General features: G+C 41.3%; 62 protein-coding genes and 1 other annotated feature (1 of these 63 only partly in view). Of the genes, 52 read left to right on the top strand and 10 right to left on the bottom strand.

All coding sequences use genetic code 11. The features are described 5' to 3' along the window. The 4 genes in view from AWH02_RS02610 to AWH02_RS02595 are tightly spaced (at most 4 nt apart) and all read right to left on the bottom strand, a layout consistent with a single transcriptional unit that may run on beyond the window. Positions 1-227: the 5' portion of a DUF5960 family protein gene (locus tag AWH02_RS02610; RefSeq protein ID WP_060554073.1), read on the bottom strand. 67 nt of this gene lie to the left of the window's left edge; the window shows 227 of its 294 coding nt (coding positions 1-227); it begins with the start codon at positions 225-227; the stop codon falls past the left edge of the window. Continuing rightward, positions 205-579: a YolD-like family protein gene (locus AWH02_RS02605; RefSeq protein WP_060554072.1), complete on the bottom strand. Its 375-nt coding sequence runs from the start codon at positions 577-579 to the stop codon at positions 205-207. Before AWH02_RS02605 ends, AWH02_RS02610 begins: the two co-directional genes overlap by 23 nt. After that, on the bottom strand, positions 576-1,991 hold the full coding sequence (locus tag AWH02_RS02600; protein ID WP_060554071.1) for a Y-family DNA polymerase: 1,416 nt from the start codon (positions 1,989-1,991) through the stop codon (positions 576-578). The genes AWH02_RS02605 and AWH02_RS02600 overlap by 4 nt, the downstream gene beginning before the upstream one ends. Positions 1,992-1,995: 4 nt before the next feature. Then, positions 1,996-2,673 carry an XRE family transcriptional regulator gene (locus tag AWH02_RS02595; protein ID WP_060554070.1) on the bottom strand — a complete coding sequence of 226 codons (678 nt, stop codon included), beginning with the start codon at positions 2,671-2,673 and terminating at the stop codon, positions 1,996-1,998. Between the two features lie 182 nt (positions 2,674-2,855). On the opposite strand from AWH02_RS02595, the gene AWH02_RS02590 reads away from it, so the two are divergent. The 15 genes from AWH02_RS02590 to trpA all read left to right on the top strand — a co-directional run bounded on the left by AWH02_RS02590 (position 2,856) and on the right by trpA (position 16,019). After that, the gene (locus AWH02_RS02590) at positions 2,856-3,344 is read left to right on the top strand and encodes a YcxB family protein (RefSeq protein ID WP_060554069.1); all 489 of its coding nucleotides are present in this window, start codon (positions 2,856-2,858) and stop codon (positions 3,342-3,344) included. 72 nt (positions 3,345-3,416) lie between these two features. Beyond that, positions 3,417-3,965 carry a 16S rRNA (guanine(966)-N(2))-methyltransferase RsmD gene (rsmD, locus tag AWH02_RS02585; protein ID WP_197711260.1) on the top strand — a complete coding sequence of 183 codons (549 nt, stop codon included), beginning with the start codon at positions 3,417-3,419 and terminating at the stop codon, positions 3,963-3,965. Next, complete coding sequence (gene coaD / locus AWH02_RS02580; protein ID WP_060554067.1) at positions 3,955-4,449, top strand: pantetheine-phosphate adenylyltransferase; 495 nt, start codon at positions 3,955-3,957, stop codon at positions 4,447-4,449. The genes rsmD and coaD overlap by 11 nt, the downstream gene beginning before the upstream one ends. Continuing rightward, positions 4,436-5,479, top strand: coding sequence for a SepM family pheromone-processing serine protease (locus tag AWH02_RS02575; protein WP_046165911.1), 1,044 nt, complete (start codon positions 4,436-4,438; stop codon positions 5,477-5,479). Before coaD ends, AWH02_RS02575 begins: the two co-directional genes overlap by 14 nt. A gap of 171 nt (positions 5,480-5,650) precedes the next feature. Beyond that, the gene (locus AWH02_RS02570) at positions 5,651-6,187 is read left to right on the top strand and encodes a YutD family protein (protein ID WP_048774567.1); all 537 of its coding nucleotides are present in this window, start codon (positions 5,651-5,653) and stop codon (positions 6,185-6,187) included. 9 nt (positions 6,188-6,196) lie between these two features. Next, complete coding sequence (rlmN, locus tag AWH02_RS02565; protein ID WP_045501838.1) at positions 6,197-7,285, top strand: dual-specificity RNA methyltransferase RlmN; 1,089 nt, start codon at positions 6,197-6,199, stop codon at positions 7,283-7,285. Beyond that, positions 7,272-7,811 (top strand): VanZ family protein, encoded by a 540-nt coding sequence (locus AWH02_RS02560; protein ID WP_060554066.1) that lies wholly within the window; start codon positions 7,272-7,274, stop codon positions 7,809-7,811. Before rlmN ends, AWH02_RS02560 begins: the two co-directional genes overlap by 14 nt. 75 nt (positions 7,812-7,886) lie before the next feature. Further along, positions 7,887-8,116, top strand: a binding site (T-box leader). 62 nt (positions 8,117-8,178) lie between these two features. Continuing rightward, positions 8,179-9,360 (top strand): tryptophan synthase subunit beta, encoded by a 1,182-nt coding sequence (trpB, locus tag AWH02_RS02555; protein ID WP_002907062.1) that lies wholly within the window; start codon positions 8,179-8,181, stop codon positions 9,358-9,360. A 402-nt stretch (positions 9,361-9,762) separates the two neighbouring features. Then, positions 9,763-11,121, top strand: a complete 1,359-nt coding sequence (gene trpE, locus AWH02_RS02550) for an anthranilate synthase component I (RefSeq protein ID WP_060554065.1) — start codon at positions 9,763-9,765, stop codon at positions 11,119-11,121. Beyond that, complete coding sequence (locus AWH02_RS02545; RefSeq protein ID WP_060554064.1) at positions 11,118-11,681, top strand: aminodeoxychorismate/anthranilate synthase component II; 564 nt, start codon at positions 11,118-11,120, stop codon at positions 11,679-11,681. The genes trpE and AWH02_RS02545 overlap by 4 nt, the downstream gene beginning before the upstream one ends. Positions 11,682-11,691: 10 nt before the next feature. Beyond that, positions 11,692-12,696 (top strand): anthranilate phosphoribosyltransferase, encoded by a 1,005-nt coding sequence (trpD, locus tag AWH02_RS02540; RefSeq protein WP_060554063.1) that lies wholly within the window; start codon positions 11,692-11,694, stop codon positions 12,694-12,696. Continuing rightward, complete coding sequence (gene trpC, locus AWH02_RS02535) at positions 12,693-13,460, top strand: indole-3-glycerol phosphate synthase TrpC (protein WP_060554062.1); 768 nt, start codon at positions 12,693-12,695, stop codon at positions 13,458-13,460. Before trpD ends, trpC begins: the two co-directional genes overlap by 4 nt. Beyond that, positions 13,447-14,034 carry a phosphoribosylanthranilate isomerase gene (locus tag AWH02_RS02530; protein WP_060554061.1) on the top strand — a complete coding sequence of 196 codons (588 nt, stop codon included), beginning with the start codon at positions 13,447-13,449 and terminating at the stop codon, positions 14,032-14,034. The genes trpC and AWH02_RS02530 overlap by 14 nt, the downstream gene beginning before the upstream one ends. After that, a complete protein-coding gene (gene trpB, locus AWH02_RS02525) occupies positions 14,024-15,247 on the top strand; it encodes a tryptophan synthase subunit beta (RefSeq protein WP_060554060.1) in 1,224 nt (407 codons plus the stop codon). Before AWH02_RS02530 ends, trpB (AWH02_RS02525) begins: the two co-directional genes overlap by 11 nt. Then, on the top strand, positions 15,240-16,019 hold the full coding sequence (gene trpA / locus AWH02_RS02520) for a tryptophan synthase subunit alpha (protein ID WP_060554059.1): 780 nt from the start codon (positions 15,240-15,242) through the stop codon (positions 16,017-16,019). Before trpB (AWH02_RS02525) ends, trpA begins: the two co-directional genes overlap by 8 nt. On the opposite strand, the gene AWH02_RS02515 is transcribed toward trpA, so the two are convergent. Continuing rightward, on the bottom strand, positions 15,988-16,650 hold the full coding sequence (locus AWH02_RS02515; RefSeq protein ID WP_060554058.1) for a prepilin peptidase: 663 nt from the start codon (positions 16,648-16,650) through the stop codon (positions 15,988-15,990). The two genes, trpA and AWH02_RS02515, sit on opposite strands and share 32 nt — an antisense overlap. 168 nt (positions 16,651-16,818) lie before the next feature. Between AWH02_RS02515 and AWH02_RS02510 the strand changes: the two genes are divergently transcribed. The 3 genes from AWH02_RS02510 (at position 16,819) to AWH02_RS02500 (ending at position 18,112) form a co-directional block, all read left to right on the top strand. Continuing rightward, entirely contained in the window at positions 16,819-17,334 is a 516-nt protein-coding gene (locus AWH02_RS02510; RefSeq protein ID WP_008809115.1) for a Dps family protein, read from the top strand. A gap of 179 nt (positions 17,335-17,513) precedes the next feature. Further along, positions 17,514-17,738: a YqgQ family protein gene (locus AWH02_RS02505; protein WP_060554057.1), complete on the top strand. Its 225-nt coding sequence runs from the start codon at positions 17,514-17,516 to the stop codon at positions 17,736-17,738. Beyond that, complete coding sequence (locus AWH02_RS02500) at positions 17,726-18,112, top strand: rhodanese-like domain-containing protein (RefSeq protein WP_008809113.1); 387 nt, start codon at positions 17,726-17,728, stop codon at positions 18,110-18,112. The genes AWH02_RS02505 and AWH02_RS02500 overlap by 13 nt, the downstream gene beginning before the upstream one ends. 174 nt (positions 18,113-18,286) lie before the next feature. On the opposite strand, the gene AWH02_RS02495 is transcribed toward AWH02_RS02500, so the two are convergent. Continuing rightward, the gene (locus AWH02_RS02495) at positions 18,287-19,012 is read right to left on the bottom strand and encodes a 16S rRNA pseudouridine(516) synthase (protein ID WP_048774806.1); all 726 of its coding nucleotides are present in this window, start codon (positions 19,010-19,012) and stop codon (positions 18,287-18,289) included. A gap of 182 nt (positions 19,013-19,194) precedes the next feature. Between AWH02_RS02495 and typA the strand changes: the two genes are divergently transcribed. From typA to ileS, 13 genes are all read left to right on the top strand, one after another. Then, positions 19,195-21,042, top strand: coding sequence for a translational GTPase TypA (gene typA, locus AWH02_RS02490; protein WP_048774808.1), 1,848 nt, complete (start codon positions 19,195-19,197; stop codon positions 21,040-21,042). 23 nt (positions 21,043-21,065) lie between these two features. Beyond that, positions 21,066-21,344, top strand: coding sequence for a DUF3165 family protein (locus AWH02_RS02485; RefSeq protein ID WP_045501871.1), 279 nt, complete (start codon positions 21,066-21,068; stop codon positions 21,342-21,344). A gap of 244 nt (positions 21,345-21,588) precedes the next feature. Then, positions 21,589-22,941, top strand: coding sequence for a UDP-N-acetylmuramoyl-L-alanine--D-glutamate ligase (murD, locus tag AWH02_RS02480; RefSeq protein WP_048774812.1), 1,353 nt, complete (start codon positions 21,589-21,591; stop codon positions 22,939-22,941). A gap of 1 nt (position 22,942) precedes the next feature. Beyond that, the gene (locus AWH02_RS02475) at positions 22,943-24,013 is read left to right on the top strand and encodes a UDP-N-acetylglucosamine--N-acetylmuramyl-(pentapeptide) pyrophosphoryl-undecaprenol N-acetylglucosamine transferase (protein WP_048774815.1); all 1,071 of its coding nucleotides are present in this window, start codon (positions 22,943-22,945) and stop codon (positions 24,011-24,013) included. After that, positions 24,010-25,218, top strand: a complete 1,209-nt coding sequence (locus tag AWH02_RS02470; RefSeq protein ID WP_060554056.1) for a cell division protein FtsQ/DivIB — start codon at positions 24,010-24,012, stop codon at positions 25,216-25,218. The genes AWH02_RS02475 and AWH02_RS02470 overlap by 4 nt, the downstream gene beginning before the upstream one ends. Positions 25,219-25,338: 120 nt before the next feature. Further along, positions 25,339-26,718, top strand: coding sequence for a cell division protein FtsA (gene ftsA / locus AWH02_RS02465; RefSeq protein ID WP_045773857.1), 1,380 nt, complete (start codon positions 25,339-25,341; stop codon positions 26,716-26,718). A gap of 16 nt (positions 26,719-26,734) precedes the next feature. Continuing rightward, positions 26,735-27,994, top strand: coding sequence for a cell division protein FtsZ (gene ftsZ, locus AWH02_RS02460; protein WP_060554055.1), 1,260 nt, complete (start codon positions 26,735-26,737; stop codon positions 27,992-27,994). A 2-nt stretch (positions 27,995-27,996) separates the two neighbouring features. Beyond that, the gene (locus AWH02_RS02455) at positions 27,997-28,668 is read left to right on the top strand and encodes a YggS family pyridoxal phosphate-dependent enzyme (RefSeq protein ID WP_060554054.1); all 672 of its coding nucleotides are present in this window, start codon (positions 27,997-27,999) and stop codon (positions 28,666-28,668) included. 9 nt (positions 28,669-28,677) lie between these two features. After that, positions 28,678-29,247, top strand: coding sequence for a cell division protein SepF (locus AWH02_RS02450; RefSeq protein ID WP_008809103.1), 570 nt, complete (start codon positions 28,678-28,680; stop codon positions 29,245-29,247). Between the two features lies 1 nt (position 29,248). Continuing rightward, positions 29,249-29,515 carry a YggT family protein gene (locus AWH02_RS02445; RefSeq protein ID WP_045634704.1) on the top strand — a complete coding sequence of 89 codons (267 nt, stop codon included), beginning with the start codon at positions 29,249-29,251 and terminating at the stop codon, positions 29,513-29,515. Beyond that, the gene (locus AWH02_RS02440) at positions 29,512-30,306 is read left to right on the top strand and encodes a YlmH family RNA-binding protein (protein WP_060554053.1); all 795 of its coding nucleotides are present in this window, start codon (positions 29,512-29,514) and stop codon (positions 30,304-30,306) included. The genes AWH02_RS02445 and AWH02_RS02440 overlap by 4 nt, the downstream gene beginning before the upstream one ends. A 9-nt stretch (positions 30,307-30,315) precedes the next feature. Beyond that, the gene (locus AWH02_RS02435; RefSeq protein WP_060554052.1) at positions 30,316-31,056 is read left to right on the top strand and encodes a DivIVA domain-containing protein; all 741 of its coding nucleotides are present in this window, start codon (positions 30,316-30,318) and stop codon (positions 31,054-31,056) included. 265 nt (positions 31,057-31,321) lie between these two features. Continuing rightward, entirely contained in the window at positions 31,322-34,114 is a 2,793-nt protein-coding gene (gene ileS, locus AWH02_RS02430; RefSeq protein ID WP_060554051.1) for an isoleucine--tRNA ligase, read from the top strand. A 137-nt stretch (positions 34,115-34,251) separates the two neighbouring features. On the opposite strand, the gene AWH02_RS02425 is transcribed toward ileS, so the two are convergent. Next, entirely contained in the window at positions 34,252-34,668 is a 417-nt protein-coding gene (locus tag AWH02_RS02425) for a MarR family winged helix-turn-helix transcriptional regulator (RefSeq protein ID WP_060554050.1), read from the bottom strand. Between the two features lie 61 nt (positions 34,669-34,729). Here AWH02_RS02425 and AWH02_RS02420 point away from each other — a divergent pair, with 61 nt between their 5' ends. Beyond that, positions 34,730-35,167 carry a GNAT family N-acetyltransferase gene (locus tag AWH02_RS02420; RefSeq protein ID WP_060554049.1) on the top strand — a complete coding sequence of 146 codons (438 nt, stop codon included), beginning with the start codon at positions 34,730-34,732 and terminating at the stop codon, positions 35,165-35,167. Positions 35,168-35,203: 36 nt separating this feature from the next. Here AWH02_RS02420 and AWH02_RS02415 read toward each other — a convergent pair whose 3' ends face one another. Further along, positions 35,204-35,503: a DUF1827 family protein gene (locus AWH02_RS02415; protein WP_060554048.1), complete on the bottom strand. Its 300-nt coding sequence runs from the start codon at positions 35,501-35,503 to the stop codon at positions 35,204-35,206. Positions 35,504-35,610: 107 nt separating this feature from the next. Then, positions 35,611-36,054 carry an NUDIX hydrolase gene (locus AWH02_RS02410; RefSeq protein WP_060554047.1) on the bottom strand — a complete coding sequence of 148 codons (444 nt, stop codon included), beginning with the start codon at positions 36,052-36,054 and terminating at the stop codon, positions 35,611-35,613. 158 nt (positions 36,055-36,212) lie between these two features. On the opposite strand from AWH02_RS02410, the gene AWH02_RS02405 reads away from it, so the two are divergent. After that, positions 36,213-37,103, top strand: coding sequence for a helix-turn-helix transcriptional regulator (locus AWH02_RS02405; protein WP_060554046.1), 891 nt, complete (start codon positions 36,213-36,215; stop codon positions 37,101-37,103). 59 nt (positions 37,104-37,162) lie between these two features. Beyond that, on the top strand, positions 37,163-37,768 hold the full coding sequence (locus tag AWH02_RS02400; RefSeq protein ID WP_060554045.1) for a GyrI-like domain-containing protein: 606 nt from the start codon (positions 37,163-37,165) through the stop codon (positions 37,766-37,768). Positions 37,769-37,848: 80 nt separating this feature from the next. Here the strand turns inward: AWH02_RS02400 and AWH02_RS02395 are convergent, their stop codons facing one another. After that, positions 37,849-40,080: an ATP-dependent Clp protease ATP-binding subunit gene (locus tag AWH02_RS02395; protein ID WP_060554044.1), complete on the bottom strand. Its 2,232-nt coding sequence runs from the start codon at positions 40,078-40,080 to the stop codon at positions 37,849-37,851. A gap of 253 nt (positions 40,081-40,333) precedes the next feature. Between AWH02_RS02395 and AWH02_RS02390 the strand changes: the two genes are divergently transcribed. The 18 genes from AWH02_RS02390 to AWH02_RS02305 all read left to right on the top strand — a co-directional run. Then, positions 40,334-40,564 (top strand): DUF1797 family protein, encoded by a 231-nt coding sequence (locus AWH02_RS02390; RefSeq protein ID WP_008809091.1) that lies wholly within the window; start codon positions 40,334-40,336, stop codon positions 40,562-40,564. Between the two features lie 133 nt (positions 40,565-40,697). Next, positions 40,698-41,552, top strand: a complete 855-nt coding sequence (locus tag AWH02_RS02385) for a bifunctional methylenetetrahydrofolate dehydrogenase/methenyltetrahydrofolate cyclohydrolase (RefSeq protein WP_008809090.1) — start codon at positions 40,698-40,700, stop codon at positions 41,550-41,552. Then, positions 41,549-42,322 carry an HAD hydrolase family protein gene (locus tag AWH02_RS02380; protein WP_060554043.1) on the top strand — a complete coding sequence of 258 codons (774 nt, stop codon included), beginning with the start codon at positions 41,549-41,551 and terminating at the stop codon, positions 42,320-42,322. Before AWH02_RS02385 ends, AWH02_RS02380 begins: the two co-directional genes overlap by 4 nt. Before the next feature lie 107 nt (positions 42,323-42,429). Further along, positions 42,430-43,272: an NAD(P)H-hydrate dehydratase gene (locus AWH02_RS02375; protein WP_060554042.1), complete on the top strand. Its 843-nt coding sequence runs from the start codon at positions 42,430-42,432 to the stop codon at positions 43,270-43,272. 155 nt (positions 43,273-43,427) lie between these two features. Then, a complete protein-coding gene (gene xseA / locus AWH02_RS02370; protein WP_060554041.1) occupies positions 43,428-44,768 on the top strand; it encodes an exodeoxyribonuclease VII large subunit in 1,341 nt (446 codons plus the stop codon). Further along, positions 44,746-44,958: an exodeoxyribonuclease VII small subunit gene (locus AWH02_RS02365; RefSeq protein ID WP_060554040.1), complete on the top strand. Its 213-nt coding sequence runs from the start codon at positions 44,746-44,748 to the stop codon at positions 44,956-44,958. Before xseA ends, AWH02_RS02365 begins: the two co-directional genes overlap by 23 nt. Further along, positions 44,955-45,830, top strand: a complete 876-nt coding sequence (locus AWH02_RS02360) for a polyprenyl synthetase family protein (RefSeq protein ID WP_060554039.1) — start codon at positions 44,955-44,957, stop codon at positions 45,828-45,830. Before AWH02_RS02365 ends, AWH02_RS02360 begins: the two co-directional genes overlap by 4 nt. Continuing rightward, entirely contained in the window at positions 45,823-46,638 is an 816-nt protein-coding gene (locus tag AWH02_RS02355) for a TlyA family RNA methyltransferase (protein ID WP_045501931.1), read from the top strand. The genes AWH02_RS02360 and AWH02_RS02355 overlap by 8 nt, the downstream gene beginning before the upstream one ends. Then, the gene (locus AWH02_RS02350) at positions 46,631-47,062 is read left to right on the top strand and encodes an arginine repressor (protein ID WP_053794832.1); all 432 of its coding nucleotides are present in this window, start codon (positions 46,631-46,633) and stop codon (positions 47,060-47,062) included. The genes AWH02_RS02355 and AWH02_RS02350 overlap by 8 nt, the downstream gene beginning before the upstream one ends. A gap of 7 nt (positions 47,063-47,069) precedes the next feature. Next, positions 47,070-48,728: a DNA repair protein RecN gene (gene recN / locus AWH02_RS02345; protein WP_060554038.1), complete on the top strand. Its 1,659-nt coding sequence runs from the start codon at positions 47,070-47,072 to the stop codon at positions 48,726-48,728. A 37-nt stretch (positions 48,729-48,765) separates the two neighbouring features. Next, positions 48,766-49,494, top strand: coding sequence for a metallophosphoesterase family protein (locus tag AWH02_RS02340; protein ID WP_060554037.1), 729 nt, complete (start codon positions 48,766-48,768; stop codon positions 49,492-49,494). A gap of 63 nt (positions 49,495-49,557) precedes the next feature. Beyond that, positions 49,558-50,391 carry a DegV family protein gene (locus AWH02_RS02335; protein ID WP_045501950.1) on the top strand — a complete coding sequence of 278 codons (834 nt, stop codon included), beginning with the start codon at positions 49,558-49,560 and terminating at the stop codon, positions 50,389-50,391. A 144-nt stretch (positions 50,392-50,535) separates the two neighbouring features. Further along, positions 50,536-50,811 (top strand): HU family DNA-binding protein, encoded by a 276-nt coding sequence (locus AWH02_RS02330; protein WP_008809079.1) that lies wholly within the window; start codon positions 50,536-50,538, stop codon positions 50,809-50,811. Between the two features lie 366 nt (positions 50,812-51,177). Further along, positions 51,178-51,648 (top strand): peroxide-responsive transcriptional repressor PerR, encoded by a 471-nt coding sequence (gene perR, locus AWH02_RS02325; RefSeq protein WP_012000173.1) that lies wholly within the window; start codon positions 51,178-51,180, stop codon positions 51,646-51,648. A 161-nt stretch (positions 51,649-51,809) separates the two neighbouring features. Continuing rightward, complete coding sequence (locus tag AWH02_RS02320) at positions 51,810-52,502, top strand: phosphoglycerate mutase (RefSeq protein ID WP_008809077.1); 693 nt, start codon at positions 51,810-51,812, stop codon at positions 52,500-52,502. Positions 52,503-52,611: 109 nt separating this feature from the next. After that, a complete protein-coding gene (locus AWH02_RS02315; protein WP_008809076.1) occupies positions 52,612-52,827 on the top strand; it encodes a YozE family protein in 216 nt (71 codons plus the stop codon). Positions 52,828-52,912: 85 nt separating this feature from the next. Beyond that, positions 52,913-53,911, top strand: coding sequence for a PhoH family protein (locus AWH02_RS02310; RefSeq protein ID WP_060554092.1), 999 nt, complete (start codon positions 52,913-52,915; stop codon positions 53,909-53,911). Positions 53,912-54,298: 387 nt separating this feature from the next. After that, a partial coding sequence (locus AWH02_RS02305; RefSeq protein ID WP_236708891.1) for an isopeptide-forming domain-containing fimbrial protein occupies positions 54,299-56,409 on the top strand: 2,111 nt, incomplete at its 3' end.

Below are 56,409 nucleotides of genomic sequence, written 5' to 3'. Positions count from 1 at the left end.
CGGCTGACGGTAAAGTGGAAGTAATGATCTTTCTGATCTAAACTTTTGGTCTTGGAGAGTTTGAAATAAGTGACCTGACGGCTAGCCATGTGACGGAGGATATCATCTTCCATGGCCATCAGAGGCTGGGGAAGATTGGAGAATTGATAAAAATCCTCTTGAAATTGATAGTAATTCTGGGAAAAATAGTCAAATTGAAGTTCCTCATGTATATTCTGAGTAGTCATCTGTGCCTCCTAGGGATTGTATCGAAAGAATCTGGTGAATAGCAAGGCCTTTGTAATGGTCTCCTTCCTGCAGGAGGACCTGTTTACTGTCCAGATGAAAGACGGTAGCGGTAATGTCGGTCAGCCTTTTCTGATTAAGAAAGGTGATTAGGATGGGAACTTGCTGGCTGTAGGCTTGCCTTAGTAGCTGGTTTATCTCCTGTCTATCAAGCTGAGTTAACTGGCTCATATCTAGTTCTTTTTTGGCCAGAGCAGTGCTGTGTTCAGAGAGGAAAAAGCCAACCCACTTAGCCATACCTCGATCCTGAAAGTCACGAGCTGACTGGTAGGGGAGATAGGAGCGGTCGATCATGATAAGCCCTCCAACCCGCCAGCAGAATGGCCTCCGGTTAGCTTACTTCGAGCGATAGCACGGGATGAATCCAGCAAGGCCGATCCCTTAAGCAGAGAGGCAAAGCCGAAGCGATCTCTGATTTGGTCGATTGTCAGCTGGAGCTCCTCTTCTTTTTGAATTTGCAGGGGATCGTCAAAGAGAGAAATCAGACCATAGCTTTGATTGACAAAGTCACTGTAAAAAACGCCAATCTGTCGGATAGCCCCGCCCTGATATTTAGAACGAAAAAGCTGAACTACGATTTGAGCCAGTCGATCGCTGTTATTGGTAGGCTCAATTTTTTTCTGTGTATGAATGGAAGGCAAGAGCTCCTGTTTGGAATAGCGGGCATAGATGGAGACACGCTGGCATTTCTTACCAGACCGTCTGAGACGAATGGCGACCTGCTCAGCCATTTCTCGGAAAACGAGCTCAATATCTGCCTGTCGTCTATAATCTCGTGGAAGAATTTGCGAATTCCCTAGGCCGTGTGACTTGACCTGATAAGGCTTGTGCACATTGCTTTCATCAATGCCGTGAGCGTGAAACCAAAGCTGCAGGCCCATGACCCCCATTTCTTTTTTGAGAATGTCAGGGTTAAAGTGGGCCAAATCATAAATGGAATGGATACCTAGCTTCTTAAGACGAGTGGCCGTTCGGTGGCCAATGCCCCAAAAATCAGTCATGTTTGGAATAGTCCAGACCTTACTGGGAACATCCTCATAGGACCAGTTGACACGCATCTTTTTTGTGTGTTTGGCTTCAATGTCCAAGGCTAGCTTAGCGAGAAGAGGATTGGCGTTGCTCAGGCCGATAGAGGCATAAATCCCCGTTTTCTTCCAGATAGCCTGTTGAATGCGGGCAGCCAGCAGGTCCAGTTTGGTCCTGCGGTCCAGCGTCTGATCTGGAATGAAGTAGTTGATAGAGCTTGTCAAATCTAAGAAGCCCTCATCGATTGAGTAGGGGAAAATATCATCGGGAGCTGCGAAATCCTGGAAAATTTTTTGAATTTCCATATTTTTCTGGATGTAGTAGTTCATCCGAGGTGGGACCAGTAGGGTCTTTTGGGCAGCGTCTTCGATAAAGCGCACATAATCTGCTGTAATAGGTAGTCCCTGCTTGCGGGCAGCAGCATAGTTGAACTTACGGGTGTGGACATCAAAAGGAAGATTATAGCTTCGGCTGACATTCTGGCTGCCGAAATTCTTTTTAAAGAGAGGGGTGGCAGCTAGTATCAGTCCAGAGGAATTTTCAACTCGGCTCATGACACAGAGCGAGGTTTTTAAAGGGTCGAGACCGAGAGCGATGCATTCGCAAGAGGCATAAAAACTTTTCATATCCACAAAAGCGATGTCTGAACGAGGCTCGCGTGAATAATCAAATAGGACCATAGTTTTATACCTCAATCGGCAGAAAATGTCCAACTACGATACCAACAATAGTAGGCTGGTCTTCATAGGGAGCAAAGAGATCCTCGTAGTCAGGATTGATAGATTCTAGGCGTAGACCTTCAGCCTCACGATAGACTTTTTTGATATAGGTCTTGCCATTCCACATGAGAGCATAGACCGCCCCATCGTAGTCGAAACCTGTCTGTTTCATAAGGGCAACAGAGCCGTTGGGATACTTAGGCTCCATAGAATCCCCAGATACCCAGGATGCAAAGTCGTGCTGGATATCTTGATCAAAGTAGACAGTTTCGTAGTCTGTTTCATTGTCATAGTAGCTGTGACCGAGACCTGCAGCCAGCTCAACTGATAGAACCTTATAGGCTGTAAGGGAGCTAATCTTACGCTGTCTCTCTAAGAGCCGACTAGCTAGTTGGTCTACTTCTTTTTTATGTGGTGCGGTTAGTAAAGGGTAGGTGTAGATCGCGCTGGTCTTATCCACAAAGTAGTTCTCTTGGACCTTGAGACAGGTGGCCAACCTCCTGAGATTTTTGGCGTGGGGTTCTGCTAAACCATTTTCCCAAGCAGAGTAAGTCTTTCTGGAAATCCCAAGCTCTTGGTAAATGGAAGACTGAGTCAGATTAAGCTCCAACCGGCGTTTTTTTAATTTTTCATGCGAAAACATATCACACCTCCTATGTAACGTTTAAAAAGTTACATATAGTATAACAGAAGAACATTTTAAATGCAAGTTCTTTATCATGGAAAATTAGGCGTAAATCTAAGATAGGATTTGTCAGTATTAAGATTGCTATCTCCGTAAAGTTTGTGGTAAACTAGAAAAAAGATTGATTTGGAGGTAGAGACATGTTTCCTATGACAGCAAAAACGACCATGACAGAAGAAGCTTATCGCCGTTTCGCTTGGGCCAACTTTTGGTATCGAAAGACAGGGCTCTTTCCTCTGATCATTGGTGAAGTGGCTTTGTTAGCAGTAGGATTGGTCTGTCTATTCTTTAGGGAGCCTTTGCCAGCTATTGGTATTTTCATTTTCATGCCGATCATGCCTTTTTTACTTTATCGTTCTTTTAACCAACAATTCCTCAAGCTCTATAAGGATAATCCTCTCTGGCATGATTTGGAGCAGGAGTTTAGCTTCTATGAGACAGACTTTCAAGTCCTTAATCGCAATCATACCTCCCGATATAACTATCAGGATATTGTGGCGATTTTGGATAAGCCAGAGAGTTTTTACATCATGGTTGGTCGGTCAATGGGACTGATCTTGGATAAGGCAGATTGCCAGCCTGAGTTAATTGATTTTTTACTGAAATTAAAAGAAAACAGAAGTCTTTGATGTTCATGTACTTCTGTTTTTTATCTGCTTAATTTTCAAAAGATTGGCCTGCTAGAGGCTAGTTATGTTATAATACTCTTTATGAGAGTTGTTGCAGGTAAATACGGGGGCAGGCCCCTCAAGACTTTGGATGGCAAGACGACTAGGCCTACGACCGATAAGGTTAAGGGGGCAATTTTTAATATGATTGGTCCCTATTTTGACGGTGGCCGAGTGCTGGATCTTTATGCCGGGAGCGGGAGTTTGGCTATTGAAGCTATTTCGCGAGGTATGGAGGAAGCTGTCTTAGTCGAGAAGGATCGCAGAGCTCAGGCTATTATTTCAGAGAACATCCAGATGACTAAGGAGGCCACACGTTTTGACTTGCTCAAGATGGAGTCTGGCCGAGCTTTGGAAATGTTGACAGGTGCTTTTGACTTAGTTCTCTTGGATCCGCCTTATGCCAAGGAGCAGATTGTGGCAGACCTTGAGAAGCTAGAGGAGCGTCAGCTCTTGAGTCAGGATGTCCTAGTGGTCTGTGAGACAGACAAGGATGTGGAATTACCAGAAGAAATTGCAGGGCTGGGCATTTGGAAACAGAAGATATATGGAATTTCAAAGGTGACGGTATATGTCAGATAAGATAGGATTATTCACAGGGTCTTTTGATCCTATAACTAAGGGGCATGTAGATCTGATCGAGCGGGCCAGTAGGCTCTTTGATAAACTCTATGTAGGAGTTTTCTATAATCGGGAAAAGTCTGGATTTTTCAGGATTGAAGCTCGAGAACGGATGGTCAAAGAAGCACTGCAGCATTTGGATAATGTTGAGGTCATCACTTCGCAGAATGAGCTGGCAGTGACAGTAGCTCGGAGACTAGGAGCTCAAGTTTTTGTGCGTGGACTTCGTAACAGCCAAGACTTGGACTATGAAGCTGATATGAACTTCTTTAATCGCGAGTTGGCAGGAGAGCTGGAAACGATTTTCTTGCTCAGCAAACCAGCCTATCAGCCTATCAGTTCATCACGTATTCGTGAGCTGATTGCTTTTCAGCAGGATATCGCGGACTATGTGCCCCAAAGTGTAATCAAAGAATTAGAAAGAAGAACTTATGAAAAAAATTAGTGTTTATAAATGGCCCATTATTATTTTTTCAAGCTTGATTTTGCTTGTCGTATCTTTGACGGTTCCTTTACCATATTATATTGAAGTTCCTGGCGGTGCAGAAGATATTCGAAAGGTCTTGCTGGTTGACAATAAGGAAGATAAGGAAGCTGGGGCCTACGAGTTTGTGACAGTTGGAGTTCAACGAGCAACCTTTGCTCATCTTGTCTATGCGTGGCTGACTGATTTCACGGATATCTACTCTGCTGAAGAAATGACTGGTGGATCATCGGACCAAGAATTTATCCGAATCAATCAGTTTTATATGGAAACATCCCAAAACATGGCCAAGTATCAAGGCTTGAAAACAGCTGGAAAAGATATTAGCATGAAATATCTGGGCGTCTATGTTTTGCAAGTTGCAAAAGATTCGACTTTTAAGGGAATTTTGAATATTGCGGACACGGTAACGGGAGTTAATGACAAGACTTTTGACAGTTCAGAAGAATTGGTAAAATATGTTAATTCGCAGAAATTAGGAGATAAGGTTAAGGTCACTTACCAGGAAGATGGCCAAGAAAAATCAGCGACTGGAAAGATTATTAAGCTAGAAAATGGTAAAAACGGAATCGGTATTAGCTTAATCGATAGAACAGAAGTTACTAGTAACATTCCAATTGAATTTACTACAGAAGGCATTGGAGGACCTAGTGCGGGTCTCATGTTTAGCTTGTCAATCTATACACAACTTGCAGATCCAACCTTACGAGATGGACGTGTGATTGCAGGTACAGGAAGTATCAATCGTGATGGAGAAGTTGGTGATATTGGAGGGATTGATAAGAAAGTCGTCTCAGCTGCTAAAAGTGGTGCCAGCATCTTCTTTGCTCCCAATAATCCTGTAACAAAAGAAATGAAAAAAATCGATCCAAAAGCAAAGACAAACTATGAAACCGCAGTTGAGGCTGCTAAAAAGATTAAAACAGATATGAAAATTGTTCCTGTTAAAACCTTACAGGATGCTATTGATTATCTTAAGAACAATAAATAATAAAGCTGAGGCAGTCTTGTCTCAGTTTTGCTTTTTGATGGAAGTCTTGTTTGTCAAATTAGAGAAATTATCTGACTTTTCTCAGAAATGACTTTTTAAGGGTAAAAGCTTAAAATCTGCCTGTTTTTGTAGTATAATAGAGGAGTTATCTAGATAGAAGTGAGAAAATATATGCGCAAAGAAATTGCTCCAGAGCTTTATAATTACAATAAATTTCCTGGTCCTGAGTTCAAACAAATTGGTTCACAGGTCTTAACGGAAGATATTGAGTTTAATTTGGTAGAGAACTACCGAGAAGCCTTTGATGTGACAGCTTTTAACCAACGCTTTTCAGAGATTTTAACCAAGTTTGATTATATTGTCGGTGATTGGGGCAATGATCAGTTACGGTTGCGAGGCTTTTATCAGGATGAAAAAGCTAAGGAAAGCGACTTTAAAATCAGTCGTTTGGAAGATTATTTGCTGGAGTACTGTAATTATGGCTGTGCCTACTTTGTATTAGAAAATCTTCAGCCTAAGCGAGCTTCCTTTGATAAAAAATCTCGCAGTAAACGGGAGCAAGAACAGAATTCTGGCTCAGCTTCAAAACGCTCACGTTCTAGACGCTCAAGACGTCGGACTGACCAAAATCGCGATAATCGCCAAAACAAACCAAAAGAAAAAGTCGCAAAAGAAGCCAATCGTCACTTTGTCATCCGTCAAAAATAAAGGAGAAACATGAAACCATCTATTTATAGTTTAACACGTCAGGAAATGATTGAATGGGCTGAGTCTCAGGGAGAAAAGAAATTCCGTGCCGCCCAGATTTGGGAGTGGCTCTACCGCAAGCGGGTCCAGTCTTTTGAAGAGATGACTAATTTGTCCAAGGACTTGATTGCCAAGCTAAATGATCAGTTTGTCGTCAATCCGCTTAAACAGCGCATTGTTCAAGAGTCTGCTGACGGTACGGTCAAGTACCTCTTTGAGCTGCCGGACGGTATGCTGATTGAGACGGTGCTCATGCGCCAGCACTATGGACTTTCAGTCTGTGTGACTACCCAAGTTGGCTGCAATATCGGCTGCACCTTCTGTGCCTCCGGCTTGATTAAAAAGCAACGCGACCTCAATAACGGTGAGATTGTAGCTCAGATTATGCTGGTTCAGAAGTATTTTGACGAGCGTGGCCAGGATGAGCGGGTCAGCCATATCGTGGTTATGGGAATCGGCGAGCCATTTGATAACTATGACAACGTGCTCAAGTTTGTCCGGACGGTCAATGATGACAAAGGTTTGGCTATCGGAGCCCGCCATATCACGGTTTCGACATCAGGTCTGGCGCATAAGATTCGTGACTTTGCCAATGAAGGTGTGCAGGTCAATCTAGCTGTATCCCTACATGCCCCGAATAATGATCTGCGGACCAGCATCATGCGGATTAACCGGTCCTTCCCTATCGAAAAGCTTTTTGCAGCTATCGAATACTATATCGAGACGACCAACCGCCGGGTGACCTTTGAATATATCATGCTCAATGAAGTCAATGACGGTGTAGAGCAGGCCAAGGAACTGGCTGAGCTGCTCAAGAACATTAAGAAGCTATCTTATGTCAATCTCATTCCTTACAACCCCGTTAGCGAGCACGACCAATACAGCCGCAGTCCCAAAGAGCGCGTGATGGCTTTCTATGATACCCTCAAGAAAAACGGAGTCAACTGCGTGGTTCGTCAGGAACATGGTACAGATATTGATGCAGCCTGCGGCCAGCTGCGTTCTAATACCATGAAGCGTGATCGCGAGAAAGCATTGGTAGAAAATGTTCAGCCTTAAGAACTATCTGACTTCAGCTGGTGAGCTGACTGCTAAGGGGCGAAAATTGCTGGTAGGAGGAAGTTGGCTCTATTTTTTGATACTTTGCGTTCTGTGCTTTATTCCTCAGGTTCCAGAGCCAGGAATGGAAACTCCTGGAATCCAGTATTTTGGCCGAGTAGTAGTTTTGTTAATCCCTTTTAATTCCTTTGTCAATATTGGCGAGATTACTTCTTGGATCCAGTTGGTCAAAGTCTTTATCCAAAATCTAGCCAATATCTTCTTGCTGTCGCCCTTAATTTTTCAATTGCTTTACCTCTTTCCGAAATTGCGGAAGACAAAAAAGGTTGTATGGCTGAGCTTTGGGATGAGTCTGTCTATCGAAGTGACCCAGATTCTGCTGGACCTTCTCATCAACGCCAATCGAGTCTTTGAAATTGATGATCTCTGGACCAATACTTTGGGTGGGTATCTGGCTTGGCGGGTATTTCAGCTTGGTCAGAAAATCTGGAAAAATCGTCAAGATGACGTTTTCAAAAGAGATTAGCGAGAGAAAAGTTCGGATTTAGAAGAAAAATTAAAATTTTTTCTTGACAAGAAAAAGGGAAAGACCTATAATAAAATAAATCATCAGAAAAGTAATAATTTTTTCTACTTTCAGGGAGCCTGTGGTTGGTGGAAACAGGTAGTGGAAGATTATGAAGTGGGCTGATGTAAAAAATGAATTTGAAGCAATAAAAATTCGGTGAGCACACCTTACAGTGCATCTTGTTGTTAGACAAGACAGAGATATGGTGGCAGTCTATACTTTGCTCCATAATTGAGGTGGCACCGCGATTTTACGCCCTCACACAGTTTTTTTCTGTGTGTGGGCTTTTATTTTGCTTGAAAAATAAAGAAATGAGGCAATCAAGATGACAGAAACTAAAGGATATTTTGGACAATTCGGAGGCTCTTTTGTACCGGAGCCTATCCAGGCCTTACTGGATGAATTGGAAGCGACTTTTGAGAAGTATAAGGATGATCCAGAATTTTTAAATGAATACCGACATTATTTGGCAGATTATTCAGGCCGGGAGACTCCGCTCTACTTTGCAGAAAGTCTGACTCAGCATCTGGGTGGAGCGAAGATTTATCTGAAGCGGGAAGACCTCAATCATCTGGGCTCACACAAGCTCAATAATGTTTTGGGGCAGATTCTTCTAGCTAAGCGCATGGGCAAGACCCGAGTCATCGCTGAAACTGGAGCCGGCCAACATGGTGTAGCAACTGCGGCAGCAGCAGCTAAGTTTGGTATGAAGTGCGATGTTTACATGGGTGCAGAGGATGTAGAGCGCCAGCGCCTCAATGTTTTCCGTATGGAAATGATGGGAGCGACTGTACACGCTGTGGAAACAGGCACCAAAACCCTCAAGGATGCAGTTGATGCAGCCTTTGGAGCTTGGATGAGTGATTTGGAAGCCTTCTATGTTTTGGGATCTGCTGTCGGTCCACACCCTTATCCGACGATTGTTCATGAATTCCAAAAGGTGATTAGTGAAGAATCTCGTCGTCAGATTTTGGACAAGGAAGGCCGCTTGCCGGATTATGTCATTGCCTGTGTAGGTGGTGGATCCAATGCTATCGGTGCTTTCTCTCAGTATGTGGCGGATGAAGAAGTTAAGTTAGTGGGGGTTGAAGCCGCCGGGCGTGGTCTTGATACAGACCAGCACGCAGCGACCATGACCAAGGGAAGTGTAGGAGTAGTGGATGGTATGAAGACTTACGCTGTCTTTGCTGAAGATGGTCAGGTGGCTCCGGTTTACTCGATTTCAGCAGGCTTGGACTATCCTGGAGTTGGTCCTGAACATGCTTTCTTTAAAGATTCTGGTCGAGTAGAATATGTAGCAGCGACAGATGATGAAGCTGTGGATGCCTTGCTCCTCTTGACACAAAAGGAAGGGATTTTGCCGGCAATCGAAAGCTCTCATGCCATAGCTGAAGCCATCAAGCGAGCTCCAAAATTGTCATCTGACCAAATCATCATTATCAATGTATCCGGTCGTGGAGACAAGGATGTGGCAGCCATTGCCGACTATTTAGAAAAACGAAAATAAAATACCCAGCAGAAGAGTAGTAACATCCCTCCTTTCAGAGAGTCTGTGGTTGCTGTAAACAGGCAGGAGAAGTTATGAAATGGGCTGTTGGAGTCAACATTTTGTCCTTTAGTTGAACTTTTATTATTTTGTTAGTATGCTTCGCTGTAAACCAGTATACTGACTTGCACTAAAAGGGATCTAAATGAGTGTAAATAAGTAAATGAGATGTGGAGCCTGAAAACTCCATAACTGAGGTGGCACCGCGATGATACGCCCTCACAGGATGAACTGTGCGGGCGTTTTTCTGTAGTTCTGGAGCAAGTTATGACAGTGGACAGGTGCTATCTGTTCTTGTGAATGCAGTGATAACTAGCAAATTGCTCATCCTTAAAGGCTTCTGATTAAATAGAAAGAAACATTATGCAAAAGATTTTACCAGCTGATATTTTATCTCCGATCCTAGCTTATATGCGGATTCAGGGCGACCACAAGGTGATTTTGGAAAGTATTCCGAGAGATAGCGAGACAGCTCGCTTTTCTATCCTAGCTTATAATCCAGTTTTTGAAGTCCGCTATGAAAATGGCCAGTTAACAAAGAATGGACAAGTAATTGAGGAAGATCCATTGGACTATCTACATGAGTTGACAGTAAAAAAAGATCATCATTCAGACCTGCCTTTTGGCGGTGGAGCCATCGGTTTTGTCGGTTACGATATGATTTCCCTCTATGAGGAGATTGGCCAGATTCCAGCTGATGTGATTGGAACGCCGGATATGCACTTTTTCGTTTATGAGAGTTACATGGTTTTTGACCATAAAAAAGACAAGGTCTATATCCTTGAGGAGGCGCTCTACAGTTATAGAAGCGAAGCTGATTTGGCTGCTAGTCTGGAGCATATCATGGCTGAGCTGGCGCAGCCAGCGACAGATGAATTTTCACCACTGGAACTGTCCAGTTTGAACTTCCAGAGCCATATCGAGCAGTCGGCTTTTGAAAAAATGGTGGAAGAAGCGCGTAGCTTGATTCGGCAGGGAGACATGTTCCAATGTGTGCTCAGTCAACGCTTTTCAGCAGAGTATTCTGGTAGGCCACTGGATTACTATCGCAATTTGCGTGTGACCAATCCTTCCAACTATCTCTACTTTTATGACTTCGGAGATTATCAGATCATCGGGGCCAGCCCAGAAAGTCTGGTCTCTGTCAAGCAGGGTCAGGTCACAACCAATCCTATCGCTGGAACCAGACCGCGTGGGAAGGATGAAAGAGAAGATAAAGCCTTGGCAGAGGAGTTGCTGGCTGACGAGAAGGAAGTGGCGGAGCACCGTATGTTAGTTGATTTGGGACGTAATGATATCGGTAAAATTGCCCAGAATAACAGCGTGGAAGTCACTAAGTACATGGAAGTAGAGTATTTCCGCTATGTTATGCATCTGACCAGTGTGGTTCGTGGTCAACTTTTGCCTCAACTGACAGCTATGGATGCGCTCAAGTCCACCCTGCCGGCCGGTACCGTCTCAGGCGCACCTAAGATTCGAGCTATGAAGCGTATTTACGAGTTGGAGCAGGAAAAACGAGGCGTTTATGCGGGGGCTATCGGCTATCTGTCTGCGACGGGGGATATGGATTTTGCCATTGCTATCCGAACCATGATTTTGAAAAATGGCAGAGCTTACGTTCAAGCTGGAGCGGGTATTGTTTATGACTCGATCCCTGCTAATGAATACCAAGAAACCATCAATAAGGCCAAATCAATGACCAAGATAGGAGAGATGCAATGATTTTATTGATTGACAATTATGATTCTTTTACTTACAATCTAGCCCAGTATATCGGCAATTTCGCAGAAGTCAAGGTCTTGCGAAATGATGATGCAGGCCTTTATCAAGCGGCAGAGGAAGCTGATGCTTTGGTTCTTTCTCCGGGGCCAGGCTGGCCAGCAGATGCAGGACGGATGGAGGAAGTTATCCGTGATTTTACTGGTAAAAAGCCGATATTGGGGATTTGCTTGGGACACCAAGCCATTGCAGAAGTATTTGGCGGAAAGCTAGGTTTGGCTCCCAAGGTCATGCACGGCAAGCAAAGTGTTCTGCGCTTTGAGGGGAAATCTCCTATCTATCAAGGGATAGAGGATGGGCAGCCGGTCATGCGCTATCATTCGATTTTGATCGAAGAGATGCCGGAGGACTTTGAAGTGACGGCTCGGGCAACTGATGATAATTCGATCATGGCTATCCAGCACAAGAGCCTGCCTATTTATGGTTTTCAGTATCATCCTGAAAGTATTGGCACGCCAGACGGCTTGTCGTCTATCAAGAATTTCATTGACTTAGTAAAATAGAGGAGACGATATGAAAGAGATTATTGCAAAACTAGCTGATTTTAAGGATTTAAGTAGCGCTGAGATGACAGATGTGATCGAGCGTATTGTCACTGGACAGGTGGAAGAGTCCCAAATTGCAGCCTTCTTACTGGGGCTCAAGATGAAGGGAGAGACAATCGAGGAACGAACTGCTTTGGCTCAGGTCATGCGAGGCCATGCTAAGCAGATTCCGACCACTATTCATACTGCCATGGACAATTGCGGTACGGGCGGGGACAAGTCTTTCAGCTTCAATATTTCTACTACAGCAGCTTTTGTACTAGCAGGTGGCGGGATTAAGATGGCTAAGCACGGCAATCGCTCCATTTCTTCTAAGTCAGGATCAGCTGATGTGTTAGAAGCTCTGGGTATCAATCTAGACTTAGATGCTGCTAGCTTGGGCAAGGTTTTTGAGCAGACAGGTATCGTCTTTCTCTTTGCAAAGAACATGCACCCTGCCATGAAATACATCATGCCAGCCCGTCTTAGCCTCGGCATTCCCACTATCATGAATCTAACTGGTCCGCTCATCCATCCCATGAGTCTAGAAACTCAACTTTTGGGGACCAGCCGACCAGATATGTTAGAGAGTACGGCAGAGGTTTTGAAAAATATGGGCCGCAAGCGTGCGGTAGTCGTGTCGGGGCCGGATGGTCTTGACGAGGCGGGTCTTCATGGTCGTACCCAGTATGCTCTGCTAGAAAATGGGCAAATCAGCCTGCACGGCTTTCTGCCGTCAGATATTGGCATGGAAGAAATAGCTCTTGAAGCGATTCGTGGGGGTAATGCCAAGGAAAATGCAGAAATTCTGCTATCTGTCCTGCAAAATCAAGCCAGCCCCTATCTAGAAATGACAGTTCTGAATGCTGGATTGGGCTTCTATGCTAATGGGAAATCAGACAGCATAGAAGAAGGAATAGCTTTGGCCCGCCAAGTGATTGCTAGTGGCGCAGCCTATGAAAAACTCAAGCAATTACAGGAGTATCAGAAATGAGCAAAGAATTTCTCCCAACCATTCTAAAGCAAAAAGAGCAGGAAGTGGCAGCTATGTCCTATGAAGAGCTACAGCCTCTGCGCTCGACCTATTCCCTCTATGATTATCTCAAAAGCCAGTCCCAAGAGCTGCAGCTGATTGCTGAGGTCAAAAAAGCCAGCCCTAGTCTGGGAGATATTAATCTCGGTGTGGATATTGTGGAGCAGGCTCGCACCTATGAACGATGCGGTGCAGCTATGATTTCGGTCCTGACAGATGAAATTTTCTTCAAAGGACATCTGGATTACCTGAGAGAGATTTCCAGTCAAGTCACGATTCCGACCCTCAATAAGGACTTTATCATTGATGAAAAACAGATTGTTCGCGCTCGTAATGCTGGAGCGACAGTTATTCTTCTGATTGTAGCTGCCTTGTCTAAAAAGCGACTACAAGAACTCTATGATTTTGCGACAGGTTTAGGCTTGGAAGTTCTGGTCGAAACCCATAATCTGGCGGAGCTGGAAATTGCCCATAGAATAGGAGCTCGGATTATCGGTGTCAATAACCGCAATTTAGTCACTTTTGAGACAGATATCAATACCAGTCTTCAGCTGTCTGCCCATTTCAAAGATGACAGGGTTTACGTATCAGAGTCCGCTATCTTCAGCAAGGAAGATGCAGAACTGGTAGCTCCTTACTTCCATGCAATTTTAGTCGGAACTGCTTTGATGCAGGCAGAGGATGTAGCAGAAAAAATCAAGGAGCTGAAAATTGACAAAGGTTAAGATTTGCGGCTTATCAACGGCCAGCGCTGTTGAAACGGCATGCCAGGCTGGTGCAGATTACATTGGATTTGTCTTTGCTGAGAGCCGTCGGAGGGTCAGTTTGGAGCAAGCTCAGAAGCTCGCTGCCTTGGTGCCAGCTACTGTTCAAAAGGTAGGAGTTTTCGTCTCTCCGAGCTTGGAAGAGCTACAGGAAGCTATTTCAGTGGCAAATCTAGATTTGGTGCAGATTCATGGCGATTTTAATGAAGATCTTCTGACTCAGATTGGCCGGCCGGTTATTCGAGCTTATCAGGTCAAGGGAGCATTAAAAGATGTCAGCCAACAAGCGGACTACCTGCTCTTTGATGCACCTCTTGCTGGTAGTGGTCAGACCTTTGACTGGCAAGATTTTGACAAGAATCAAATCCACCAGCCCTTCTTTATCGCTGGTGGTTTGAATGCAGGAAATGTCCGAGAAGCTATTCAACATTTTGCCCCTTACGCAGTTGATGTCTCAAGCGGGGTCGAGACTGACGGCCAGAAGGACTTAAAAAAGATAACAGAATTTATAGAAAGAGTGAAAGATGGCATATAATCAACCCAATCAAGAAGGATTTTACGGTGAATTTGGTGGACGCTTTGTTCCAGAAACGCTGATGACAGCAGTTTTGGAGCTGGATAAAGCCTACCGTGAGAGTAAAAAAGACCCAGCCTTTCAGGCTGAGCTGGACGAGTTGCTGAAGCAGTATGTAGGGCGTGAGAATCCTCTCTATTTTGCAAAAAATCTGACAGCCTATGCTGGCGGTGCTAAGATTTATCTGAAGCGGGAAGACCTCAACCATACCGGTGCCCATAAAATCAATAATGCCCTGGGTCAGGTCCTGCTAGCTAAGAGAATGGGCAAGAAGAAAATCATTGCAGAGACTGGTGCGGGTCAGCATGGAGTAGCTACTGCCACAGCTGCAGCCCTTTTCAACATGGACTGTACTATCTATATGGGCGAAGAAGATGTCAAGCGCCAAGCCCTCAATGTCTTTCGAATGGAACTTCTAGGAGCTAAGGTAGAGTCAGTGACCGATGGCTCTCGAGTACTCAAGGATGCAGTTAATGCTGCCTTGAGAGCTTGGGTGGCTCAGGTTGATGATACTCACTATATTATGGGTTCAGCCTTAGGTCCCCATCCTTTCCCAGAGATTGTCCGCGATTATCAGAGTGTGATTGGGCGTGAGGCCAAGCGTCAGTTTGCTGAGCAAAATGCAGGTGCCTTGCCAGATGCTTTAGTGGCATGTGTTGGCGGTGGTTCAAACGCTATTGGACTCTTTTATCCCTTTGTAGACGATAGCTCAGTTGCTATGTATGGAACAGAAGCAGCTGGGCGGGGCGTGGATACAGATGAACATGCTGCGACCTTAACCAAGGGACGGCCGGGTGTTTTACATGGTGCCTTGATGGATGTCTTGCAGGATGAGCAAGGACAGATTCTGGAAGCTTTCTCTATCTCTGCTGGGCTGGACTATCCAGGAATCGGTCCAGAACATTCTCATTTTAATGCTATCAAGCGTGCCACTTATGTCCCAGTCACAGATGAAGAAGCCTTGGAAGCCTTCCAGCTCCTGTCTCGTATTGAAGGGATTATTCCTGCTCTAGAGTCTAGCCACGCTATTGCTTACGCAGTTAAGCTGGCTAAGGAGTTGGGACCAGATAAATCAATGATTGTCTGCCTATCCGGCCGTGGTGACAAGGATGTCGTTCAGGTAAAGGAACGCTTGGAAAGTGAAGCTGCTCAAAAAGGAGGTGCCCATGACTAAAACACTCACTCAGCATTTAGAAACCATCAAAAGAGAAGGCAAGGGAATTTTCCTTCCTTATATTATGGCTGGTGATCACGAGAAAGGTTTAGCAGGTTTGCCGGAAACTATCGCATTTTTGGAAAACTTGGGCGTGTCAGCCATTGAAATCGGTCTACCATTTTCAGACCCTGTTGCAGATGGGCCAGTTATTGAAGAAGCAGGTCTGAGAAGTCTGGGTCAGCATACTTCCGCCAATTCTTTAGTCGCAAGCTTGCAGAAGTTGGACACTCAGCTGCCTCTCATCATCATGACCTACTTCAATCCTATTTTCCAATACGGTCTCAATGATTTTGTCAAAGATTTGGCTACGACACCGGTTAAAGGATTGATCATTCCAGATCTGCCCTACGAACATAGAAATTTCATCTTGCCTTTACTGGAAGATTCAGATATTGCTCTTATTCCTTTAGTGAGCCTGACGACTGGACTAGAACGTCAGCAGGAGCTAATTAAGGAGGCAGAAGGTTTTATCTACGCTGTAGCCATCAACGGTGTAACGGGTAAGAGCGGAAGCTACCGTAATGATTTGGACCAGCACTTGAGTAAGCTTCGTGATATTGCAGTGATTCCAGTACTGACGGGCTTTGGCGTTTCAACTTTAGAGGATGTTGACCGCTTCAATCAAGTCTCAGATGGAGTCATTGTCGGATCTAAGATTGTCAAAGCTCTTCATGAAAAGGACGCCAGCATAGCAACCTTTATCCAAGAAGCAGCAGCTTATAAGAAATAAGAACTACGATACCAAACAAAAGACAGGGTACAAATGCCAGCCTGTCTTTTTTCTTTTTAAAGCAGAAACAGGCGAGGCCAGAGAAGCTAGCGATTTGGATAAGAATGAGAATTTCCGTCAGACTGAAAATGGCTGAGCAGGAAGCAAGAAAAAGAAAGTCACCAGCTCCAATACGAAGATTATAAAAGAAGGCTAGAAGTCCTAGGGCTAAAAAGAAGAGTATGAGAAGATTGATGCCCGATATCATTAGCAACAAGAGCTGAAAAAATAACCAGATCATTAAGGGGTATTGCAGCTCTCTTTGATCATATATGGCCAACATTATGCCCATGGTAAGTAGCAGGAGTTGACTGATAGAAATTGTACCAAGTGAAGTGGCCAGAAAAAGACCGCCAAAGATACATTCAAAAAATAAATAACGTAAGGGAATCTTGTCTCCACAGAAGCGACAGCGAAGACGGTTCAAGACTTGGGAAACAATAGGAATCAAGTCACGAGGGGCCAGTCTTTTCCCACAGGCATTACAATGACTAGCTGGTGTGATGATAGACTGCTCTGGGAAGCGGTCGATGACCAAGCCTAGGAATGAGGCAAAGACGGTACCAACAAGAAAAAAGTATAGGTGAATCATACTTATTTATTCGTAATTTTAAACAGAAAAATTCTGAAATTTTGCAACTTTTCTAATAAAGTCTTTTTTTGAATCTTTTGTCTTGACTTTCTTATTTAGAAGCATTATAATTAAACCATAATCTAAAAAGATTAGAATGATTATAAATAAAATAAGCGAGGTAAGAATATGACTCAAGTAAAAAATGCCGCTGCAACTGATGTAGCAACTTTTGTAAACCAAAACTCTTTGCCAAAAACTAAGGCTGTATTGAACCAAGTGGTGGCAGATCTTTATACTGCTCATATTGCTCTTCACCAAGTTCACTGGTATATGCGTGGTGCTGGTTTCATGGTTTGGCATCCAAAAATGGATGAATACATGGAAACTTTGGATGCAACTTTGGATGAAGTTAGCGAACGTTTGATTACTTTGGGTGGTAAACCATACTCTACTTTGACAGAATTTATCCAACATAGTAAGATCGAAGAAAAAGCTGGTGAATTTAGCAAAAACGTAGAAGAAAGTTTAGCGCGTGTAATTGAAATCTTCCGCTATTTGACAAATGTATACCAAGAAGCGCTGGATGTGACTGACGAAGAAGGTGACGATGTAACCAATGATATCTTTGTTGGGGCTAAAGCAGATTTAGAAAAGACTATCTGGATGTTGACAGCTGAAATTGGCCAAGCACCAGGATTGTAAAAAAAGTTTGAAGAAGAAATAAAATTCTTAAATATGATTAGAGTCTTATCTATAGAATTTTATTCCTAGAATGATAGATATTTTTTATCACCCCTCTTTTAAAAGCAGCTGACATAGCTGCTTTTTCTGTTTATTTTTCCATCTTGAAAATATGTGTAAAATCTGGTACAATAAGGCACATGAAAACACTTTATGATGTTCAGCAATTTCTCAAAAGTTTTGGCATCGTAATCTATATGGGAAAGCGATTGTATGATATAGAACTGATGAAGATTGAGCTAGAGCGAATTTACGATGCGGGCTTGATGGGCAAACTAGAATATTTAGAGGCTGAAGCAGTCTTGCGCCGTGAGCATCAGTTAGAGTTGAAATATATCGAGAAGAATGGAGAATGGAAGAAATGACCTGGATTTTGATGGCGATTATGGCTGGTATACTGGCTTGGATGGGCTTTAACTATTTTAGATTGCGTCGAGCAGCAAAAGTTGTTGAAAATGCTGAATTTGCGAGCCTAATCCGTCAAGGTCAGCTTGTGGATTTACGGGAACCTGTTGACTTTCATCGGAAGCATATCTTGGGGGCTCGAAACATTCCCTCAACACAGTTAAAAGGAAATTTGGGTGCACTTCGTAAAGATAAGCCAGTCTTGCTTTATGAAAATGCTCGCGGTCAACGAGTAATGAATGCAGCTCTACTCTTAAAGAAAAATGGTTTTTCTGACATCTATATCCTGTCTTATGGGCTGGATAGTTGGAAGGGAAAAGTTAAAACAAGTTAATTTAGCTTTAAACATATTATATATAAAAGGCACAGATAAAATCTGTGCCTTTTATTATGTCTCGCTCCCTTAGGTGCTAGACAAATGAACCACTCGTCTATCGGTGATTATGATTCAATTGGTTGGTCAAGAAGCGAGATCAAATATTAAAGGTGGAAATTAGAAAAATATAATCTATCGACTTAGTTCTAGATAGTTCTTGATAAGCTTTAGCTCATCTTGATTTAAGGAACGATAGGCACCCTCATCCAAATTGGGATCAAGTTGAAAATCTCCAAAATGAGTTCTTTTGAGATAGGTAACTTTCACTCCTATTGCTAGGAACATTTTCTTCACTTGGTGAAATTTTCCCTCTGAGATAGTTACAGAAGCTGTGCTCAAAACAGGGGTAGCAGAGTGGATTATGAGTTGAGCCGGCTTACAAACCTTGCCATCTAAGAAGCGAACGCCTTCTTGGAAGGCTTCAATAGCCTGATTATTTAGAAGCCCGTTAACTTGGACGTAATAAGTTTTATCTACATGATATTGAGGGTGAAGTAGTTGAAAGCCAAGAGGACCGTTATCAGTAATTAAGAGGAGGCCAGTCGTATCCCTGTCTAAGCGACCAATAGAGTATAGTTCCTCACTAAAGTCTTCCTTTTTAATCAGATCAATTACTGTTTCTTTACTAGCATCGGAGTTGGCTGTTATATATCCTCGCGGTTTATTCATCATAAAATAACGATGAGCAGGAACAGAAATCTTTTGTTTATCGAGGAGGATTTCTTGTAGACCAGTATCTACATTTTGGCTAAGACTTCTAGCGGGGTTCTGATCAACCAGAATAGCCCCTCGGAGCAAGGCCTGTTTCATGGATTTTCGGCTAATTGATGCTTGAGCTAGTAAACGGTCTAATCGCATAGTTTTTCCTTTTAATAATCTTATGCTTAATTATAAGTTTTCAATGTAAGAAATGCAAATCGATGCGAGAAGGGCTGATTTTTCAATGAAAACATTTACACTTGGCTAAACTGTGATTTTTGAATTAGACTGTGGTATAATTGTTCAGTTAGAAATAAAAATTTAAAGTAATAGAGGCAATCATGACAAAATTAAGAGAAGATATTCGGAATATCGCTATTATCGCCCACGTTGACCACGGTAAAACAACCCTCGTTGACGAATTATTAAAACAATCTGAAACTCTTGATGCACGTACTGAATTGGCAGAGCGTGCGATGGACTCAAACGATATCGAAAAAGAGCGCGGAATTACTATTCTTGCTAAAAATACAGCCGTTGCTTACAATGGAACTCGTATCAACATCATGGACACACCAGGACACGCGGACTTCGGTGGAGAAGTTGAGCGTATCATGAAAATGGTTGACGGGGTTGTTTTGGTCGTAGATGCCTACGAAGGAACCATGCCACAAACTCGTTTCGTATTGAAAAAAGCCTTGGAACAAGATCTTGTCCCAATCGTGGTTGTTAACAAAATCGACAAACCATCAGCTCGTCCAGCAGAAGTAGTAGACGAAGTCTTGGAACTCTTCATTGAGCTTGGTGCAGATGACGACCAGCTTGATTTCCCAGTTGTTTATGCTTCAGCGATCAACGGAACATCGTCACTTTCAGACGATCCTGCTGATCAAGAAAAAACAATGGCACCAATCTTTGATACCATCATCGACCATATCCCTGCTCCAGTAGACAACTCAGATGAGCCTTTGCAGTTCCAAGTGTCACTTTTGGACTATAATGACTTCGTTGGACGTATCGGTATTGGACGTGTCTTCCGTGGTAGTGTGAAAGTTGGGGACCAAGTTACCCTTTCTAAGCTAGATGGCACAACGAAAAACTTCCGTGTCACAAAACTCTTTGGTTTCTTTGGTTTGGAGCGTCGTGAAATCCAAGAAGCAAAAGCAGGTGACTTGATTGCCGTTTCAGGTATGGAAGATATCTTTGTTGGTGAAACCATTACTCCAACAGATGCCGTTGAACCTCTTCCAATCCTTCACATCGATGAGCCAACCCTTCAAATGACCTTCTTGGTAAACAACTCACCATTTGCAGGTCGTGAAGGAAAATGGGTAACCTCTCGTAAGGTGGAAGAACGCTTGCAAGCAGAACTGCAAACAGACGTATCCCTTCGTGTTGACCCAACGGACTCACCAGATAAATGGACTGTTTCAGGACGTGGAGAGTTGCACTTGTCAATCCTTATCGAAACCATGCGCCGTGAGGGGTATGAACTGCAAGTATCTCGTCCAGAAGTTATCGTAAAAGAGATTGATGGCGTTAAGTGCGAACCATTTGAACGAGTCCAAATCGATACTCCAGAAGAATACCAAGGTTCTGTCATCCAAAGCCTTTCAGAACGTAAGGGTGAAATGCTAGACATGGTGGCTACAGGAAATGGACAGACTCGTTTGGTCTTCTTGGTTCCTGCCCGTGGTTTGATTGGTTACTCTACTGAGTTCTTATCTATGACTCGCGGTTATGGAATTATGAACCATACCTTTGATCAATATCTGCCAGTGATTCCTGGTGAAATTGGTGGTCGCCATCGTGGTGCCCTCGTTTCTATCGATGCTGGTAAGGCTACAACATACTCTATCATGTCTATCGAAGAACGTGGTACTATCTTTGTTAACCCAGGTACTGAGGTTTACGAAGGAATGATCATCGGTGAAAACTCTCGTGAAAACGACTTGACAGTTAACATCACTAAGGCTAAACAAATGACCAACGTTCGTTCAGCTACCAAGGACCAAACAGCTGTTATCAAGACACCTCGTATCTTGACCCTTGAAGAGTCGCTTGAGTTCTTGAACGACGATGAGTACATGGAAGTAACGCCTGAGTCTATCCGTTTGCGTAAGCAAATTCTCAACAAGGCAGAGCGTGAGAAAGCCAACAAAAAGAAAAAATCAGCTGCAGCTGAATAAGTAAAAGGAAAAGGAGTAGCAAGATGGTTTATTTAATAATTGGAATTTTGATACTCTTATATTACCTTTTTGCTGCTCCTCAGAGCATTAAAGGAACCTTTAATGTCTTATCAGTTGTATTAGTCTTGGTTTTGTTTATCATTCTCTTGGTATTAGCAGCGTTTAGGATTTTTCAAATGCCAGGAGAGTTATTTGTCGGGGCTGCTATGCTTATTTTGGCTTATTTTGCCTTACGCGACATTGCTCGATTAGATAAGAAACCTGGTTTATTTGATTTTTTAGGCGATAAAAGAAGAGATTAAAAATTGGCTTGAGAACTAAAATTCGCTTTAGTTCTAGGCCTTTTTTTATAGATTACAAAATGAAAAGACTCGAAGGAAAGGACTCTTATAACTTTTAGGGTTCTATTACAAATCATTGCAAATCAGAAAAAATATCACATTTTTTTCACAAGTTAACAACAGAGGTAAATAAAGCGCATCTATGACTTTTTTATTTCTTTAAAAAAGGGTAAAATAGAATGAAGTACAATTAAAGAGGTTTTTTATGAAAAATATAGCCAGTTTTGCTAACAAGAAAGTCTTGGTTTTAGGTTTGGCTAAGTCAGGTGAATCTGCTGCTCGACTTTTAGATAAATTAGGAGCCATTGTAACAGTTAATGACGGTAAGCCTTTCGAGGAAAATCCTGCTGCCCAATCCTTGCTAGAAGAAGGTATTAAAGTAGTGACAGGAGGACATCCTCTGGAGTTGCTGGATGAAAACTTTGAATTGATGGTTAAAAATCCAGGTATTCCTTATGACAATGCCATGGTTGTTCGAGCTCTGGAGAAGAAGATTCCAGTCATTACTGAAGTTGAGCTGGCTTATCTGATTTCTGAAGCACCGATTATTGGTATTACGGGTTCAAATGGTAAAACGACGACTACAACCATGATTGCGCAAGTCTTGACGGCTGGAGGTCAGAATGGTCTCTTGTCAGGAAATATCGGCTTTCCAGCCAGCCAGGTAGCCCAAACAGCCAGCAGCAAGGATACACTGGTCATGGAATTGTCTTCCTTCCAATTGATGGGGATTGAGGTTTTTCATCCACAAATTGCTGTGATCACTAATCTCATACCAACTCATATAGATTATCATGGATCTTTTGAGGAATATGCAGCTGCCAAGTGGAATATCCAGAAAAACATGACTGCTGATGATTATTTGGTTTTGAATTTCAATCAAAACTGGGCCAAGGAAATGGCTAGCCAGACTCAGGCTACTGTCGTTCCCTATGCAACAACTGAAAAGGTGGATGGTGCCTATCTTGATGGTGATGTCTTGACCTTCCGTGGAGAAGCGATTATGAAGGTGGCTGAAATCGGTGTTCCTGGCAGTCATAATGTCGAAAATGCTCTGGCTACGATTGCTGTGGCCAAACTGCGTGGCATTGACAATCAGACGATCAAAGAAGTCTTGTCTGCTTTTGGTGGTGTGAAGCACCGTCTCCAGTATGTGGGACGTGTAAATGACGTTTCCTTTTACAATGACAGCAAGTCTACCAATATCTTGGCGACACAGAAAGCTCTATCTGGCTTTGATAATAGCAAGGTGATTCTGATAGCAGGTGGCTTGGATCGGGGCAACGAATTTGACGAATTGGTGCCTGACCTCAAAGGACTCAAGAAAATGGTCATCTTAGGACAATCAGCTCCGCGTGTAAAGAGGGCAGCTGATCAGGCTGGTGTTTCTTATCTGGATGCGATTGATGTCCGGGATGCAGCTCATAAGGCTTTTGCTCTAGCAGAGCCAGGAGATATTGTCTTGCTCAGTCCTGCCAACGCCAGCTGGGATATGTATAGTAATTTTGAAGTTCGAGGCGATGAATTTCTCGCTGCATTTGAAGAATTAAAAGGTTAAAATGAAAAAGATTATATTTACAGGTGGAGGAACGGTTGGGCATGTAACCCTCAACCTTCTCCTGATTCCGAAATTTATCAAAGAAGGCTGGCAGGTTCATTATATTGGCGATAAGCATGGTATTGAGTATCAAGAAATCCAAAAGTCTGGATTGGACGTGACCTTCCATTCGGTAGCTACGGGCAAGCTTCGCCGCTACTTTTCGTGGCGGAATCTGCTGGATGGCTTTAAGGTCGTCTGGGGCATTTTCCAGTCGCTGGGCATTATGCTTAAGGTTCGGCCTCAGGCGCTCTTTTCTAAGGGAGGCTTTGTATCTGTTCCGCCTGTGATTGCAGCTCGGCTGTCTGGGGTGCCCGTCTATGTTCATGAGTCGGATCTATCCATTGGCTTGGCTAATAAAATCGCCTATAAGTGTGCGACCAAGATGTATGCGACCTTTGAGCAACCTTCCAGTCTGACTAAGATTGAACATGTCGGAGCTGTAACCAAGGTCGGCAGTCAAGAGTCAGTCCCACCGCAGGAACTAGAAGAAATTCGTCAGTATTTTGATAAGGAACTGCCAACCCTGCTTTTTGTCGGTGGTTCTGCAGGTGCTAAGGTCTTTAATGACTTTGTCAGCCAGAATCAAGCTGCACTGACCGAGCATTATAACATCATCAATCTGACAGGCGATGCAAGTTTGGATGTTTTGTCTGACCGTCTCTTTCGCAGAGCCTATGTGACTGACCTCTACCAGCCTTTGATGGACTTGGCAGATGTAGTGGTGACTCGCGGCGGATCTAATACTATCTTTGAGCTCTTGGCTATGGCTAAGTTGCATATCATCGTTCCTTTAGGACGCGAGGCCAGCCGCGGCGATCAGATTGAAAATGCGGATTATTTTGTGAAAAAAGGCTATGCTGTGAAGCTGGAAGAAAAGCAGCTAACTTTAGAAGGGCTGGAAGCTTCTGTGGAGCAGGTTCTAAGGGATAAAGAATCATATTATCAAGCGATGAAAAATTCTCATGAAATCAAGTCAGTAGAAGATTTTTATGCTGTATTGAAGAATGATATTAACAAAGGGAAAAAATGACGACAAAAGATAAAGGTGACCAAAAAGAACTCCAAAAATATTTATCTGCATGGCAAAAGCGTCATCAGGAGTACTTAGAAAAAAAATCTCAAGAAAAAGCCTCTGAAACTGATGAAGAAGAGCGTAACGATGAGACTTTTGAAACTTCAGAGTCTACTGAAACAAACGAAACAGATAGTAGTGAAGAAGAAAAAGAAGTTCAAGATCAAGATTCAGATGACGATGAGGTGACTGAGCCTGAAGAGTCAGAAGAGGTAGAAGAACCCTCAGAAGACGATGAAGAGTCTGATAAAGAAAACACCGAAGAATCAAGTGATGATTCAGAAGATCGAACTGAAAATTTTATTGGTCAAGCTGATGTAGGAATAGAAAAAGAATCTAAGCCAGATAAACCTAGAATCGAAAGAATTCATCTATACAGGGCTCTACCAGTTCTGGTCATCAGCTCTCTCTTGATTCTTCTGTCACTCTACTTTATTACTCCTTTAGGTAGTCTTAAAAATATAGTTGTTACAGGGAATGAACGAGTAAGCCAAGATGAAATTATCAAAGCTACTCAAATTGATAGCAGAGACTACACTTTAACAACTTTTTTAAATCGTAATCAGTATGCTAACAACTTGAAAAAAGCGAATTCTTGGATCGAAAAGGCTGAAATTTCATATCAGTTCCCAATTACATTCAAAATCCAAGTTACAGAATATAAGATTCTAGCCTATGAAGCTTCTACTGGGAATATCTATCCAGTCATTAGCAATGGAACAGTGATTAATCAGCCGGTGAAGAAAGAAGCTTTGCCTGAAAATTACATGCGCCTTAATCTATCTGATAAAGCTAAGGTTAAGAAACTTGTGCAAGAATTATCAGATGTACCGGATAGTATCAAGAATGAAATTCAAACTGTTGACTTGACTCCAAGTAAGGCTACAAAAGATTTATTAACTTTAACAATGAGAGATGAGCATAAGATTATTGTCCCTCTCTCAGATATTCATAAGAAATTGCCATACTACAGTCGTGTGCATCCATTGTTGACAGAACCTAGTATTGTGGATATGGAAGCGGGAATCTTTAGCTATTCTGCCAGTCTAGTACAAAAAGAAGAACAAGATCAAGAACAAGAAAAAGAAGAAAGTTCTGAAGAAACTGTGCCAAGTGAAACAGAGGTGGCTCCGTCAGATGTTACTGACGAAACAAATAACTAAAGAAAACGAAGAAAAACTCTCCACTTTTGCTATTTTTGTGTTATAATAGGCAATGGATAACTGTATTTTTTAGAGTTGTCGATAAAGTAGGAAACTCGAATGATAGAGAGGAATGATGTAATGGCTAGAGACGGCTTCTTTACAGGATTAGACATAGGAACTAGCTCCATTAAAGTATTAGTGGCTGAGCACATCAATGATGAAATAAATGTAATTGGTGTTAGCAATGCCAAAAGTGCTGGTGTAAAAGACGGAATTATTGTAGATATTGAGGCGGCAGCAGCTGCTATTAAAACAGCAATTGCTCAAGCAGAAGAAAAAGCAGGGATTTCAATCAAAGTGGTTAATGTGGGCTTGCCTGCAAACCTACTACAAATTGAGCCTTCACAAGGAATGATTCCTGTTACAAATGATGCCAAAGAAATCACAGATATTGATGTAGAAAATGTTGTTCGGTCTGCTTTGACAAAGAGTATGACTCCTGATCGTGAAGTAATTACATTTATTCCTGAGGAATTCATCGTCGATGGTTTCCAAGGAATTCGTGATCCTCGTGGTATGATGGGGATTCGTTTAGAAATGCGTGGTTTGCTCTATACTGGTCCGCGTACTATTCTTCACAATTTACGTAAAACTGTGGAACGTGCAGGGGTTCAAATTGAAAACATTATCATTTCACCACTTGCAATGACAAAATCAGTTTTAAACGAAGGTGAACGTGAATTTGGTGCTACAGTCATCGATATGGGTGGTGGCCAAACAACAGTAGCCTCAGTAAGAAATCAAGAACTTCAATACACCAATATCTACCAAGAAGGTGGCGATTATGTCACAAAAGATATTTCTAAAGTTCTTAAGACTTCTCAAAAACTAGCTGAAAGTTTGAAATTTAACTATGGTGAAGCATACGTACCAGCAGCTAGTCAAGAGACATTCCAAGTTGAAGTTATCGGTGAAGTTAATCCAGTTGAAGTAACAGAAAGTTACTTAGCTGAGATTATTTCAGCACGTTTGAAACATGTTTTTGAGCAAATTAAGCAGGATCTAGAAAGAAGACACTTGTTAGATTTGCCAGGTGGGATCGTGATCATCGGTGGTGGTGCTATCTTACCGGGTGTTGTGGAATTGGCTCAAGAAATTTTTGGAGTTCCAGTTAAACTTTATGTTCCAAATCAAATTGGAATTCGAAATCCAGCCTTTGCTCATGTGATTAGCTTGTCCGAATATGCTGGAAACTTGACGGATGTTGATGCTTTGGCTCAGGCGGCAGTTCAGGGGAATGAGATGTTGCGTCAGCAACCAAGCAATTTTGTACGTCCGCTCCAAACGCAGTCTATCAATCCTTCTCGTATTACAACAAATAGAGATCCACTACCTCAGGTAGAAGCTGAAACTAGAGTTGAACCTGCGATTGAAGTGGCGCAAAGCCAAGAACAAGAAACAAAGACAGAAAAATTAACAGATCGTGCCCGTAACTGGTTAGGCAATCTGTTTGATTAAAGGAAAGGGTTTTAATATGACATTTTCATTTGACACAGCTGCTTCTCAAGGCGCAATCATAAAAGTAATTGGTGTCGGCGGTGGCGGTGGTAACGCTATTAACCGCATGATTGACGAAGGTGTTGCTGGCGTTGAGTTTATCGCTGCCAATACGGATGTTCAAGCGTTGAGTAGTACAAAAGCAGAAACAGTTATCCAGCTTGGTCCAAAATTAACACGTGGACTTGGTGCTGGAGGACAACCTGAAGTAGGCCGTAAAGCCGCTGAAGAAAGTGAAGAAGTATTGACAGAAGCTCTTTCAGGTGCTGATATGGTCTTCATTACAGCTGGTATGGGTGGAGGTTCTGGTACTGGAGCCGCTCCAGTTATCGCTCGCATTGCAAAAGGTTTGGGAGCTTTGACTGTTGCAGTTGTAACTCGCCCATTTGGTTTTGAAGGAAGCAAACGCGGTAATTTTGCAATTGAAGGAATCAATGAGCTTCGTGAGCATGTCGATACTCTGTTGATTATTTCAAATAATAACTTACTTGAGATTGTTGATAAGAAAACACCTCTTCTTGAAGCTTTGAGTGAAGCTGATAATGTTCTTCGCCAAGGTGTCCAAGGTATCACTGATTTGATTACTAGTCCTGGTCTGATTAATCTTGACTTCGCAGATGTTAAGACTGTTATGGCTGATAAGGGTAATGCCTTGATGGGTATCGGTATTGGTAGTGGCGAGGAGCGTGTGATTGAAGCTGCTCGTAAAGCAATTTACTCACCACTTCTTGAAACAACTATTGATGGTGCTGAAGACGTGATTGTCAACGTTACTGGTGGTCTGGATATGACATTGATTGAGGCTGAAGAGGCTTCTGAAATTGTAAATCAAGCTGCTGGACACGGAGTAAACATCTGGTTGGGTACTTCAATTGATGAAAGTATGCGTGATGAAATTCGCGTGACTGTGGTTGCCACAGGTGTTCGTCAGGATCGTGTTGAAAAAGTTAGCGGTATTCGTTCGCCAAAACGTTCACATAACGAGCCTGTTCGCGAAACTCGTAGTCATCATTCTTATGATAGAAATTTCGATTTGACTGAAACAGTAGAAATTCCAAAAACTACTCGTCAACAGCCAGAGAAAAAACAAACCTCAGCTTTCGGTGAGTGGGATTTGCGACGTGACAATATTGTTCGTGAAACACAAGGTGGTTCTAAGCCAGCTGTAGAAAGATATACAGATAGTTCATCTGATGATGATGAATTAGAAACACCTCCGTTTTTTAGAAATCGCTAAAAATGGATTTACAAAAAAATAAGGATCAAGTTTTTGTAGCAGTAGCTGAAGCTACTCGAAAGGCAAATCGTCCTGAAAATTCAGTAAGTATTGTAGCTGTCACCAAGTATGTTGACAGCTCTACTGCTAAAGAGCTGGTAAAAACAGGAGTAAAACAAATCGGTGAAAACCGAGTGGATAAATTCTTAGAAAAGTACCAGTATTTAAAGGATGAGGAGTTGACTTGGCATTTAATAGGAACGCTTCAGCGTAGAAAAGTTAAGGAAGTTATTAACTATGTTGATTATTTCCATGCTTTGGATTCCCTAAAACTAGCCGAGGAAATTGAAAAGCGAGCAGAACATACTATTAAATGCTTCTTGCAAGTCAATGTGTCTGGTGAAGAAAGCAAGCATGGTTTTGCGGTGAATGAGATAGAAGCTGTTTTACCTGCTTTAGAAAAACTTGAACATATCGAAATAGTGGGGATTATGACTATGGCTCCCATAGACGCTGGAGAAGAAGACTTAGAAAAAATATTCCAAGCGACCCACGAACTTCAGAAAAAATTACAAAATAAACAAATAACTAATATGCCCTTTTCTGAGATCAGTATGGGAATGAGTCGAGATTTTGCAACTGCAATTGCTAACGGGTCAACATTTGTGAGAATAGGGACATCATTTTTTAAATAGGGAAGAACCATGTCATTAAAAGATAGATTCGATAAATTTATAGAATATTTTACAGAAGACGGAGATGACGTACAGGTTGCAGAATCAAGAGTCCAGCAACAAGCAGTAAAGCCATCTAATTCACGTCCTGCTCAGCAGGAACCGGTTAGAGATATTAAACAGCCTCGTTTAGTGTCTAGCTCGTCTCAACATGTGACTAATACGCCGTCATCTAATGAGAATATTACACGTTTGCATGCTCGTCAACAAGAGTTGGCTCAAAACCATTCAGTTGCGACTTCAGAAAAAGTAACGATTGATGTTCGTTATCCTAAAAAATATGAAGATGCACCTGCAATTGTAGATTTGCTTCTCGCAAATGAAAGTGTTTTGATTGATTTCCAATATATGACAGAAGTGCAAGCGCGTCGCTGTATTGATTACTTGGATGGCGCTAAGCAAGTCCTGATGGGGAATCTCAGAAGAGTTTCTGGCACCATGTACCTCTTGACTCCAGTAAATGTCGTCGTGAATATCGAGGATATTAAATTGCCTGATGGTGTACATAGTGAATTTGATTTTGACATGAAGCGCAGATAAGATGTTATTTATTATAAACTTTATCTTATTATCAGCGAGAATTCTTTCGCTGATTCTTGTTGCATATGCTCTTATGTCATGGTTCCCTGGTGCTTATCAGACATCTTTAGGACAACTCGTTCTAAGAATTTCAGAATCTATCTTGAAGCCTTTCCGTCGTCTGCCACTTCAGTTTGCTGGTTTGGATTGGACAGTTTATGTTGCTTTACTCTGTATCCATTTCGGTAGTCAGTGGCTTGTTCAGATTTTGCTCTCGGTACTTGCATGACAAGGGAACATAAAGAAATCTTTCAACACTATTCTACGGAAGATCATGCTTTCCTAGATAAAAGTTTGGAATTGATTCAGCGGGTTGAGGATACTTACAGCCTAGAGGTTACGTCTTTTATTAATCCGCATCAGGCTAAAATTCTTGAAAGTCTTGCAAACAAATATCAATTACAAACTTTTGTCAGTAGTGACTATTTTCCTAGTGAATGGGTCAGGGTAATAATTGCACCTTCCTATTACCAATTAGATAAAGAAGATTTTGATTTGACCTTGCTTGAAATAGTCTATCCTAGTAAATTTCAGCAACTAAATCATTCTCAAATCTTTGGGACTTTGATGAACCGATTAGGATTGGATCGTCGGACTTTTGGTGATATTCTGGTGGAAAAGGATAGGGCTCAAGTTCTAGTAGATAAAAGATTTACTCAATTTTTTATAGATCATGTCTCTAAAATTGCTAAAACTCCTGTTAAACTAAAAGAAGTTAGCTTTGAGAGGCTTTTACGAGTGCAAGAGGCTCAGGTTTCTAAAGAGATTCTTGCTTCGAGTATGAGATTGGATAAATTGGTTGCTAGTAGCTTTAAACTATCTCGGAGTGATGCCTCCCAGTTGATTTTTGGGAAACACGTGAAAGTAAACTATTCTATTATTGATAATCCCAGTTATTTAGTTGGATTAAACGATTTGATTAGTGTCCGTAGATTTGGAAGATTTAAAATAGTAAAAGAAAATGGCTTCTCTAAGAATGGGAAGCATAAATTAACGATTCAAATACAATCTAGTAAATGAGGAAAAAATATGGCTCTTACATCATTAGAAATTAAAGATAAATCCTTCAATACGAAATTTAGAGGTTACAATGTTGAGGAAGTAGATGAATTTCTTGATATTGTAGTTCGCGATTATGAGGACTTGGTTCGTGAAAATCATAATAAAGATGCACGCATTAAGAACTTAGAAGAGCGCTTAACTTATTTTGATGAGATGAAAGATTCTCTTAGTCAGTCTGTTTTAATAGCTCAAGACACTGCTGAAAAGCTTAAACAGGCTTCTCAAGAAAGATCTGATAACATCATGCGTCAGGCTGATCAAGAAGCGCAACATCTTTTAGACCATGCTAAGTTCAAGGCAAACGAAATTTTACGCCAAGCAACTGATAATGCTAAAAAAGTTGCGATAGAAACAGAAGAGCTGAAAAATAAGGCTCGTGTCTTCCATCAACGTCTTAAGTCAACAATTGAAAGTCAATTGAGCATTGTTGATTCATCTGAATGGGAAGAAATTCTTCGCCCGACAGCAACTTATCTCCAAACAAGTGATGATGCATTCAAAGAAGTTATTCAAGAGGCACTTGGTCAAACGATGACGCCTTATGTAGATGACGAATCAGAAGTAACTCGTCAATTCTCACCTGAAGAAATGGCTGACTTACAGCAACGAATTGCTGAGTCAGATGGTGACTTGTCTGAGACAAGAGTTATGGAGGCTGTTCCAGAAGCAACAGAAGAAAAAACTTCTGAACCTGTTGATATCCTATAAGAAAGAACTGTAAAAACACAAATTAACCAATATATTCCTAGCGAGCAAGTGATGGTGCAAGACTTGCAATCCCTATTAGTTGATTTATCATTTTACAATATCGTATTTGAAATTAGTAAAATGCGACGTTTCTTCCACGTTACGGAAAAAGAGGGATAGTAATAGTAGTAGCTATTTTCTATCTAAACAAAGGTGGTACCACGATTTTCGTCCTTTTTGCGAATCGTGGTTTTTATTTTGTCAATTTTAAATTAAAGGAGTAACAATGAAACTTAAAGAAACCCTCAATCTAGGAAAAACAGACTTTCCTATGCGTGCTGGTCTTCCAACTAAAGAACCAGTTTGGCAAAAAGAATGGGAAGAAGCAAAACTTTACCAACGTCGTCAAGAATTGAACCAAGGGAAACCGCATTTCACCTTGCATGATGGACCTCCGTATGCAAACGGAAATATCCACGTTGGACACGCGATGAACAAGATTTCTAAAGATATTATTGTTCGTTCTAAGTCTATGTCTGGATTTTACGCTCCTTATATCCCCGGTTGGGATACACATGGTCTGCCAATCGAGCAAGTCTTGGCAAAACAAGGTGTTAAACGCAAAGAAATGGACTTGGTTGAGTACTTGAAACTTTGCCGCGAGTACGCTCTTTCTCAAGTTGATAAACAACGTGAAGACTTTAAACGTTTGGGTGTTTCTGGTGACTGGGAAAATCCTTATGTGACCTTGACTCCGGACTATGAAGCGGCTCAGATTCGTGTCTTCGGTGAAATGGCTAAAAAAGGTTATATCTACCGCGGTGCTAAGCCAGTTTACTGGTCATGGTCATCTGAGTCAGCCCTTGCAGAAGCGGAAATTGAATACCATGACTTGATTTCAACGTCCCTTTACTATGCTAACCGCGTCAAAGACGGAAAAGGTGTGCTTGATACAGATACTTATATCGTTGTCTGGACAACAACTCCATTTACCATCACAGCTTCTCGCGGTTTGACAGTTGGAGCAGATATTGATTATGTATTGGTACAACCTGCTGGTGAATCTCGTAAGTTTGTGGTTGCTTCAGAATTGTTGAATAGTTTGTCTGAGAAATTTGGCTGGGCTGATGTTCAAGTCTTGGCGACTTACCGTGGTCAAGAATTGAACCACATTGTGACTATCCACCCATGGGATACGGCTGTAGATGAGTTGGTAATCCTTGGTGACCACGTTACGACTGACTCTGGTACTGGTATTGTCCATACAGCCCCTGGTTTTGGTGAGGACGACTACAATGTCGGTGTTGCCAATGGTCTTGAAGTTGCTGTAACAGTTAACGAACGCGGTATCATGATGGAAAATGCCGGTCCTGACTTTGCAGGTCAGTTCTATGACAAGGTTGTTCCAACTGTTATCGAAAAACTGGGCGATTTACTCCTTGCTCAAGAAGAAATTTCCCACTCATACCCATTTGACTGGCGTACGAAAAAACCAATCATCTGGCGTGCAGTGCCACAATGGTTTGCTTCTGTATCAAAATTCCGCCAAGAAATCTTGGATGAAATTGAAAAAGTGAAGTTCCACTCAGAATGGGGTAAAGTTCGTCTTTACAACATGATTCGTGATCGTGGTGACTGGGTTATCTCTCGTCAACGTGCTTGGGGAGTTCCACTTCCTATCTTCTATGCAGAAGACGGGACACCAATCATGACAGCTGAAACGATTGAGCACGTGGCTCAACTCTTTGAGGAACACGGGTCTATTATCTGGTGGGAACGTGAAGCCAAAGACCTCTTGCCAGAAGGATTTAGCCATCCAGGTTCACCAAATGGCGAGTTCAAGAAAGAAACGGACATCATGGACGTATGGTTCGACTCAGGTTCTTCATGGAATGGAGTGGTGGTCAACCGTCCAGAACTCAAATATCCAGCAGACCTTTACCTTGAAGGTTCTGACCAATACCGTGGTTGGTTCAACTCATCACTTATCACATCAGTTGCTAACCATGGCGTAGCGCCTTACAAACAAATCTTGTCACAAGGTTTTGCCCTTGATGGTAAAGGTGAAAAGATGTCTAAATCTCTTGGAAATACCATTGCTCCAAGCGATGTTGAAAAACAATTTGGTGCGGAAATCTTGCGTCTCTGGGTAACAAGTGTTGACTCAAGCAACGACGTGCGTATCTCAATGGATATCTTGAGCCAAGTCTCTGAAACTTACCGTAAGATCCGTAACACTCTTCGTTTCTTGATTGCTAATACATCTGACTTTAATCCGGCTGAGGATACAGTCGCTTACGATGACCTTCGTTCCGTTGATAAGTACATGACTGTTCGCTTTAACCAACTTGTCAAGACCATTCGTGATGCTTATGCTAACTTTGAATTCTTAACCATCTACAAGGCCTTGGTGAACTTTATCAACGTTGATTTGTCAGCCTTCTACCTTGACTTTGCCAAAGACGTTGTTTACATCGAAGGTGCCAAATCACTCGAACGCCGTCAAATGCAGACTGTTTTCTATGACATTCTTGTGAAAATCACGAAACTCTTGACACCGATCCTTCCTCACACTGCAGAAGAAATCTGGTCATATCTTGAGTTTGAAGCTGAAGACTTCGTTCAATTGTCAGAATTACCAGAAGCTGAAACTTTTGCCAACCAAGAAGAGATCTTGGATACTTGGGCAGCCTTCATGGATTTCCGTGGACAAGCTCAAAAAGCCTTGGAAGAAGCTCGTAATGCAAAAGTTATCGGGAAATCGCTTGAAGCACACTTGACAGTTTATCCAAACGAAGTTGTGAAAACTCTTCTTGGAGCAGTGGATAGCAATGTGGCTCAACTTTTGATCGTGTCAGAATTGACCATCGCTGAAGGTACAGCTCCAGAAGGTGCCGTTAGCTTCGAAGATGTAGCCTTTACAGTTAAACGCGCTGCAGGTGAAGTCTGTGACCGTTGCCGTCGTATCGATCCAACTACTGCTGAACGCAGTTACCATGCAGTTATCTGTGACCACTGTGCAAGCATCGTAGAAGAAAACTTTGCAGACGCTGTCGCAGAAGGATTTGAAACAAAATAAGTAATTTCTTTAAAAAATAAAAACGGCTCTGTCCTTAAGTGGCAAGCCGTTTTTATGTAAACTAATCCTATTTTATATTGTTGGATAATGGAATAAAATCTATAGTTGCATCTGCAACCATGGTATGCTATACTAGATTATAATCTAGGAGTGCTTATTTTAGATAAAATATTTTGGAGCTGAAAGAGTTCAGAAGAGGTCAGTTGCTGCAGCGCCTGACTGGCGTAGCTATTTTCAAAGCCAATCAGTTGGTCATAGAGTTTGAGAGCCTGACTGCTAGGATAGAGCTCTTTGAACTTCTTATTTTGAGCTTTGGTCTTTTTGATAATCAAGCCTCTATCTTCCAGTTTTCGGAGAGAGCGGCTGAGAGTAGTCTTGTCAATCTGAACCATCTCTGCCAGTTGCGATTGGCTGAGCCCTTCATTTTCGACGATGCGAATGAGCAGTAGAAACAAATTATTGTCTAGGCCGTAGTTACTAGCTTTCTGATTCATTTTCATCATGGCTTGTCTGGAAATAAATCCCATTTGTCGAAAAAGTTGACGGTAATCCATAGGAACTCCTTAATAGTTGCATTTGCATTTATTATACATTAAAAAGATATAGGAAACAAGTATGTGGTTTAGGAAAAAATTGACAGAGCTGAATCCGATAGAATTTTATCAAATCTTAAAACTGCGCATCGATACCTTTGTGGTGGAGCAGGAGCGCATTTATCATGAACTGGATGACAAGGACTTAGAAGCCGTGCATGTTTTCCATACTAATAAAGACGGAGAAATTGAAGCTTATGCTCGTGTCTTTGAGGAGGGTGAACATCTAGTTTTTGGTCGAGTTGTTACAGCCCAGTATGCTCGAGGACAAGGCTTAGGAGGAAAGCTTATCAGAGAAATCTTGCAATTATGTTCCGAAAAATGGGCAGGAAAGGTAATTAGAATTGAGGCACAGGAACAAGTTGTTGAGCTTTACAAGAAATATGGATTTGAGGAAGTTGGTCGTTACTTTATCTTTGAATCAACACCCCATGTTACCATGGTTTATAAGGCACATTAAGTTGTTATAAAAGGATAAAAAAATAAGCTTAGAAGCTTATTTTAAAGGAATTGAAATTTCAATGAGTTTGTCTGCGTAGATTGTTTGAATCCCGGCAGTATCAATCGCTTTTGTATCTATTTTTCTTTTGAAGAAGAAGTCACGAATTTTTTCAATTTCTTGTTCACGCACTGCACGGTGTGTATTTGCAATCAGTATTTCATAATGCTTGGGTGCTTGGGTAAAGACAACATCGGTATTGCCAGCTGAGTATGTCTCAACTAAAGTGGCATCAGTACTTTCAAGCTGACTTTGAATGAGAACCGCATGGCTATTAGTTGTATTGATAAGCTTCATAAGATCTCCTCCTGTATGATGATCTACTATTAATTATAACACTTATGCGATGAATTGTGAAATATCCTACGAAGTTATAGATGAAAAAATTGGCAGAATTATTTTGCTTAATGCTCCATTTTCCACATCTCTACACCCCATTTATGGCTCCCTCTTTTTAGTTTTTCAATTGCTTCATCGATTGGAAACCAAGCAAGTTGATTGAAGTCTTCTAGTGGTTTTTGAGACTGCTCAAATGAAGTGATTTCGTAAATGTAAGCTGGATTGTAGAAGTATCGGTCTCGATGTCTTGAGTAAAAATATTCATCCGCTTGACCATAATATTTTCCAACTTTAGCGGTAAATCCCAATTCTTCTATTAATTCCCGCTCTAAGGCAGATAGGTGATCTTCACCTGCTTCAATTTCTCCTCCTGGAAGAAACCAAGCCCCATTAGGAGCCTGAACAAGGATGATCTTATCATTTTCTTGGTTAGGAATGACTGCGTAAACACCATATCGATGACTGTATTCAACGCCTTCTTTTTTTTGTCCAAATGTCGCTATTGTCATGTTGAATCCTTTCCTTCTTTTACTAATATCATAAGGCAGAAAGCGCTCCCTGTCAAGGTTTACTGTATAGGAAAGTTAAAAATAAAGTGGGCGAATTATCTTTTTTATCTATTACTTTGAGATGTGATACAATAGTTCTAAAGTAAGGAAGTGGATTTATGACAACTTATCGTTTAATTAGAATTTTATATTGTTTGTTAGAAAAAGAAAGGTTCACTGCTCCAGAACTTGCTCAGAAAATGGAAGTATCAGTACGGACAATTTATCGAGATATAGACCGCCTAAGTGGAGCAGGTGTCCCAATATACTGTAACCAGGGAAAAGGTGGCGGAATTTTTCTAATGGATTCTTTCGTTTTGGATAAAAGCCTGTTATCAGAAGCAGAAAGAGAAGATGTACTCTTATCACTTCAGGGATTGGAGGCTTTAAAAGGTGAAAGCCAAGCTCTAGAGAAGTTACAAAGTCTCTTTCAAGCAAGCTCAGAAAACTGGATTCGTGTTGATTTTACTGATTGGCGAAATCAGAAATATCAAGCAGATCTTTTTGACATAGTCAAACAAGCGATTTTCCAAAAATGCTTGATCAGTTTCCTCTATAGGGGGCAGGAGAAAGAAGAAACTCGAATAGTTGAGCCTCTGCAGTTGGTGTTTAAAAGTCAGGCTTGGTATCTATATGGTTTTTGTAGGAAGAAGCAAGATTTTCGCCTTTTTAAACTAAGCAGAGTCAGTCAATGTCAGATATTGCCGGAAACATTTGAAAGAAAAACAGTCCAACTGGCCATCAATAAAGAGAAGGTGAAGGAAGAACTTGTTAGCCTTACATTAAAATTCGACAAAAGTCAGGCTTTTCGTGTCTATGAAGAATTTTCTGGTCAAATTAGACAGGACCCCGATGGCAATTTACTAGTAGAAACGGAATTTCCAAAACACAGTAGTTTGTATTCTTATCTTTTATCTTTTTTGGATAGTGTTGAGGTGTTAGAGCCACTTGAAGTTCGCCAAGAGCTTGCCCAAATTGTTAAAACTATTTCACAAAAATACAAAACCTGACAGATCCTGTCAGGTTTTTCTTGCTATACTATAGATAGAAAGAAGAAAGGAGTAAACATATGAAATACGAATGGAGAAAAGCAGAGAAAAGCTTATACGGTGTGAAGGCGAGTCCGAAAGTAGTTGAGGTTCCTGAACAGTCCTTTATCATGCTTGATGGGACAGGGAATCCCAATCTTCCTGGTTTTGCAGAAGAAGTTTCAGCTCTCTATGCTTTGGCTTATGCTATAAAAATGGATTATAAAAAATCTCATGCCAATCAAGAATTTCAAGACTTTACGGTTTATCCTCTTGAGGGGATTTGGCAGCAAAAAGAGCAAGGAGAACTGGTCAAAGAAGAGTTGATTTATACTATTATGATTGCCCAGCCAAGTTTTATCAGTAAAGAAATGGTAGAAGAGGCGCTTGAGAAAGTTAAGGTAAAAAAACCAAATGCTCATTATGAAAAGATTCGTTTTGAGACTATCAAAGAAGGAAAATGTTTGACCATGCTTCACCTTGGTTCTTTTGATAGTGAACCCCTTTCTTTTGCAAAAATGGATGAATTTTGTAAAGAAAATTCCCTGAACAGAAGATTTCCTTTTCATAGAGAAATATACTTAAATAATCTTAACAGAACTTCTCCAGATAAGTTGAAAACGATCCTTCGCTACCAGGTAGAATAAAAGAAGTCTCCAGCCTAAAATGTTAGACTGGAGATTTTAATTCTCTATCATTAATCTGAGCTTGTGCTGATGTCAGTTGTTTAATCAAGCTCAGCTTTTTGTTTACCCTTAATTATAATCTTGCCATTGCTAGTCATAATTGCTTTTAAATCCTTATCTGTCGGATGTTCTAGGTAGTAGTCCGTAATAGCATCTTCGATATAATCCTGAATAGTTCTACGGAGTGGTCGTGCCCCCATCTTAGGATCGTAGCCCAGATCAACCAATTTTTCTTTGACTTTGGTTGTTACATCTAGATGAATATCGTTGCTAGCGAGTCGATTATTAACATCTTCCAGCATTAGATCCACAATCTGTAAGAGATTATCCTTGCTTAATGCCTTGAATTCAATGATACCATCAAATCGATTCATGAATTCTGGACTAAAGAAGTTACCTAACTCACCTAAGACAGAATTTGTCCGACCTTCTCGAGCAGCACCAAAGCCAACGCTAGCTTCCACTTTGCCAGTTCCTGCATTGGAAGTCATGATAATAATGGTATCTTTGAAGCTGACTGTCCTACCTTGACCATCAGTCAAACGTCCATCATCTAGGACTTGTAAGAACATATGCATGACATCTGGATGAGCTTTTTCCACCTCATCTAAGAGAATGAGTGAGTATGGATTACGACGAACACGTTCAGTCAACTGTCCTGCTTCTTCATAGCCAACGTAGCCTGGAGGTGCTCCCACAAGTTTGGCAACGCTATGTTTTTCCATGTATTCACTCATATCAAAACGAATCATGCTATCGGCAGAACCAAAAAGTTCGATGGCCAATTGTTTGGAAAGTTCAGTTTTTCCAACGCCTGTCGGTCCAACAAAAAGGAAACTTCCGATTGGCCGGTTTGGACTGCCTAATCCCACACGATTACGACGGATGGCTTTTGCAATCTTATCAACTGCATCATCCTGCCCAATGACATGAGACTTCAAATCACTGGCTAAATGAATAAGTTGAGACTGTTCTTTTTCCTTCAAATCGCCAACTGGAATATTTGTTTTTTGCTCAACAATAGCTTCGATCTCCTTCTCACTGATGATAGGAGTATCTTGTTCATCTATTTTAGCATTTTGCATTTCCTTATATTTGGCAATTTGGTCACGGAAGTAGGCTGCCTTTTCATAATCTTCATCACGAGTGGCCTGGGTTTTAAGGTTTTCAGCCTCTATCAAGCGTCTATCAATTTCCTTAGGATCGACAAAATTGAGAGTTAGGTTCATCTTAGAGCCTGATTCATCCAAAAGATCGATAGCTTTATCAGGAAGGAAACGGTCCTGAATATAACGATTAGATAGGATGGCTGCGGCTTCAATAGCCTCATCTGTGTAGCGAACATGGTGGTAATCTTCGTACTTCTTTTGAATACCCTTTAGAATTGTGATCGTTTCTTCTACGGTTGGTTCATCTACTTTGACTGGTTGCATCCGTCTTTCTAAAGCTGCATCTTTTTCAATGATACGATATTCATTGAGAGTAGTAGCTCCAACCAGTTGAAGTTCACCTCGAGCAAGAGCAGGTTTGAGAATATTTCCAGCATCCATGTTCCCATCGCCCGCAGAACCAGCTCCAACAATTTCATGGATTTCATCAATAAAGAGAATGATATCATTGCGATTGCGAATCTCATCCATGAGTTTTTGCATTCGTTCTTCAAATTGCCCGCGAATACCAGTTCCCTGAACAAGGCTGACAACATCAAGCCGAATAACCTCTTTTCCTTGCAATTTTTGAGGCACATCACTGTCGACTATTTTTTGAGCCAAGCCCTCCACAACAGCAGTCTTTCCGACACCAGGTTCACCGATAAGGACTGGATTGTTCTTAGTTCGGCGATTGAGAATTTCTATAACACGACGAATTTCATCATCCCGTCCAATCACTGGATCAATATCACCACGTCGAGCAATTTCTGTAACATTAATACCAAACTCTTCCAAAAGACCTTTTGGTTTATTGGAAGCTGACTGAGGACGCTGGTTGTTAGAGCCAGGACCATAGTTGCCCCCTCCATAACTACCACCTGACTGAGTTGGAGGTGTCGGATCTTTCGGCCCTTGGAAATTTCCTAGATGATTAAAGAAATCATCAAAAGGATCCATGTTATGATTATTCATATTTGTCAGTCCACCAAATAGAGAGTTATTTGGATCGGTTTTCATAATCTGATAGCAATTTTGACAGAGGTCGACTTGTTGTTTTTTACCATTAACATTAGTATATAAATGAATGGTAGATTCATTGATTTTACAGTTTTGGCAAAGCATATTTTTACCTCTTTCTTGGAAAATTATAAAGTAAAAATTATTTGGTCAAAAATAGTCAAACTTTATATTTTCATTATAACAGTATTCTCTAGCATTGCAAGAATAAAGCGTTAAAATGACTGTCTGTTTTGTTAAATAATTGGTTTTGTCCAACAAATTTCGTTAAAAAATCACAAAAAGTTAAACTTTTATTAGGTGTTCACTTTCTATTTATGGTAAAATAGAAACGATAAAGCAAATAGGAGAACTAAAAATGGAATCACATTTAGTAAGAATTATTAATCGATTAGAAAGTATGGCAAGCGATGGTGGTAGTCTAAAACGCAACTTTGAACGTGATGGTGTTGTTGTTGCTGAAGTCGCTTACAGTTATGATGAGGAAAATGGCTCTGTATTCACGCTTCGTGATGTAGCCGCGCGTGAAACTTTTACATTTGATAGTATTGACTTAATTGCAATGGAAATCTATGAATTGTTATACTAAGAAGCACACACTGAGGTGCTTTTTCTTTTAGTCAAAAGATTAGACTATAATCTGGTATAAGGAAAATGTATAGGGGAATTAAGGCGTTTTTTGATATAATAGAAGGCACAGTTATATGAAGAGGGGGAGAGAAATGGCTGAGTTAATTGATGGGAAGGCATTGGCCGAAAAGTTACAAGGAAAGTTGGCTCAAAAGACTGCTAAGTTGAAAGAGAAAACGGGACAGACTCCTGGTTTGGTAGTGGTTCTAGTGGGGAATAATCCTGCGAGTCAAATTTATGTACGTAATAAAGAACGCTCAGCCTTGGCTGCTGGCTTTCGGAGTAAGGTAGAACGTCTGCCAGAAGAGACCAGCCAAGAAGAGCTCTTGAGCTTGATTGAAACTTATAATCAAAATCCTGACTGGCATGGGATTTTAGTTCAGTTGCCCTTGCCAGATCATATTGATGATGAAGCAGTTCTGCTGGCCATTGATCCAGATAAAGACGTAGATGGCTTTCATCCGCTTAATATGGGCAAGCTATGGAGTGGCCATCCGGTTATGATTCCAGCTACTCCAGCAGGAATTATGGAAATGTTTCATGAATATGGCGTTGAACTAGAAGGTAAGCGAGCAGTTGTTATCGGGCGAAGCAATATTGTCGGTAAGCCTATGGCTCAGCTCCTTTTGGCTAAGAATGCAACAGTGACCCTGACACATTCTCGGACTCACAATCTAGCCAAGCTTGCTAAGCGAGCAGACATCTTGGTCGTGGCTATCGGTCGTGGACATTTTGTAACTAAGGATTTTGTCAAGGAAGGAGCTGTTGTCATTGATGTCGGTATGAATCGAGATGAAAATGGCAAGCTGATTGGCGACGTTAAGTTTGATGAAGTAGCTGAAATTGCTAGTCTGATTACACCAGTACCTGGAGGTGTTGGACCCATGACTATTACTATGCTGATGGAGCAGACCTACCAAGCCTTTAAACGGAGTTTTGAATCATGAAATTTGTTTTTGACTTGGATGGGACCCTTTCTTTTGATTATACGACGATTGATGAGGAGATTAAGCAGGTTCTGCTGACGGCTCCTCAGTTTGGGCATGAAGTTCTGTTTGCTTCGGCGCGTTCCTATCGAGATTGTCTGGGACTATTAGGTCCGGAATTGAGTCAGCAGATAGTGATTGGCCTGAACGGCGGAGTAGCTTATCAGAAGGGACAGCTGATGTTTGAGCGCCAGCTGCATCAGTCGAGTTATCAAGCCATTCTAGATACTTGTTTGACCTATAATTTGCCTTTTTTCGTTGATAATACTTTTGACTACAGCGGCCAGATTTTAGAAAAAATCCCTTTTATTGCCAGTGTAGATCCTCTCAATCGGGCAAGACGGCTGGAACTGACTGAACTCCAGCATCCTATTAAGCTTGTTATTTACATGGGTAATCATGAGCAACTTTTAGAGGATTTACAGGCTCGTTTTGGAAATTTGCCCAACCTGAGTCTAGACTATCATGAGCATGAGAAATGTTTTTATATCAATCCGGCTGAAACCAATAAAGCTTCAACTGTAAAGGAATTATGCGGTTCGGATTATGTGGCTTTTGGTAATGATCAAAATGATATCCAGCTCTTTAAGAATTCTCTCTATGCTGTGCAGGTTGGAGATTTCCCAGGCTTGAGCGATTATGCGGATGAGCAGGTTGCTTTTCAGGAAAATTTACCCAAGGCAGTCGCAGCAAGAATCTTACAAAAATTTGCAGATTTCCGAGAAAAATAACTTTCTAGCGATACGAGGCACCTGTTTAGGTGCCTTTTGGTGTATAATGAAGATAGGTTTGGTCATCTTGAGACCAGTACAGGATGAAGTTGGTCTAGGAGAATATCATGTCAAATAATGCTGAAAATATTTTAAAAAAAGTTATTAGGAAACGTCCCTTGGATAGTCACAAGGGGGACTATGGCCGTCTCTTACTGATTGGGGGGATCTATCCTTATGGGGGTGCCATCATCATGGCAGCTTTAGCGGCTGTCAATAGTGGAGCAGGTCTGGTGACCGTTGCTACAGATAGAGAAAATATTGCCCCTCTGCACAGTCATTTACCAGAGGCCATGGCCTTTGACTTAGAAGAGCAAGACCGATTGACAGAGCAGCTGGCTAAATCAGATCTAGTCTTGATTGGTCCTGGTTTGGCGGAGAATCAACTAGGACTAGATGTCTTAAAAAAAGTTGTCCGTACTGTGACCGAGCAGCAGATACTCATCATGGATGGTGGTGCCATTTCACTCTTTAGCAAAACAGCTTTGCCATTTCCAAAAGCCCAAACAGTTTTTACTCCCCACCAGAAGGAGTGGGAAGGTTTATCGGGTTTGAGCTTGTCAGATCAGACGGCAGCAGCCAATCAGGCGGCGGTCAATCAGCTGCCTCTGGGCATTATTGTCGTGCAGAAAAAGCATGGAACGACCATCTATCAAAGTGGACAAGAGCAGGTCTTTGAGTTGACAGTAGGCGGACCTTATCAGGCAACTGGCGGAATGGGGGATACGCTGGCTGGTATGATTGCCGCTTTTGCAGGTCAGTTTAAGTCAAGCAGCCTCTTTGAGCGAGTGGCGGCTGCAACCCTTCTTCATTCATTTATCGCTGACGAACTAAGTCAGGAAGCTTATGTCGTCCTGCCAACGACAATCAGCAGGGACATTCCAAAGTGGATGAAGGAGATGAGTCAGTAGATTGTTTTTAGTTTTTAAGCATGCTGGGTTCCATTTTAAGGCGCCCAGTTTTTTCTTATTTTTAAAGGCATTTTTTAAGTTTTGAAATCGGTTTTTTATACAGTTTTTTGTTATAATAAATGTTATGTAAAAACTAGATAAGAAAGGAAAAGGACATGCCAGAGTATTTGTCGGTCTCGACCTTGACCAAGTATCTGAAGATGAAGTTTGAGCGGGATCCTTATTTGGAACGGGTCTATCTAACAGGCCAGGTGTCTAATTTCCGCAGACGACCTAATCATCAGTATTTTTCATTAAAGGATGAAAATGCCGTCATTCAGGTCACGATTTGGTCTGGCGTCTACCAGAAGTTGGGCTTTGAGCTGGAAGAAGGAATGAAAATCAATGTGATTGGCCGGGTACAGCTCTATGAGCCGAGCGGTTCTTATTCTATCATCATTGAGAAGGCAGAGCCGGATGGTATCGGAGCTTTGGCTATTCAGTTTGAACAGCTTAAGAAAAAACTGGGAGAAGAAGGTCTTTTTCAAGATAAATTCAAACAGTCTCTTCCCCAATTTCCTAAGAAAATCGGTGTTGTAACTAGTCCCAGCGGAGCGGTTATTCGGGATATTATCACGACGGTCAGCCGTCGCTTTCCGGGAGTGGAGATTGTTCTTTATCCGACAAAAGTGCAGGGAGATGGTGCTGCAGCGCAGATTGCTGACCATATCAGATTGGCCAATGAGAGGTCGGATTTGGATGTACTGATTATTGGTCGAGGTGGCGGTTCTATCGAAGATCTCTGGGCTTTCAACGAAGAGGAAACGGTTCGAGCTATTTTTGAGTCTAGGATTCCTGTTATCTCTAGTGTCGGCCATGAGACAGATACGACTTTGGCGGACTTTGTAGCAGATCGCAGGGCTGCGACTCCGACGGCTGCGGCCGAACTAGCAACACCGGTCACCAAGCTAGACCTGCTGGGACACCTGCAGCAGCAGGAAAACCGCATGTCACGAGCGATTTCCAATCGCCTGAGCTATTATCGAGAGGGCCTGAATAAACTGACCCAGTCGGTTATCTTCCGACAGCCAGAGCGGCTTTACGATGGTCATCTGCAGAAGTTAGACCAACTCAACCTACGACTGAAGCAAAAAATTCGCGAATATTATAGTGAAGAGCAGCAACGGGTCAAAATATTGCAGCATCGTTTGGAAGCATTGAATCCGCTCAGTCGCGTTCAGCGTCTTCGGGAGCAGACTGTCCAGCTGGAGCGTTTGCTGCGCAGCAACATGGCGGTCATTTATGATAACAAGGTGGCACAAGTCAGGAGATTGTCCGAGGCCTTACTTATGCTAGATACCAGTCGAATCGTGGCGCGTGGCTATGCTATTGTTCAAAAGAATCAAAAGGTTGTCGAGTCAAGCGCAGGCATTGAAGAAAAAGATGAGCTGACCCTGCTTATGCGGGATGGGCAGCTGGAAGTAGAGGTAAAACATGTCCAAAGAAAAGAAATTTGAAGAAAATTTAGCAGACTTGGAAGTTATTGTCCAAAAGCTGGAAAATGGTGATGTAGCCTTGGAGGAGGCGATTGCGGAATTTCAAAAGGGGATGAAGCTTTCAAAGGAACTCCAGGCTAGTATAGACAAGGCAGAAAAGACCTTAGTTAAGGTTATGCAGGCAGATGGTACAGAAACGGAAATGGAATGAACCAGGAAGAAAAAATAAGACAGATAGACCAGACAATCGCTAACTATTATAGTCAGCAAGCAGTGTCAGATTCCTTGGTAGAATCCATTCTCTACTCTGTTCAGGCAGGTGGCAAGCGGATTCGACCTTTGCTACTATTAGAGCTAGTTGAGGCATTTGGATTGTCTCTTCAGCCTGCACATTTTCAAGTGGCGGCTGCATTGGAAATGATTCATACTGGAAGTCTCATTCATGATGATTTACCAGCAATGGATGATGATGACTATCGGCGTGGGCGTTTGACTAATCATAAAAAATTTGGTGAAGCCACGGCTATATTAGCAGGGGATTCTCTCTTTTTAGATCCATATGGCTTGATAGCTGTAGCAGAATTACCGAGCCGGGTTAAGGTGAATTTGATTATGGAACTATCGCAAGCAGCTGGTACCTTCGGTATGGTTGGGGGGCAAGCCCTCGATATGGAAGGGGAAGGCTGTCAGCTTGATTTGAAAGAACTTCAGGCTATTCACGCTTACAAAACGGGCAAACTCTTAGCCTTTCCTTTTGTAGCAGCAGGATTGCTGGCGCAGGTTGATGAAGGAGTCCAAGCTAAACTTCGCCAGATTGGTGAGTTGATTGGTTTAGCATTTCAGGTTCGAGATGATATTTTAGATGTGACAGCAAGCTTTGAAGAATTGGGTAAAACACCTCAAAAAGACTTGGTTGCAGCTAAGTCTACCTATCCGGCTCTTTTAGGGTTAGAAAAGGCAAAGGAGACTTTGGATCAAGTCTTAGATCAGGCTCAAAATTTACTGAAGGAGATCGCTCAGAATCGCCCCTTCTCAGGAGAAAGTCTCACGAAAATCATAGAAAGTTTGAGATTATATGACTAAGGAAAGAGTAGACGTTCTAGCTTTTAAACAAGGGCTTTTTGAAACTAGAGAGCAGGCAAAACGGGGGGTGATGGCTGGCCTAGTTGTGTCAGTTATCAACGGTCAGCGCTTTGATAAGCCAGGTGAAAAGATTGATGATACAACCGAACTAAAACTTAAAGGCGAAAAATTGAAGTTTGTCAGCCGTGGTGGACTAAAATTAGAAAAGGCCTTGCAAGCTTTTGGGATTTCAGTGAAAGAAAAAGTAACGCTGGATATTGGTGCCTCGACAGGTGGCTTTACGGATGTTATGCTGCAAAACGGTGCAAGTCTCGTCTATGCTGTTGATGTTGGTACTAATCAATTAGCATGGAAACTTAGGCAGGATCAGCGCGTCATCAGTATGGAACAGTTTAATTTTCGCTATGCTTCAGTAGCTGATTTTGAACAAATACCGCAGTTTGCTAGCATTGATGTCAGCTTTATTTCTCTGAGTTTGATTTTACCTGCCTTGAAAGAAATTTTGGCTGAAGAAGGGCAGGTTGTTGCCTTGATAAAACCTCAGTTTGAAGCAGGTCGAGAACAGATTGGTAAGAATGGCATCGTCAAAGACAAAAAAGTCCATGTAGCGGTCTTAGAAAAGGTCACTTCCTTTATGGTAGAACTTGGTTTTTCTGTCAAAGGCTTGGATTACTCTCCTATTCAAGGGGGGCACGGCAATGTTGAATTTTTGGCTCATTTAAAAAAAGAAGCTCAACCCCAAAATCTAGTAGCAGACTTAGTCGGTCCAGTGGTTGAGGCAGCGCATAAGGAATTTAAGGATGAATAAAAAAGAAAGACTAGAAAAGATTAGACGATTTGTCAATGATTTTGAGATTGGTACGCAGGAGGAGATTGTTACTTATTTAAGACAGTCAGGAATTAAGGCAACACAGGCGACGGTTTCTAGAGATATCAAGGAATTAGGGATTGTAAAAACTCCACTGAAGAACAACACCTATATTTATGAAATTCCCAAGTCGATGAGCAGTAGTTTAAAGTTAGCTGAGAATACAATTCTAGAAGCTAGCTCCTTAGGAAATATGATCAATCTAAACTTGGTTCCTGGAAGCACAGCTGTCATTAAAAGACAGATCACAGAAGCATTCTCAGAAAAAATTTTTAGTATTATCACAGATGATGATAGTATTTTGATGATTCTTAAAGATAAAGAAGACATTTCAAGAATTTTAGACGTTATCGAGAATTGGTAGGAAAGCCATGTTATTAGAAATTTCTATAAAAAACTTTGCTATTATTGAAGAAATCTCTCTTCATTTTGACCAAGGGATGACGGTCCTGACCGGTGAAACTGGGGCAGGGAAGTCCATCATTATTGATGCTATGAATATGATGCTGGGTAGCCGTGCTACTACTGATGTCATTCGTCATGGAGCTACTAAGGCTGAAATTGAAGGATTGTTTTCATTGGGAAATAGCTCAACTTTAGAAGCAATTTTTGAAGAGCAGGGCTTGGAATTGACTGATGAACTTATTATCCGCCGAGAAATTCTGCAAAATGGCCGTAGCGTCAGCCGGGTTAATGGACAGTTAGTTAACCTATCAGTTTTGAAGGCTATTGGTCAACATTTAGTAGATATTCATGGCCAACATGATCAGGAAGAATTAATGCGTCCTCAGCTTCATATAGCCATGCTGGATGAGTTTGGAGATGAGGATTTCGTTGCCTTGAAAGCCTTCTATCAAGAAACCTTTGATCACTATCGACAGCTTCGTAAACAAGTTCTGACCTTGCATAAAAATCAAGAGGAGCATAAGGCTCGCATTGAAATGCTAGAATTTCAGATGGCTGAAATTGATAGTGCTTCCTTGAAAACTGGTGAAGACAAAGCTCTCCACCAAGAACGTGATCGCTTACTCAATCACAAGCTGATTGCTGATACCTTGACCAATGCATACGCTATGTTGGATAACGAGGATTTTTCTAGTCTGGCTAATGTGCGTTCAGCTATGAACGATATGGAGTCTATTGAAGAATATGACCCAACATACAAGGAATTGTCTTCTAGTCTTTCTGAGACCTATTACGTTCTGGAAGATGTGACTAAACGGTTGGAGGATATCTTAGATGGCCTAGATTTTGATGGCAACCGCTTGATGCAGGTTGAAAGTCGTTTAGATTTGATTAACAGTATCACTCGTAAATATGGTGGCCAAGTAGATGATGTTTTAGAATATTTTTCACAAATATCGAAAGAGTACCAGCTACTGACAGGCAGTCACTCATCTTCTGAAGATTTAGAGGCAGAACTTAAAGATTTAGAAAAGCGTTTGGTAAATTTTGCTGGACAGCTTAGCCAAGCAAGACATGAGTTGGCTAAACAGCTTGAGTCGGAGATTAAGCAGGAACTGCAAGATCTCTATATGGAAAAAGCGAATTTTCAAGTTCAATTTAACAAGAGCAAGTTTAACCGTGAAGGTAATGAGCAAGTTGAGTTTTATATTTCAACTAATCCTGGAGAAAGCTTTAAGCCTTTAGTTAAGGTTGCATCAGGTGGGGAATTATCTCGTCTGATGCTTGCAATTAAATCAGCTTTCTCTCGGAAAGAAGGAAAGACTAGTATAGTCTTTGACGAAGTTGATACAGGAGTTTCGGGTCGTGTAGCCCAAGCTATTGCACAAAAAATCCATAAGATTGGCAGTAATGGTCAGGTTTTAGCAATCTCTCATCTGCCACAAGTCATTGCCATTGCAGACAAGCAATTCTTTATTGAAAAAATTTCTGATGAAAATTCTACTGTTTCAACTGTTCGTCTCTTGGACTTCGATGAGCGAGTGGAAGAAATTGCTAAGATGTTAGCTGGTGAAAATGTAACAGAAGCCGCTTTGAGCCAGGCGCGTGAATTATTAAAGAAATAGGCTTGCAGAAGTACTTTTGATCAAGAGGGGGAGAAAGATGACTGATTACTTTGTTATTGGGGATGTTCATGGCAAGTATGACATGCTAAATGACTTATTGCAAAAGTGGGATGGTCATTCTCAGCTGGTCTTTTTAGGTGATTTGATTGATCGTGGGGAAAATAGCCGAGCTGTTTTAGAGAAAGTTAGAGACTTGGTAAATCAGCAAGGAGCGATTTGCTTATCAGGAAATCATGAGTTTATGTTTCTGACTTGGTTGGATAATCCAGCTAAGTCTTATGACCATTACCGCCGAAATGGTGGGGATACAACTATTAATTCTATTTTGGGACGGCCTTTGGATGCTCCTGTTGATGCCGTATTGGATGCGCAAGCTGTTTTAGAAAAGGCACCAGATTTAGTTGAATTTATCCGTAAAATGCCTTTTGTGCTGGAGACAGATAAATATATTTTTGTTCATGCTGGGATTGAATTAGACCTGGATGATTGGCATGATACTTCAGACTATCAAAAAGTCTGGATTCGAGCTCCTTTCCATGAAGGAGACAATCGTACAGGGAAGACGATAGTCTTTGGCCATACACCAACTTTCTATCTTTTCCATGAAAAACCTGGAATCAGCCAACTTTGGCAGACATCAGATGGGAAAATTGGTATGGATGGCGGTGCTGTCTATGGTGGTGTCTTGCACGGACTACTTTTGGATGATTCGGGGATTAAAGAGCATCACTTTATAAGAAATGACCAATGTTCTTCAGAAGGTTAGCCATTCCAAAAATGAAATTATTTTGATATAATAAAAACAATAAATGCAATAAGTAGGGAAAAAATGGCAAAAATAAAAATTGTAACCGATTCTTCCATCACGATTGAACCAGAAGTTGTAAAAGATTTAGATATCACAATTGTTCCGCTCTCTGTCATGGTTGACGGTGTAGTTTATTCAGATTCGGATTTAAAAGAGGGTGAATTTTTACGCCTGATGAAGGAAAGTAAGAATTTACCAAAAACGAGTCAGCCTCCGGTGGGAGTCTTTGCTGAGGTGTTTGAAACACTGGCAGAAACAGCTGATCATATCATAGCTATTCATATGTCACATGCTTTGTCTGGTACTATTGAAGCAGCAAGGCAGGGCGCTACTCTAGCTAATGCAGATGTGACCATCATTGATAGCTCTTTTACAGATCAGGCTCTTAAATTTCAGGTGGTAGAGGCTGCTAAACTAGCTAAAGATGGTGCTGAATTGGATGAGATTTTACAAAGAATAGAAGAAGTAAAAGAAAAATCCGAACTTTATATTGGTGTTTCGACTCTTGAGAACTTGGTTAAGGGTGGGCGAATCGGTCGGGTGACTGGCTTAATCAGCTCATTGCTTAATATCCGAGTAGTGATGCAAATGAAAAATCACCAGCTCCAAACAATTGTAAAAGGCCGAGGGGATAAAACCTTTAAAAAATGGTTGAATGAGCTGGAGGATAAGTTGACGAATGTAGATATAGAAGAAATTGGCATTTCCTATGCAGGAACTCCTGCTTATGCTACAGAAATGAAAGAAAGATTGCAAAAGTTTGTTGAAAAATCAATTTCTGTACTCGAAACTGGGTCGATTATTCAAACGCATACTGGCGAAAATGCTTGGGCAATTTTAATTCGATACCGCTAAGTATTAAATAAGAAAAATCAAAGGAAATCAGCCTAGAAAAATTGTAAAAACGTTGTTTTAGGCTTGACCTAAAAACGTTTTTAAGTTATGATAGTACATGTTAGGGTATTCATTACCCGATAAAATTTTTGGAGGATTTGTTAAATGGCTAACAAACAAGATTTGATTGCAAAAGTAGCAGCAGCTACAGAATTGACTAAAAAAGACTCAGCAGCAGCTGTTGATGCAGTATTTGCTGCTGTAACTGAATACCTTTCAAAAGGTGAAAAAGTTCAATTGATCGGTTTTGGTAACTTCGAAGTTCGTGAACGTGCAGCTCGTAAAGGTCGCAACCCACAAACTGGTAAAGAAATCAAAATCGCAGCTTCTAAAGTTCCAGCTTTCAAAGCAGGTAAAGCACTTAAAGACGCTGTTAAATAATCTTGATTTTCAAAGCCTATTGTATCAACGTTTTGACGTTGTGCAATAGGCTTTTTTTGTTGCTTTGGGGCAAAGTTGGGGAGATTATCTGTTTAATAGTTTAACAATATGTACGTCTATTTTTGAGTGATGTGTGTAAGTAGTTATATAATAGCTATAGAATCTGAAAGATAACTACTTTTAATGTTCAATTATTTTCAATGCTTTTTTGCAATTAAATGATTTAATAAAAATATTCCAAGTCAGATTAATGATAGAGAGTAAAAAACCTATTGATAAAAATTCTTATTTACAATCATTCTTAATAGTCAAGATAGCTAATACATGATATAATGTAGGTAGCTAGTAAGAATAGGGAAGAAGAATATGAAAGAACATAAACACCATATGGACCAGAATAAAGAATACTATCAAGATGTACTGAAACATTTGAGAGAAAAAGGAGTCCGTATTACAGAGACTCGAAAGGCTGTGATTGATTTTATTATCCAAAGCCACGATCATCCCAGTGCTGATATGATTTATCAGGCTCTACTGCCTGCATTTCCAAATATGAGCCTGGCAACAGTTTACAATAATCTCAAGGTTCTCATTGATGAGGGCTTTGTCTCCGAGCTTAAGGTCCGGAATGATACTACAACTTATTACGATTTTATGGGCCATCAGCACCTTAATGTTATCTGCGAAAAATGCGGTCGGATTGCTGATATGGATTTAGATTTACCAGATGTTCAGCAAGAAGCTGCAGACCAGACGGGATATCAGATCACTAAGAGTCAAATGGTGGTCTATGGTATCTGTCCAGATTGTGTGGCCCGACAGCAGGAAGCTAGTTAATAATAGAGGGGAAGTTGGGACTGCTTTCCCTTTTTGCTAGCTCCAATATTCTGGTTAAAAATATCACAAATATCTTACTGAGACTAGCTTTTTAAGGAAAAATTTTGTAAAATATAATGGTAGCTGTATGACAGTTTTCAAAAATTAAAGGAGAATTTCTAATGGTAAAATTAGTTTTTGCTCGCCACGGTGAGTCTGAATGGAACAAAGCTAACCTTTTCACTGGTTGGGCTGATGTTGATTTGTCTGATAAAGGAACACAACAAGCGATTGACGCTGGTAAATTGATCAAAGAAGCTGGTATCGAATTTGACCAAGCATACACTTCAGTATTGAAACGTGCGATCAAAACAACAAACTTGGCTCTTGAAGCTGCTGACCAATTGTGGGTTCCAGTTGAAAAATCATGGCGCTTGAACGAACGTCACTACGGTGGTTTGACTGGTAAAAACAAGGCTGAAGCTGCTGAACAATTTGGTGATGAGCAAGTTCACATCTGGCGTCGTTCATACGATGTGTTGCCACCTGCAATGCCTCGTGATGACGAATACTCAGCACACACTGACCGTCGTTACGCTTCACTTGACGACTCAGTTATCCCAGATGCTGAAAACTTGAAAGTGACTTTGGAACGTGCCCTTCCATTCTGGGAAGACAAAATCGCTCCAGCACTTAAAGATGGTAAAAACGTATTCGTAGGAGCTCACGGTAACTCTATCCGTGCCCTTGTAAAACACATCAAACAATTGTCAGATGACGAAATCATGGGTGTGGAAATTCCTAACTTCCCACCATTGGTATTTGAATTCGACGAAAAATTAAACGTAGTAAAAGAATACTACCTTGGAAAATAATAGTTAGAAAACAGGGGGCTTAGGCTTTCTGTTTTTGATTTATTTGATATAATAGACAGTATATTTAAAGCATGTGCAATTCTATAGAATTGCGACAGAAAGGATTTATGTGAGAAAATCATTTTATAGTTGGCTCATGACTGAGCGCAATCCAAAAAGCAATGAACCAAAGGCGATTTTAGCAGATTTAGCTTTTCAAGATACAGCTTTTCCCAAGCACACAGATGATTTTGATGAGGTCAGTCGTTTCTTGGAAGAGCATGCTAATTTTCCTTTTAATCTAGGCGACTTTGATGCTATTTGGGAGGAATATCAAGCGCATTAGAGAAAGGTTCGAAATAGTCTTTTTGGGCTTGCTTTGATATAATAGAGGTAATCCATAAAAAATACAAATGAGAGAGGTTCTTTGTTTGCAGGAACATTCAATAGAAATTAAATTGAGCCATCCAGATGACTCATTCCACCTTTTTGGATCTAATGAACGACATCTGCGTCTGATGGAGCAGGAATTGAAAGTCACCATCCATGCCCGGACCGAGATTGTGCAGATTTTAGGTACGGAGGCTTCCTGTGAGGAGGCTCGCCAGGTGATTCAAGCTCTCTTGGTCTTGGTCAATCGTGGCATGACCATCGGAACGCCCGATGTGGTCACAGCCATTACCATGGTCAAAAATGATGAGATTGATAAGTTTGTTGCCCTTTATGAAGAAGAAATCATCAAGGATAGTTACGGTAAGCCGATTAGGGTCAAGACACTCGGCCAAAAAATATATGTGGACAGTGTCAAGAATCATGATATTGTCTTTGGGATAGGACCAGCTGGTACAGGGAAAACCTTTCTGGCGGTGACCTTGGCGGTGACAGCTCTCAAGCGAGGGCAAGTCAAGCGAATTATCCTGACACGTCCAGCGGTAGAGGCTGGTGAGAGTCTGGGCTTTCTGCCTGGTGACCTTAAGGAAAAGGTGGATCCATATCTGCGGCCGGTCTATGATGCCTTGTATCAGATTTTGGGCAAGGACCAGACGACACGCCTCATGGAGCGAGAAATCATTGAGATTGCTCCCCTGGCCTATATGCGGGGTCGGACGCTGGATGATGCCTTTGTAATTCTAGATGAAGCGCAAAACACGACCATCATGCAGATGAAAATGTTTCTAACTCGGCTGGGCTTCCAATCTAAGATGATTGTTAATGGAGATATTAGCCAGGTTGACCTACCTCGCAATGTTAAATCAGGACTCATTGATGCCCAGGAAAAATTAAAAAATATTTCTCAGATTGACTTTGTGCATTTCTCGGCTAAAGACGTGGTTAGACATCCTGTGGTGGCGCAGATTATTCGAGCTTATGAACCGGTAAATCCTATCAAATCTGACGCCTCTGAAGTAGCAGAGAAGGAAACTGAATAAAGAAAAAGAGCAGATTGATTTCTGCTTTTTATTCTGCGATTTTTAGTCTGATTTGATTCGTAATATTAGGACCAAAAACTACCAAATATAATTATGAGTTAGACGAATTGAAAAAATCTAGCGCAATAAGGTGTGCAACAAAATTGAAAATCGGACAGTAAAAAATCTGGTATAAAAGGCGAAATTTTTGTTTTTATAAGATGATAATATCGTTAATATATGTATTATAGAGAGAAGGAATAGAAAAATAAAAAATAGTAATTATTTTCTTGATGCTACTTTCATTTACAATATTTTTGTGATAGAATGTGGTGAATATGTCTATTAAAAATGATTGGATACGGATCATTTTTAGTATGGAGATAAATTATGAAAAGGAGAAGTCGGATGAAGATGCGATTTGCTACCAATTTTGGTAGAAAGACGAAGGCGTTTATCGGCCTAATCGTTTTATTTTTTTCTATTTTTCTTCTTCCAATTCAGTCTTATGCTGCGTTAGAAGAGATTAAAAATGGAACGGATATCTCTACCCTAGATATTCGTAAGTTTAATTTGAATATCAACAATGTCAGTGTTTTATCCAAATCACAGTCTGTTGATCAATTTCATTTATCAAATCCCCATTATGAATATCTAAGTGGTGGTGCCTATCCAGGTGAGATGGAGAACTTTACTCTCAAAGTAGATAAAAGTAAAAAACAGGATCAAGTTTTTGAAAATCCTCTTTCTCTAAAATTCACAAATATTGGAACCGTTAATGGTAAGCAAGTAGATGCTTATCTAAATTTCAATAAAGTAACCCTACACTATCTAAACACTGCTCAAGCAGAATCTGAGATGAATAGCGCTCAAAAATCTACTGTTGAATTTTTCTCAATCTCAGAATTGTGGGAAAGCAATGCATTTGAAATTGGGAATGTCCCTTATGTGGATGCGAATCATGATTACATCATGAATAAGGCATTTTGGATTGATGCTGATGTTACGGCAGAAATTCGCTATGCAGATGGAACAGAGACTGACTTAAAATTAGTCATGAAACCAACTGATATTGATGCGATTGATGCAAATAATTTGAAGGAAACATTCTACGTTAAAAACTATCAGAATGATGTAAATCTTCGATTAATGAACAATGCCAATGTTTTGGTACAGGAAGAAGCAAGTGACCGTACTTCATGGATTGCTACTCAAATAACAGGTGGTAGTTACTATGAAAATAACGTTTCAGGTTTAGCGCTTCGTTCAAATAGTAACAGTATGAATTTCGGTTATTCATCAACTGAAACCTGCTCGGCGGTATTTGGGCTTTATATTGAAAAGATTGATCCGCGACCAGTTCTTGAGGTAGATCCAGCTGAGATTCCAGCTAAGGAAGGACAAGATGTAACATATAAAGCTACTTTTAAAGTTCCGGTTCCAGGTAAGGACATTTTAGCAGCCCCTTCATCTATTGAAATGGTTCAAAAATTTGATGAGCGTTTGGATTATAAAGAACTTAAAGTTGAATCAGGTGGAGTAACGCTGCAAGAAGGTCGTGATTATACGATTGAAAAGACAGGTCAAACAGTTACTGTTAAAATGACACCTGAATACCTAAAAGGAAACTCTTCGACTGATATCATTATTACATATAAAACTGCTACAAACAAAAAGGTAGAAGAAAAAGGTTCTGAAAAAATCGACAACACTGTAACATTGCATGTTGATAATTTATCAGCTCCTTCTAATCAGGTAAGTACTGCTCTTCTTTATGAAAAGCATCATGAGTTTGTGAGTGGAACTCCAGGTAAAGAACTTCCACAAGAAGTGAAAGACCTGCTTCCAGCAACAGAAAATAATTTATCTAATGGAAGCCAAGTAACCCCGACTCAACCAAGTAAAACAGAGGTTAAGACAGCAGAAGGCACATGGAGCTTCAAGTCATATGACAAGCCGTCTGAAACTATCAATGGAGCGGATGTTAAGTTTGTAGGCACTTGGGAATTCACCCCGGCGCCAACCTACAAGGCAACTCACGAGTTTGTGAGTGGAACTCCAGGCAAAGAGCTTCCACAAGAAGTGAAAGTCCTGCTTCCAGTAGCTCAAACAGACTTGAAAGATGGTAGTCAAGCGACTCCAACGCAACCAAGTAAAACGGAAGTTAAGACAACAGAAGGCACTTGGAGCTTCAAGTCATATGACAAGACTTCAGAAACCATCAATGGAGCAGACGCACACTTCGTAGGCACCTGGGAATTCACTCCAGCGCCAACCTACAAGGCGACACACGAGTTTGTGAGTGGAACTCCAGGTAAAGAACTTCCACAAGAAGTGAAGGACCTGCTTCCAGTAGCTCAAACAGACTTGAAAGATGGCAGCCAAGCGACTCCAACGCAACCAAGTAAAACAGAGGTTAAGACAGCAGAAGGCACTTGGAGCTTCAAGTCCTACGACAAGCCGTCTGAAACCATCAATGGAGCGGACGCACACTTCGTAGGCACCTGGGAATTCACCCC

This window comes from Streptococcus gordonii, from assembly GCF_001553855.1.
In the GTDB taxonomy this organism is placed as follows: domain Bacteria; phylum Bacillota; class Bacilli; order Lactobacillales; family Streptococcaceae; genus Streptococcus; species Streptococcus gordonii.
Note: the sequence above shows the minus strand (reverse complement) of the source record. Positions and strands in the feature narration are given on the sequence as shown.

Coding starts and splice junctions, on each gene's coding strand:
- AWH02_RS02605 (WP_060554072.1), bottom strand. CDS start 579: ATGATCGACCGCTCCTATCTCCCCTACCAGTCAGCTCGTGACTTTCAG.
- AWH02_RS02600 (WP_060554071.1), bottom strand. CDS start 1,991: ATGGTCCTATTTGATTATTCACGCGAGCCTCGTTCAGACATCGCTTTT.
- AWH02_RS02595 (WP_060554070.1), bottom strand. CDS start 2,673: ATGTTTTCGCATGAAAAATTAAAAAAACGCCGGTTGGAGCTTAATCTG.
- AWH02_RS02590 (WP_060554069.1), top strand. CDS start 2,856: ATGTTTCCTATGACAGCAAAAACGACCATGACAGAAGAAGCTTATCGC.
- coaD (WP_060554067.1), top strand. CDS start 3,955: ATGTCAGATAAGATAGGATTATTCACAGGGTCTTTTGATCCTATAACT.
- AWH02_RS02575 (WP_046165911.1), top strand. CDS start 4,436: ATGAAAAAAATTAGTGTTTATAAATGGCCCATTATTATTTTTTCAAGC.
- AWH02_RS02570 (WP_048774567.1), top strand. CDS start 5,651: ATGCGCAAAGAAATTGCTCCAGAGCTTTATAATTACAATAAATTTCCT.
- rlmN (WP_045501838.1), top strand. CDS start 6,197: ATGAAACCATCTATTTATAGTTTAACACGTCAGGAAATGATTGAATGG.
- AWH02_RS02560 (WP_060554066.1), top strand. CDS start 7,272: ATGTTCAGCCTTAAGAACTATCTGACTTCAGCTGGTGAGCTGACTGCT.
- trpB (WP_002907062.1), top strand. CDS start 8,179: ATGACAGAAACTAAAGGATATTTTGGACAATTCGGAGGCTCTTTTGTA.
- trpE (WP_060554065.1), top strand. CDS start 9,763: ATGCAAAAGATTTTACCAGCTGATATTTTATCTCCGATCCTAGCTTAT.
- AWH02_RS02545 (WP_060554064.1), top strand. CDS start 11,118: ATGATTTTATTGATTGACAATTATGATTCTTTTACTTACAATCTAGCC.
- trpD (WP_060554063.1), top strand. CDS start 11,692: ATGAAAGAGATTATTGCAAAACTAGCTGATTTTAAGGATTTAAGTAGC.
- trpC (WP_060554062.1), top strand. CDS start 12,693: ATGAGCAAAGAATTTCTCCCAACCATTCTAAAGCAAAAAGAGCAGGAA.
- trpB (WP_060554060.1), top strand. CDS start 14,024: ATGGCATATAATCAACCCAATCAAGAAGGATTTTACGGTGAATTTGGT.
- trpA (WP_060554059.1), top strand. CDS start 15,240: ATGACTAAAACACTCACTCAGCATTTAGAAACCATCAAAAGAGAAGGC.
- AWH02_RS02515 (WP_060554058.1), bottom strand. CDS start 16,650: ATGATTCACCTATACTTTTTTCTTGTTGGTACCGTCTTTGCCTCATTC.
- AWH02_RS02510 (WP_008809115.1), top strand. CDS start 16,819: ATGACTCAAGTAAAAAATGCCGCTGCAACTGATGTAGCAACTTTTGTA.
- AWH02_RS02505 (WP_060554057.1), top strand. CDS start 17,514: ATGAAAACACTTTATGATGTTCAGCAATTTCTCAAAAGTTTTGGCATC.
- AWH02_RS02500 (WP_008809113.1), top strand. CDS start 17,726: ATGGAAGAAATGACCTGGATTTTGATGGCGATTATGGCTGGTATACTG.
- AWH02_RS02495 (WP_048774806.1), bottom strand. CDS start 19,012: ATGCGATTAGACCGTTTACTAGCTCAAGCATCAATTAGCCGAAAATCC.
- typA (WP_048774808.1), top strand. CDS start 19,195: ATGACAAAATTAAGAGAAGATATTCGGAATATCGCTATTATCGCCCAC.
- AWH02_RS02485 (WP_045501871.1), top strand. CDS start 21,066: ATGGTTTATTTAATAATTGGAATTTTGATACTCTTATATTACCTTTTT.
- murD (WP_048774812.1), top strand. CDS start 21,589: ATGAAAAATATAGCCAGTTTTGCTAACAAGAAAGTCTTGGTTTTAGGT.
- AWH02_RS02475 (WP_048774815.1), top strand. CDS start 22,943: ATGAAAAAGATTATATTTACAGGTGGAGGAACGGTTGGGCATGTAACC.
- AWH02_RS02470 (WP_060554056.1), top strand. CDS start 24,010: ATGACGACAAAAGATAAAGGTGACCAAAAAGAACTCCAAAAATATTTA.
- ftsA (WP_045773857.1), top strand. CDS start 25,339: ATGGCTAGAGACGGCTTCTTTACAGGATTAGACATAGGAACTAGCTCC.
- ftsZ (WP_060554055.1), top strand. CDS start 26,735: ATGACATTTTCATTTGACACAGCTGCTTCTCAAGGCGCAATCATAAAA.
- AWH02_RS02455 (WP_060554054.1), top strand. CDS start 27,997: ATGGATTTACAAAAAAATAAGGATCAAGTTTTTGTAGCAGTAGCTGAA.
- AWH02_RS02450 (WP_008809103.1), top strand. CDS start 28,678: ATGTCATTAAAAGATAGATTCGATAAATTTATAGAATATTTTACAGAA.
- AWH02_RS02445 (WP_045634704.1), top strand. CDS start 29,249: ATGTTATTTATTATAAACTTTATCTTATTATCAGCGAGAATTCTTTCG.
- AWH02_RS02440 (WP_060554053.1), top strand. CDS start 29,512: ATGACAAGGGAACATAAAGAAATCTTTCAACACTATTCTACGGAAGAT.
- AWH02_RS02435 (WP_060554052.1), top strand. CDS start 30,316: ATGGCTCTTACATCATTAGAAATTAAAGATAAATCCTTCAATACGAAA.
- ileS (WP_060554051.1), top strand. CDS start 31,322: ATGAAACTTAAAGAAACCCTCAATCTAGGAAAAACAGACTTTCCTATG.
- AWH02_RS02425 (WP_060554050.1), bottom strand. CDS start 34,668: ATGGATTACCGTCAACTTTTTCGACAAATGGGATTTATTTCCAGACAA.
- AWH02_RS02420 (WP_060554049.1), top strand. CDS start 34,730: ATGTGGTTTAGGAAAAAATTGACAGAGCTGAATCCGATAGAATTTTAT.
- AWH02_RS02415 (WP_060554048.1), bottom strand. CDS start 35,503: ATGAAGCTTATCAATACAACTAATAGCCATGCGGTTCTCATTCAAAGT.
- AWH02_RS02410 (WP_060554047.1), bottom strand. CDS start 36,054: ATGACAATAGCGACATTTGGACAAAAAAAAGAAGGCGTTGAATACAGT.
- AWH02_RS02405 (WP_060554046.1), top strand. CDS start 36,213: ATGACAACTTATCGTTTAATTAGAATTTTATATTGTTTGTTAGAAAAA.
- AWH02_RS02400 (WP_060554045.1), top strand. CDS start 37,163: ATGAAATACGAATGGAGAAAAGCAGAGAAAAGCTTATACGGTGTGAAG.
- AWH02_RS02395 (WP_060554044.1), bottom strand. CDS start 40,080: ATGCTTTGCCAAAACTGTAAAATCAATGAATCTACCATTCATTTATAT.
- AWH02_RS02390 (WP_008809091.1), top strand. CDS start 40,334: ATGGAATCACATTTAGTAAGAATTATTAATCGATTAGAAAGTATGGCA.
- AWH02_RS02385 (WP_008809090.1), top strand. CDS start 40,698: ATGGCTGAGTTAATTGATGGGAAGGCATTGGCCGAAAAGTTACAAGGA.
- AWH02_RS02380 (WP_060554043.1), top strand. CDS start 41,549: ATGAAATTTGTTTTTGACTTGGATGGGACCCTTTCTTTTGATTATACG.
- AWH02_RS02375 (WP_060554042.1), top strand. CDS start 42,430: ATGTCAAATAATGCTGAAAATATTTTAAAAAAAGTTATTAGGAAACGT.
- xseA (WP_060554041.1), top strand. CDS start 43,428: ATGCCAGAGTATTTGTCGGTCTCGACCTTGACCAAGTATCTGAAGATG.
- AWH02_RS02365 (WP_060554040.1), top strand. CDS start 44,746: ATGTCCAAAGAAAAGAAATTTGAAGAAAATTTAGCAGACTTGGAAGTT.
- AWH02_RS02360 (WP_060554039.1), top strand. CDS start 44,955: ATGAACCAGGAAGAAAAAATAAGACAGATAGACCAGACAATCGCTAAC.
- AWH02_RS02355 (WP_045501931.1), top strand. CDS start 45,823: ATGACTAAGGAAAGAGTAGACGTTCTAGCTTTTAAACAAGGGCTTTTT.
- AWH02_RS02350 (WP_053794832.1), top strand. CDS start 46,631: ATGAATAAAAAAGAAAGACTAGAAAAGATTAGACGATTTGTCAATGAT.
- recN (WP_060554038.1), top strand. CDS start 47,070: ATGTTATTAGAAATTTCTATAAAAAACTTTGCTATTATTGAAGAAATC.
- AWH02_RS02340 (WP_060554037.1), top strand. CDS start 48,766: ATGACTGATTACTTTGTTATTGGGGATGTTCATGGCAAGTATGACATG.
- AWH02_RS02335 (WP_045501950.1), top strand. CDS start 49,558: ATGGCAAAAATAAAAATTGTAACCGATTCTTCCATCACGATTGAACCA.
- AWH02_RS02330 (WP_008809079.1), top strand. CDS start 50,536: ATGGCTAACAAACAAGATTTGATTGCAAAAGTAGCAGCAGCTACAGAA.
- perR (WP_012000173.1), top strand. CDS start 51,178: ATGAAAGAACATAAACACCATATGGACCAGAATAAAGAATACTATCAA.
- AWH02_RS02320 (WP_008809077.1), top strand. CDS start 51,810: ATGGTAAAATTAGTTTTTGCTCGCCACGGTGAGTCTGAATGGAACAAA.